Below are 56156 nucleotides of genomic sequence, written 5' to 3' on the forward strand. Positions count from 1 at the left end.
AGCACAGCACTCATAATGCTGGGGTCACAGGTTCGATTCCCGTCGTAGCCACCATATAATTGGGGTGTCGCCAAGCGGTAAGGCACTGGTTTCTGATACCAGCATTCCGGGGTTCGAATCCCTGCACCCCAGCCATACAAAAGACAATTTGAAAAACACCATTATTGGGGTGTCGCCAAGCGGTAAGGCACTGGTTTCTGATACCAGCATTCCGGGGTTCGAATCCCTGCACCCCAGCCAAATTGCACAACCTGGCCCGCTTTTGCGGGCTTTGTTGTTTTTGTCGTTCCCCTTCCTGATTTCCTGATTGCAGGCCCGCCGTATGGCGAGCCGACATGCGCAATCTGCTATAACCCCAGCGCGTAGCGCAATACCTGCCGCTTCAGTACCCCGGAATGTTCGGCGGCAATCAATCCGAGATTACGTGCAAACCGCAGCGGTGCCAGCTGATTGCTGAAGGCAAAATAGAACAGATCCATACCGCCCTGCATCAGCATATTGTCTTTACGACGTTGCCGATGATAGCGCTGCAATACGCGCTCGGATGCCCAATCTTCCGCCGCACCGCGTGCGCTGACCAGCACATTAATCAACGCATCAATATCGCGATAGCCCAGATTCACGCCCTGCCCGGCCAGCGGATTAATGGTATGCGCGGCATCACCGACCAGCGCCAGTCCTGGCAGGACATACCGTGAAGCGTGACGCCGTACCAGCGGGAAGCCGCCAGCCGCATGGGCTTTAAAACGTCCCAGCCGCGCCGGGAAGTGGCTGGCTATCTCTTTTTCCAGCTGGGCCATCGGCATCGCCTGTAGCTGGCGGACTCTTGCAGGCGCGTCATACCAGACCAGCGAGGCCCGGTTGCCATACAGCGGTAAAAAGGCGCGCGGTCCCTGAGGCGTAAAGTGCTGCCAGGTCGCATCGCCTGCCGGATGTTCGCAGGTCACGCTGATCAGTAAACAGGATTGCGCATAGCTCCAGCCATGAATACCGATCCCGGCCATCTGTCGCACCTGAGAGTTCGCGCCATCAGCCCCAACCACCAGGCGTGTATGCAGGGCAACGCCGTCGTTGAGGTCGATGCGCCAGCCGCCATTTTCTGGCTGCAGGTTCTCCAGTGTGGCCGGGCAATAGCAGGTCACGCCCAGCGACTGCATCTCCTCCCATAACGCCCGCTGAAGCACGCTGTTCTCGACCATAAAGCCCAGTTCAGGCAGTCCCAGCGAGGCCGCATCAAAACTCACCTGCGCCGTCTGCCACTCCCAGGTTTCCAGCCTGCGATAGGGCGCGCTGCGCATCGCCTCTACCCGTGGCCAGACGTTGAGCTGCTTCAGCAACCCCACCGAGGATGACCCAATCGCCGAAATTCGCAGATCGGGATCGCTGTCGGCATCAAAAGGCGCGGGTTCGGCACGCTCAATCACCGCAACGCGAAAATGTTGCTGCGTCAGTCCACAGGCCAGCGCCGCACCGACCATGCCACCGCCAACAATCACTACATCAAACTGATTATCCTGCATTGCTTATGTCCCTCTCTTATTCCCGCCAGCCTGCGCAACACGGGTCTGAATAAAGCAAAGTGTACCGGAAAACCGGATTGCTGGCAGAAAAGCCCTGAGGCTGGTCACAACAGCATCAAAGCATTACAATACGCGCCCCGCACTTCACTGCACTGAATCAATGGTTAGCGCGATGACAAAAAAACTGCATATCAAAACCTGGGGATGTCAGATGAATGAGTATGATTCATCCAAGATGTCTGATCTGCTGAACAGTACGCACGGCTATACGCTGACCGAGGTTCCTGAAGAGGCGGATATTCTGCTGCTTAACACCTGTTCTATTCGCGAGAAAGCGCAGGAGAAAGTATTCCACCTGCTGGGACGCTGGAGAAAACTCAAAGAGCGCAACCCGGATGTGATTATCGGCGTGGGCGGCTGCGTGGCGTCGCAGGAAGGGGATCATATCCGCCAGCGTGCGCCCTGCGTGGATATCGTTTTTGGTCCGCAGACACTGCACCGCCTGCCAGAGATGATCAACACCGTGCGCGGCACCAAAAGCCCGGTGGTCGACATCAGCTTCCCGGAAATCGAGAAATTTGATCGCCTGCCGGAACCGCGCGCAGACGGCCCGACTGCCTTTGTCTCCATCATGGAAGGCTGCAACAAATATTGTACTTTCTGTGTGGTGCCTTACACCCGTGGCGAGGAAGTGAGCCGTCCCAGCGATGACATTCTGCTGGAGATCGCTCAGCTGGCGGCGCAGGGCGTGCGTGAAGTTAACCTGCTTGGCCAGAACGTTAACGCCTATCGTGGTGCCACCTTTGATGGTGAAATCTGTACCTTCGCTGAGCTGCTGCGCCTGGTCGCCGCCATCGACGGTATCGACCGCATTCGCTTCACCACCAGCCACCCGATTGAGTTCACCGATGACATCATCGAGGTCTACCGCGATACGCCGGAACTGGTGAGCTTCCTGCACCTGCCGGTTCAGAGTGGATCAGACCGTATTCTGACGCTGATGAAGCGTGCTCATACCGCGCTGGAGTATAAGGCGATTATCCGCAAGCTGCGCGCGGCGCGCCCGGATATTGAGATCAGCTCTGACTTCATCATTGGTTTTCCCGGCGAAACTCAGCAGGATTTCGAGCAGACCATGAAGCTTATTGCCGAGATCAATTTCGACGTCAGCTTCAGCTTTATCTACTCTGCCCGTCCCGGCACGCCCGCCGCTGACCTGCCGGATGATGTCAGCGAAGAGGAGAAAAAGCAGCGTCTGTGGATCCTGCAGGACCGCATTAACCAGCAGGCGCAGGCGATCAGTCGCCGCATGGTAGGCACAGTGCAGCGTATTCTGGTGGAAGGCATCTCCCGCAAGAACGTGATGGAAGTCTCTGGCCGCACCGAAAATAACCGCGTGGTGAATTTCGAAGGCTCGCCTGAAATGATCGGCCGCTTTGTGGATGTTGAAATTGTCGATGTCTACACCAACTCGCTGCGCGGCAAACTGGTGCGTACTGAAGAAGAGATGGGGCTGCGCATGTCGGAAAGCCCGGCGTCCGTGATCGCCCGTACCCGTAAAGAAAATGAAATCGGCGTGAGTCTGTTCCAGCCGTGATGCCCGCTTTACTGTGCGGCAGCGCGCATCGCGTTGCCGCCAATTTCACTTTGCACCACTTGCTTTCTGAAAGTGTCGCCCAAATATCTCTCCATAAGCTTGCGCCCAGGCGTTACGGCATAAATAATTTCGTTATGGTGCATCCGGTTAAGTTTAACGGTGCGTCAGACACATCCCATAACTGGCCCTGAGTGACCCAAAGGATTCGTTTGAATATCGAAACTCGTGAAATCGCCCTTGAACCGGCTGATAACCGTCGTCTGATGAGCCTGTGTGGGCCTTTCGACGATAATGTAAAACAGCTTGAGCGTCGTCTGGGCATTGAGATCAATCGTCGCGACAACGTTTTTAAGCTGTCAGGACGTCCACTTTGCGTCAATGCCGCAGCAGATATTCTGAAAACCCTCTATGTCGATACCGCGCCTGTGCGTGGCGATATTCCGGATATTGAGCCTGATCAGATTCACCTGGCGATCAAAGAGAGCCGGGTACTGGAGCAAACCGCTGAGAGCGTGCCGGAGTACGGTAAAGCGGTCAATATCAAGACCAAGCGCGGTGTGATCAAGCCGCGCACCCCAAACCAGGCCCAGTACATCGCTAATGTGCTCGACCACGATATCACCTTTGGTGTCGGCCCGGCGGGTACCGGTAAAACCTATCTGGCGGTAGCCGCGGCAGTGGATGCGCTGGAGCGTCAGGAGATTCGCCGCATCATGCTGACCCGCCCTGCCGTCGAAGCGGGTGAAAAGCTCGGCTTTCTGCCAGGCGATCTGAGCCAGAAAGTCGACCCTTATCTGCGTCCGCTCTACGATGCGCTGTTCGAAATGCTCGGCTTCGAGCGGGTGGAAAAGCTGATGGAGCGCAACGTCATTGAGGTCGCCCCGCTGGCCTACATGCGTGGTCGTACCCTGAACGATGCGTTTATCATTCTTGATGAGAGCCAGAACACCACCATCGAGCAGATGAAAATGTTCCTGACGCGTATCGGCTTTAACTCTAAAGCGGTGATTACCGGCGACGTTACCCAGATTGACCTGCCGCGTCACGTCAAGTCAGGCCTGCGTCATGCCATTGAGGTGCTGGCGGACGTTGAAGAGATCAGCTTCAACTTCTTCCACAGCGAAGATGTGGTGCGCCATCCGGTAGTTGCCCGCATTGTTACCGCCTATGAAGCCTGGGAAGCGGCCGATCAGACCCGTCGTGACCAGCAGGCCGAAGAGCGTAAACGTGAAGCACTGGCTGCACAGAGCGCCACGCAGGAGAGCAAATGAGCGAGGTGATTCTCGACCTGCAGGTCGCCTGTGACAACACCGCTGACCTGCCTGATGAAAGCCAGTTTCATCGCTGGCTGTCAGCGGCTGTCACCCCTTTTCAGCCGGAAAGCGAAGTTACGGTGCGTCTGGTTGATGAAGCGGAGAGTCATGAGCTTAATCTGACTTATCGCGGCAAAGACAAGCCGACCAACGTCCTCTCTTTCCCGTTTGAACCACCGCCGGGCATTGAGCTGCCGCTGCTGGGCGATCTGATCATCTGCCGCCAGGTCGTTGAGCAGGAAGCCGCTGAACAGGGTAAAAGCGTTGAAGCCCACTGGGCACATATGGTGGTACACGGCTCGCTGCATCTGCTGGGTTACGACCATATTGAAGACGACGAAGCGGACGAGATGGAAGGGCTGGAGACCGAGATAATGCTTGCTCTTGGGTATCCTGATCCGTACATTTCGGAGAAAGAAGACGCCTGAATCCTGAATTCAGTCAATCCTGCTGTCAGTACAGGCTACTGACAGCACCTATTCCTCACCAGAGAGATCTATAAAAACCGCCATGAGCGACGACCATTCTCAAAACAGCGATGCACCCAGTAGTAAAAAGGGATTTTTCTCCCTGTTGATCAACCAACTCTTTCACGGTGAACCAAAAAGCCGTGATGAGCTACTGGAGCTGATCCGCGACTCGAATAACAAAGAGCTGATTGACCAGGACACCCGCGACATGCTCGAAGGGGTACTGGATATTGCGGAGCAGCGCGTGCGTGACATCATGATCCCGCGCTCGCAAATGATCACCCTGAAACGTAATCAGAGCCTCGAAGAGTGTCTGGATGTCATCATCGAATCCGCCCATTCTCGTTTCCCGGTGATCAGCGAAGATAAAGATCATGTGGAAGGGATTCTGATGGCGAAAGATCTGCTGCCGTTTATGAGCAGCGAATCTGAGCCTTTCAGCATTGAGAAAGTGCTGCGTCCTGCGGTGGTTGTGCCTGAAAGTAAGCGTGTCGACCGGATGCTGAAAGAGTTCCGCTCCCAGCGTTACCATATGGCGATCGTCATTGATGAGTTTGGCGGTGTCTCCGGTCTGGTGACCATTGAAGACATCCTGGAGCTGATCGTCGGTGAAATTGAAGATGAGTATGACGACGAAGAAGATCGTGATATCCGTCAGCTCAACCGTCACACCTTTACCGTGCGTGCACTGACCGCCATTGAAGATTTCAACGAGGTGTTTGGCACCCAGTTCAGTGACGATGAAGTCGACACCATCGGTGGTCTGGTAATGCAGGGCTTCGGTCATCTGCCCGCTCGCGGTGAAAGCATCGAGATTGAGGGTTACCAGTTCAAGGTGGCGATGGCTGACAGCCGCCGCATCATCCAGGTTCACGTGACTATTCCGGAAAATTCGCCACAACCTCAACTGGAAGACGAATAAGTCTATGGCTTTAGCCTCACTCTACCCGCGTCAGCGGGTTCGCCTGCTGCTGGCTTTAATAACGGGTGCACTTGGCACCCTCGCCTTTTCTCCCTACGATTTCTGGCCCGCCGCACTGCTCTCGCTGTGCGGCTTACAGCTGCTGACTCTTAACCGCTCCAGCCCGCAGGCCAGCGCCATTGGGTTTGTCTGGGGTTTAGGTCTGTTCGGCAGTGGCATCAACTGGGTTTATGTCAGTGTCGCCACCTTTGGCGGCATGCCTGGCCCGGTCAATGTCTTTATCGTGGCGCTGCTGGCGGCTTATCTGGCAATCTACCCGGCGCTGTTTGCCGGCGTACTGAATCGCATCTGGCCGCGAACGACGCTGTGGCGCCTGGCGCTGGCGGCACCGGCATTGTGGCAGATCACCGAGTTCCTGCGCGGCTGGGTGCTGACCGGCTTTCCGTGGCTGCAGTTTGGTTACAGCCAGATCGATGGTCCGTTAAAAGGCCTGGCCCCACTGGCGGGCGTAGAGACGCTGACCTTCCTGCTGATGGTGGTGGCTGGCCTGCTGGCTTATGCCCTGCAACAGCGCAACGTCAGAAGTCTGGTAGCAGCGCTGCTGCTGCTGGCATTGCCATGGCCGTTGCGCTACATCCAGTGGGTTCAGCCGATGCCCGAGCGGGCCGTCGAGGTGGCGCTGGTGCAGGGAAACATCCCGCAATCGATGAAGTGGGATCCGCAGCAGCTGCTCACTACCCTGCGCATTTACAACGGTCTGAGTCAGCCGCTGATGGGCAAAGCGCCGATTATTATCTGGCCTGAATCGGCAATTACCGATCTGGAGAGTAATCAGCAGCCGTTCCTGCGTTCGCTGGATGACGAACTGCGTGAGCGTGGCAGTTCGCTGATCACCGGCATTGTGGACTCCCGGCTGGAGCAGAACCGATATCACGATTACAACACCGTAATCGTGCTGGGCGGTAAAGCGCCGTACAACTACTTCAGCGGCAATCGTTACCAGAAGAATCACCTGGTGCCGTTTGGCGAATTTGTGCCGCTGGCCGATCTGCTGCGTCCGCTGGCCCCGTTCTTCGATCTGCCGATGTCGGCATTCAGTCGTGGCAACTACCTCCAGCCGCAACTCAGCGTGGCGGGCTATAACCTGACCAGCGCCATCTGTTATGAGATCGTGCTGGGTGAACAGGTGCGGGCCAACTTCCATCCCGACACCAACTTCCTGTTGACCGTTTCGAACGATGCCTGGTTTGGTCACTCTATCGGCCCATGGCAGCACTTCCAGATGGCGAGGATGCGTGCGCTGGAACTGGGACGTCCGCTGTTGCGCAGCACCAATAATGGTGTGACGGCGGTGGTCAATGCCAGTGGTGATGTGGAAGCCATGCTGCCGCAGTTTACCCGCGATGTGCTGACCAGCAAGGTTACGCCAACGCAGGGAGAAACCCCGTATGCGCGGGCTGGCATCTGGCCAGTGTGGTCACTGACGCTGCTGGCGGCGGTGATAGCCCTGCTGCGTCGGCGTCGATAACCTCCCCTCCTGTGCTCACAGAAGGCGAAGCACGTGCTTCGCCTTTTTCATGGTGACTCTCCGGTTTTTTTCACTCCCCACGCCGCACACTCTGCTGTCTTTCTAACCCATTACCTCTTTCTGGCACGATGATTGCAAAATGTTTCACTGCTTTTCGCAAACTGGCTGATTGCAGGCGCTGATGCCGGGCGGGTTGCACCAAAACAATTGACGCTGCTGCACCATTAACGCGCAGGGTGAAAAAATTGCCTTTTTTTGGTGCGTATCACCTCGCAAAAAAGAAACTTTTTTGTTTCATTGCGTTAACAATCCGCTATGTTAATGACTCTTCTGCGCCCGTTTAAACCGCAGAATGAGCAGAAACGCAGCAGAAAACAGACACAACATCATAATCAGCGCAGGTTATATCCTGTGCCTTTTTCATACGAAGGAGTTGGAACATGCAACTACGCAAAGTGGCATTATCTCTTCTGCTGATCAGCGCAGCGGCGGGAGCGGCCCAGGCGGAAGATCTCAGCGGCACCCTGAAGAAGATCAATGACAATGGCGTCATTGTGGTCGGGCATCGCGAATCATCAGTTCCCTTTTCTTATTATGACAACCAGCAAAAAGTCGTCGGCTACTCACAGGCTTACTCAAACGCCATCGTTGAAGCGATTAAAGCAAAGCTGAACAAGCCTGATCTGCAGGTCAAAATGATCCCGATCACCTCACAAAACCGTATTCCGCTGCTGCAAAACGGCACCTACGATTATGAGTGTGGCTCGACCACCAATAACCTTGAGCGCCAGAAACAGGCCGCCTTCTCAGACACTATTTTTGTTATCGGCACCCGTCTGCTGGTGAAGAAAGATGGCCCGATCAAAGATTTCGCTGACCTGAAAGGCAAAACCGTAGTGGTGACCTCAGGTACCACCTCTGAAGTGCTGCTGCACAAACTCAACGACGAACAGAAACTGGATCTGCGCATCATCAGCGCAAAAGATCACGGTGACTCCTTCCGTACGCTGGAAACCGGTCGTGCCGTAGCCTTTATGATGGATGATGCCCTGCTGGCAGGCGAACGCGCCAAAGCCAAAAAGCCGGACAACTGGGAAATTCTGGGCACGCCACAGTCAAAAGAAGCCTATGGCTGCATGCTGCGTAAAGATGATCCGCAGTTCAAAGCCCTGGTGGATGAAACCATTGCTAAAGCCCAGACCTCTGGCCAGGCAGAAAAATGGTTCGACACCTGGTTCAAACAGCCGATTCCACCAAAGAACCTGAACATGAACTTTGAGCTCTCTGATGACATGAAAGCGCTGTTCAAAACACCAAATGATAAAGCACTGAATTAACAACAAAATACCCAATGGATTTCAGATTGCATTGAGGCAGCAGAAAAATGACTCCCGATGAGCCTGCTCCGGTAAGTGATTCGGGTGAGTGAATGTAGCCAACAAAAATGCAGCCTGAAAGACGACGGGTATAACAAGGGCGGCCTGGCTGCCCTCTCGATTGCTGAAACCGCGGCATGGACAGACAGACTGACACGGGTCGTTCCCCTGAGTCAGGAAATAAAACGCCGTTCATCAATCTTCAGGGTAGCTTAGCTACCCTTTTTTTCCGGAGCTCGTTATGGGTATCGATTGGAACTGGGGCATATTCCTCGAACAGGCCCCGTTCGGTAACACGACCTACCTCGGCTGGCTGTGGTCCGGTTTTCAGGTGACAATTGCCGTCTCCTGCTGCGCCTGGATTATCGCCTTCTGTGTGGGTTCATTTTTCGGCATTCTGCGCACCGTGCCTAATCGCCTGCTGTCGACCATTGGCACCTGCTATGTCGAACTGTTTCGTAACATCCCACTGATCGTCCAGTTCTTCTTCTGGTATCTGGTGGCGCCCGAGCTGGTGGGCGAAAAGCTTGGCATGTGGTTTAAGTCTGAGCTGGATCCCAACATTCAGTTCTTCCTCTCCTCGATGATCTGTCTTGGCCTGTTTACCGCCGCCCGCGTCTGCGAGCAGGTGCGCGCAGCGATTCAGTCACTGCCGAGTGGACAGAAGAATGCCGGTCTGGCGATGGGCTTAACCCTGCCGCAGACCTATCGCTATGTGCTGCTGCCGAATGCGTATCGCGTGATTGTGCCGCCGATGACCTCGGAAATGCTGAACCTGGTGAAGAACTCCGCTATCGCCTCCACCATTGGTCTGGTCGATATGGCGGCACAGGCGGGCAAACTGCTCGACTATTCTGCCCACGCCTATGAATCCTTTACCGCTATTACGCTGGCCTACGTTGCGATTAACCTGGTGATTATGTTGTTGATGAGTCTGGTCGAGCGCAAAGTCCGGCTGCCAGGCAATGCGGGAGGCAAGTAATGTACGAGTTTGACTGGAGTTCGATTACACCCAGCCTGCCCTATCTGCTTAATGGCTTAGTGATCACCTTTAAGATCACGATTACCGCCGTGGTCTTCGGCATCCTGTGGGGCACTCTGCTGGCGGTGATGCGCCTGTCGACGTTTAAGCCTATCAGCTGGTTCGCTAAAATTTACGTCAACCTGTTCCGCTCGGTGCCGCTGGTCATGGTGCTGCTGTGGTTCTATCTGGTCGTGCCGAGTTTTCTGCAGCAGGTGCTGGGCCTGTCGCCCAAAACGGATATCCGACTGATTTCAGCCATGGTCGCCTTTTCGCTGTTCGAAGCGGCGTACTACTCTGAAATTATTCGCGCCGGCATCATCAGTATCTCGCGTGGACAGGGCAGTGCGGCTCTGGCGCTGGGCATGACGCAGTGGCAGGCAATGCGACTGATCATCCTGCCACAGGCGTTCCGCGCCATGGTTCCGCTGTTACTGACGCAGGGTATCGTGCTGTTCCAGGATACCTCGCTGGTTTATGTCTTAAGCCTGGCGGACTTCTTCCGTACCGCGTCCACCATTGGTGAGCGTGATGGCACCCAGGTTGAAATGGTTCTGTTTGCAGGTCTGGTCTACTTCGTTATCAGCCTGAGCGCATCGCTGTTGGTCAGCTATCTAAAAAGAAAAAGGACGGTTTAAATGATTAGCCTGAAAAATGTTTCTAAGTGGTATGGTCACTTTCAGGTGCTGACCGACTGCTCAACCGACGTCAAAACCGGTGAAGTGGTGGTGGTGTGCGGCCCGTCCGGCTCCGGTAAATCAACGCTGATCAAAACGGTGAACGGCCTTGAGCCGATTCAGCAGGGCGTGATTGCGGTGAACGGCACCGAGGTGAATAACAAAAAGACTAATCTTGCGCAGCTTCGCAGCCAGGTCGGGATGGTGTTCCAGCACTTCGAGCTGTTTCCGCATCTGAGCATTATCAACAACCTGGTTCTGGCGCAGGTAAAAGTGCTGAAGCGCGACAAAGCGGCAGCCCGCGATAAAGGGCTGAAGCTGCTGAAGCGTGTGGGTCTTTCCGCCCATGCTGAGAAGTTTCCCGGCCAGCTCTCAGGCGGTCAGCAGCAGCGTGTGGCGATTGCGCGAGCGCTCTGCATGGACCCTATCGCGATGCTGTTTGATGAACCCACCTCCGCGCTGGATCCGGAAATGATCAACGAAGTGCTGGATGTAATGGTTGAACTGGCACAGGAAGGGATGACGATGATGGTGGTGACCCATGAGATGGGCTTCGCCCGTAAGGTTGCCAATCGCGTGATCTTTATGGATGAAGGGAAAATTATCGAAGACACCAACAAAGATGACTTCTTTAATAACCCACAGTCTGAGCGCGCTAAAGATTTCCTCGCTAAAATTCTGCACTAAACCTGACGAACAGGCGGGTCACCCAGGGTGGCCCGCTTCATTTAGCTACACCACACTATCAGGGTTCAAACGGCTGACGCTGGAACTGATCGTTGCCGCATTCCGGACAACGTGACAGCGTTTCAGGCGTGTAGATTGCCCGGGTGAACTGGCATTTCTCACAGACCAGATTGCCCAGCCCCACCACTTCCCCACTCTGATAAACCCCGTGATGATGCAGATCCTGGAAGACCTCTCGCCACTCCAGCTGACTTTTATCGGTGATATCCGCCAGCTCTTTCCAGACGCTCTCGCGGATGATGCGCATAAACAGTGAGTCCGCTAGCGGTTCTTCCACATCGGTGTAGCTGCGTGCAAACTCGCCCAGATCACGGCGCACTGAGCTGAGCGCCTGGTCAATCTCCTGTTCCGTCATATCATCGCGCACCAGCAACTGGCTTCGTCGCCCGGCAATCAGCTCATCAAGGTTACGATCGCCCTGACGAAGACGTTCGGTCAATACGGCTAACGACTCGCGATATTCCTGAGCCACTTTATTCATTTTGTTCTCCTTTATGCAGACCCTCGCTGAACTAAGTTTAGTCGTAATGTTGCTTTTGCCGTGTCGTCTGTACAGTGAATTACAAAAGGGTGAAGGCTCTGACGCTTTCGGCAGAAATCGTGCCGGCAAAAGTGGGAAGTGTTGTTGATACGCGGCCTTATGGGTATGCTATGCGGATCTTAGAGCCAGAAAAATGTTTTTCATAAAGGACCACAGGCAGCCATGCAAGAGCAATACCGCCCGGAAGAAATTGAATCCCGTGTGCAGCAGCACTGGGATGAAAACGAAACGTTTAAAGTGACTGAGCAGGAAGGTAAAGAGAAATACTATTGCCTCTCCATGTTGCCCTATCCTTCTGGCCGCCTGCACATGGGCCACGTTCGTAACTACACCATCGGCGACGTAATCGCGCGTTATCAGCGTATGCTCGGCAAAAACGTACTACAGCCGATTGGCTGGGATGCTTTCGGCCTGCCTGCGGAAGGCGCTGCGGTGAAAAACAACACCGCTCCGGCCCCGTGGACTTACGACAATATCGCCTACATGAAAAACCAGCTCAAACTGCTGGGCTTTGGCTATGACTGGAGTCGTGAACTGGCAACCTGCCAGCCAGAGTACTATCGCTGGGAACAGTGGTTCTTTACCAAACTGTATGAAAAAGGCCTGGTCTATAAAAAGACCTCTGCCGTGAACTGGTGCCCGAACGATCAGACGGTGCTGGCGAACGAGCAGGTGATCGACGGCTGCTGCTGGCGCTGCGACACCAAAGTTGAGCGTAAAGAGATCCCGCAGTGGTTTATCAAAATCACCGATTATGCGGAAGAGCTGCTGAACGACCTGGATACGCTGGAAGAGTGGCCTGAGCAGGTCAAAACCATGCAGCGTAACTGGATTGGCCGCTCTGAAGGTGTCGAAATCACCTTCGATGTGGCTGACAGCGAAGAGAAGGTCACCGTCTACACCACCCGCCCGGATACCTTTATCGGCGCAACCTATGTTGCCGTTGCCGCAGGCCATCCGCTGGCGACCCAGGCGTCGGTCAATAATCCGGCGCTGGCTGACTTTATCGCTGAATGCCGCAATACCAAAGTGGCCGAAGCCGATATGGCGACCATGGAGAAGAAAGGCATGGTGACCGGCCTGTCTGTTGTTCATCCGCTGACCGGCGAGCTTATCCCGGTCTGGGTTGCCAACTTCGTACTGATGGAATATGGCACCGGCGCTGTGATGGCGGTTCCGGCGCACGATCAGCGCGACTGGGAGTTTGCCACTAAATATGATCTGCCGATTAAGCCGGTCATCCTGAATCTGGATGGTTCCATTCCTGATGTCAGCATCGCGGCGATGACTGACAAAGGTGCGCTGTTCAACTCAGGTGAGTTTAACGGCATGGATCACGCCACCGGTTTTAACGCCATTGCGGATTCGCTGGCGGCAAAAGGCGTGGGCGTGCGTAAAGTGAACTACCGCCTGCGCGACTGGGGTGTCTCCCGTCAGCGCTACTGGGGTGCCCCTATCCCGATGGTGACGCTGGAAGATGGCACCGTCATGCCTGCACCAGAAGACCAGTTGCCGGTGATCCTGCCGGAAGATGTGGTGATGGATGGCATTACCAGCCCAATCAAAGCGGATCCGGAGTGGGCTAAAACCACGGTAAACGGCCAGCCTGCTCTGCGTGAAACCGACACCTTTGACACCTTCATGGAGTCTTCCTGGTACTACGCGCGTTATACCTGCGCCAGCTACAAGGAAGGCATGCTGGATCCGGCAGCGGCAAACTACTGGCTGCCGGTCGATCAGTATGTGGGCGGTATTGAACACGCCATCATGCACCTGATGTATTTCCGCTTCTTCCACAAGCTGCTGCGTGACGCGGGCCTGGTGAACTCCAATGAGCCAGCCAAACGTCTGCTGTGCCAGGGCATGGTGCTGGCTGACGCCTTCTACTACCTTGGTGCCAACGGCGAGCGTAACTGGGTTTCACCGGTTGACGTTGAGGTTGAGCGGGATGAGAAAGGCCGCATTGTTAAAGCCACAGACACGCAGGGCCGCGAAGTGATCTACGCGGGCATGAGCAAAATGTCGAAGTCGAAAAACAACGGCATCGACCCACAGCTGATGGTTGAGCGTTACGGCGCGGATACCGTGCGTCTGTTTATGATGTTTGCTTCACCGGCGGATATGACGCTGGAGTGGCAGGAGTCGGGCGTTGAAGGGGCGAACCGCTTCCTGAAACGTGTCTGGAAGCTGGTCTTCGAGCATACACAGAAAGGTGCGACCGTGGCACTGGATGTGGAGAGCCTGAATGACGAGCAGAAATCGCTGCGTCGCGATCTGCACAAAACCATCGCCAAAGTGGCGGATGATATTGGCCGTCGTCAGACTTTCAACACCGCCATTGCGGCGATCATGGAGCTGATGAACAAACTGGCACGCGCCCCGCAGGAAAGCGAGCAGGATCGCGCCCTGATGCAGGAAGCGCTGCTGGCCATCGTCCGTCTTCTCTATCCGTTTACCCCGCACGCCTGCTATGTTCTGTGGCAGACGCTGGGTGGCGAAGGCACTATCGATGAAGCGAGCTGGCCGGTTGCGGATGAAGCCGCTATGGTTGAAGATTCGCTGCTGGTAGTGGTTCAGGTTAACGGTAAAGTGCGCGGTAAAATCACCGTGCCAGCCGATGCAACACAGGAACAGGTTCAGGCACGCGCTGCGCAGGAGCATCTGGTAGCGAAGTATCTGGACGGCGTGACTATCCGTAAAGTCATTTATGTACCGGGCAAACTGCTTAACCTGGTCGTAGGTTAAGTTCAGGAGGAACTGTGCGACATCCGATTATCAGGCTGTTTGTCATGCTGGCGGTGGTGATCACCGCTGGCTGTGGTTTTCATCCGCGCGGCACCACTCAGGTGCCCAGCGAACTGAAAACCCTGATTGTTTCAACCGGCGATCCTTATGGGCCGCTGGCGCGTACTGTGCGTCAGCAGCTGCGTATCAACGATGTCAAAATTGTTGAAGACAGCAAACAGAATCGCACCGATATTCCAACGCTGCGCCTGGGGCCTGAATCCTCGGGCCGTAACACGGCTTCGGTCTTTATCAGCGGCACCACTGCCGAGTATCAGCTGGTGATGACCCTCACCGCACAGGTGCTGCTGCCGGGCAAAGGTATCTATCCTATCAGCACCACGGTTTATCGGTCATTCTTCGATAACCCGAACGCTGCGCTGGCAAAAGATGCCGAGCAGGATCTGATTACGCAGGAGATGCGTCAGCGTGCTGCTGAACAGCTGGTACGTAAACTGCTGACGGTACACGCCGCGCAGATCAACAGCAAAGAGACCTTACCGGCGTCAGTGATTCCGGTGCCGGGTCAGGGTTCACAGGAAGCGCCCACTTCCTCTGCTACCAGCCTGCAATGATCAGGATTTATCCTGAGCAACTCAGCGCGCAGCTCCGTGAGGGGCTGCGCGCCTGTTATTTGTTAGCCGGTAACGAACCGCTGCTGCTGCAGGAAAGTTCAGATGCGATTCGCGTCGCCGCAACCGCGCAGGGATTCGAAGAACATTTTAGTTTTACGCTGGATGCACAGACTGACTGGGAGAGCCTGTTCGTCAGTTGCCAGTCACTGAGTCTGTTTGCTCAGCGTCAGACCATGACGCTGCAATTCCCCGATAATGGCCCCAACGCCGCGATGGCAGAACAGCTGGTTAAGCTGTCGCAGTTGCTGCACGCCGATATTCTGCTGATCTGCCGGATGGCGAAGCTGACCAAAGCGCAGGAAAACAGCGCCTGGTTTAAAGCGTTGTCCGCCTCTGCGGTACTGGTGCCCTGTCAGACGCCTGAACAGGCGCAACTGCCACGCTGGGTCGTTAATCGCGCTAAGGCGCTGAAATTATCGGTGGATGACGCAGCCGTGCAGCTGTTGTGTTACTGCTATGAAGGCAATCTGCTGGCGCTGGCGCAGGCGCTTGAGCGGCTCTCGCTGCAGTGGCCCGACGGCAAGCTGACACTGCCCCGGGTTGAAGAGGCGGTCAGTGATGCCGCGCACTTTACTCCTTTCCACTGGGTGGATGCCCTGCTGGCGGGAAAAAGCCGCCGCGCCCTGCATATTCTGCATCAGCTGGAGAAAGAAGAGAGCGAAGTGGTGATACTGCTGCGTACGCTGCAGCGTGATCTGCTGACGCTGCTGCATCTGCAACGCCACCAGACAGCGCAGCCGCTGCGTACGCTGATGGATCAGCAGCGCATCTGGCAGAATCGCCGTGCGCTGTTTACCGACGCGCTGCAACGAGTGGATGCCACGCGTCTGCAACGCGCCATTCATCTGCTGAGTCAGATTGAAATCACCCTGAAGCAGGATTATGGACAGCCGGTGTGGCCGCAGTTACAGACCCTGACGCTGCTGCTCAGCAGTCGTGCTTTTCCGACGAGCTTTGCCCATGTCTGAGTTACACGCACTGTTTGGCGGCACCTTTGATCCGATTCATTTTGGCCATCTGCGCCCGGTCGAAGCGCTGGCGCAACAGACCGGCCTGCAGCGTGTGACGCTGCTGCCCAACAATGTGCCGCCGCATCGTCCGCAACCGGAAGCCAGCGCTGCCCAGCGGGTTGCTATGCTGCGCTGCGCTATCCGCGACCTGCCGCTGTTTGAGATCGATACCCGCGAGCTGGAACGCGACACGCCGTCCTGGACCGTGACCACCCTGGAAGCCTGGCGCACCGAACGCGGTGCAGAGCAGCCGCTGGGATTTATTATTGGTCAGGATTCATTGCTGAGCTTATCAAAATGGCATCGCTGGCAGGATCTGCTGTCACTCTGCCATCTGCTGGTGTGCCAGCGCCCCGGCTATCCGACCCGGTTCGACTCGCCTGACATGCAGCGCTGGCTTGAGCAACACCTCGCTCAGGATATCCGGCAGCTGCATCAGCAGCCCGCAGGCCATATCTGGCTGGCGGACACCCCTCTCTATGACATTTCGGCCACTGAAATTCGCCGCCGTCGCCACCAGAATCAGCCCTGCGACGATCTGTTGCCCGCTGCGGTTATCGATTATATCGACCGCGAAGGCTTATATCGCGACTGATCCGGGCATGCTATACTGCGCCGCTTAATTTTTTGGCTGCACTCTCCGGGCTTACAGCCGGCTCGTTACCACCAGATTCCAAGGGGAACCTTTTGCAAGGTAAAGCACTCCAAGAGTTCGTTATTGATAAGATTGATGATCTCAAAGGCCAGGACATTGTTACCATCGACGTTCAGGGCAAATCCAGCATCACTGATTTCATGATCATCTGCACCGGCACCTCCACGCGTCATGTGACTTCGATCGCAGAACACGTAGAGCAGGAGTCGCGTTTAGCAGGCCTGATGCCATTAGGCATTGAAGGTAAAAGCGCGGCAGACTGGGTCGTGGTCGATCTGGGTGATGTCATCGTGCATGTGATGCAGGAAGAGAGTCGCCAGCTGTATGAGCTGGAAAAACTCTGGGGCTAATCGGTGAAACTGCAACTTGTTGCCGTCGGCACGAAAATGCCTGACTGGGTGCAGACCGGTTTTATGGAATATCTGCGCCGCTTCCCGAAAGATATGCCGCTTGAGCTGACCGAAGTGACCGCAGGTAAACGCGGTAAAAATGCTGATATCAAACGCATCCTTGAAAAAGAGGGTGAAGCGATGTTAGCGGCGGTCGGCAAAGGCAATCGCATCGTTACGCTGGATATTCCTGGTCATCCGTGGGAAACCCCGCAGCTGGCACAGCAGATTGAACGCTGGAAGCTGGATGGTCGCGATGTCAGCCTGCTGATTGGCGGGCCTGAAGGCCTGGCCCCCGCCTGTAAAGCGGCGGCAGAGCAGAGCTGGTCACTGTCAGCATTGACGTTGCCCCATCCGCTGGTGCGCGTGCTGGTAGCCGAAAGTCTGTATCGGGCCTGGAGCATAACGACAAATCATCCTTATCATCGTGAATGACCGATCAGCCCACATCAGACATGACAAGTAGCGGATGAAATTACAAAGCAACGCCTTTCGCGATTACAGCGCCGAACAGAAACTCTTTGTCCGTCGGGCCTTTATCGCCTTCGTCGGTATCTTACTGCTCTCTTCAGTACTGGTGGTTAACCTTTACCACCTGCAGATCCTTCGCTTTGATGATTACAGCACCCGCTCCAACCAGAACCGTATCAAACTGGTGCCTGTGGCCCCCAGCCGCGGCATAATTTACGATCGTACCGGCACGCCGCTGGCGCTGAACCGCACCATCTATCAGGCAGAACTGGTTCCGGAAAAAGTTGATAATCTGCAACAGACCCTGGAAAACTTACGCCCGATTCTTGAGCTGACTGACGACGACCTCGAAAACTTCCAGAAAGAGCGTAAACGCTCACGTCGTTTCACCTCTATCCCGGTTAAAACCGGTCTGAATGACGTGCAGGTCGCGCGTTTTGCGGTCAATCAGTACCGCTTCCCCGGCGTGGAAGTTAAAGGTTACCAGCGCCGCTACTACCCTTACGGTGCCACGCTGACGCATGTGGTCGGCTACGTCTCAAAAATCAACGATCGTGACGTTGCACGCCTCGACAAAGAGGGCATATGGCCTAACTACGCCGCGACGCACGACATCGGTAAGCTGGGCATTGAAGCCTATTACGAAAATTTGCTGCACGGCAAAACCGGCTTTGAAGAGGTTGAGGTCAACAACCGTGGCCGGGTCATTCGCCAGCTGCATGAGGAGTCCCCTCAGGCAGGCCGTGATATCTATCTGACTATCGATCTCAAACTGCAGCAATATGTCGAGACCCTGCTGGCGGGCAGTCGCGCGGCCGTCGTGGTCAGCGATCCGCGCACCGGCGAAATCCTCGCCATGGTCTCAACGCCCAGCTATGACGCCAACATGTTTGTCGACGGTATTTCCAGTAAGGATTACCGCGGCCTGCTGGAAGATGAAAACCGTCCGCTCTATAACCGTGCGATTCAGGCTGCCTATCCACCGGCTTCGACGGTTAAACCTTATGTGGCGGTCTCTGCCCTGAGTGCTGGCGTGATTAACCGTAATACCAGCCTGTTTGATCCCGGCTGGTGGCAACTTCCTGGTTCAGAAAAACGCTTCCGCGACTGGAAAAAATGGGGCCACGGGCGTCTGAACGTCACCAAAGCGCTGGAAGAGTCTGCCGATACCTTCTTCTATCAGGTTGCCTATGACATGGGCATCGACCGTCTGTCGGAGTGGATGAATAAATTTGGTTACGGCAGCCGTACCGGCATCGATTTACCGCAGGAGAGCGCCGGTAACATGCCGACCCGTGACTGGAAACAGAGACGCTTTAAAAAGCCGTGGTATCAGGGCGATACCATTCCGGTGGGGATCGGACAGGGTTACTGGACCGCTACGCCGTTGCAGATGAACAAAGCGATGATGATTCTGATCAACGACGGCGTCGTCAAGGTGCCGCATATGCTGCGCGCCACCCGCGAAGGCCGCACCCTGGTGCCCTATCGCCAGCCGCCTGAAGCCCCGATTGGTGATATCCATTCCGGCTACTGGGAAATTGCCAAAGATGGCATGTATGGCGTGGCGAACCGGCCCAACGGCACCGCGCACAAGAGCTTCGCCGATGCGCCCTATAAAATCGCCGCCAAGTCCGGTACGGCTCAGGTCTTTGGCCTGAAAGAGAACGAAACCTATAACGCCCATAAAATTGCTGAACGATTACGCGACCATAAATTAATGACCGCGTTTGCCCCTTATGACAAACCTCGGGTCGCCGTGACCATTATCCTGGAAAACGGTGGCGCCGGTCCGGCTGTCGGCACCGTCATGCGCCAGATTCTGGATCACATTATGTTGGGTGATAACAATACAGTCCTGCCGGACGCCGCTCCTGTGCCGCCCGGTTATGAAGGTGAATAAACATGTCGATGCAAGATAGTCCGCAGAAACGTTCGATCTGGATGCGCATCCACATCGATCCGCTGTTTATGCTGATCATTCTCGGCCTGCTGACCTACAGCGCTGTGGTGATCTGGAGCGCCAGTGGTCAGGACCCCGGCATGATGGAGCGTAAACTCGGTCAGATCGCGATGGGGCTGGTCATCATGATTGTGCTGGCGCAGGTACCGCCGCGCGTCTATGAAGGCTGGGCGCCCTATCTTTATATTGTCTGCGTCATTCTGCTGGTGGCGGTGGATGCCTTTGGGCAGATCAGTAAAGGCGCTCAACGCTGGCTCGATCTCGGCTTTGTGCGTTTTCAGCCCTCTGAGATTGCCAAGATAGCGGTGCCTTTAATGGTGGCGCGCTTTATCAACCGCGATGTCTGTCCGCCGACGCTGAAAAATACCGGCATTGCGCTGATTCTGATCTTCCTGCCCACCCTGCTGGTGGCGGCACAGCCCGATCTCGGCACCTCAATTCTGATTGCCGCCTCCGGCTTGTTTGTGCTGTTCCTCTCGGGTATGAGCTGGAAACTGATTGGCGTAGCCGTGTTGCTGGTCGCCGCCTTTATCCCGATTTTGTGGTTTTTCCTGATGCACGATTATCAGCGTGACCGCGTGATGATGCTGCTCGACCCGGAAACGGACCCGCTGGGTGCCGGTTATCACATTATCCAGTCGAAAATTGCTATTGGCTCAGGAGGCCTGCGCGGTAAAGGCTGGCTGCAGGGCACCCAGTCTCAGCTGGAGTTTTTGCCGGAACGTCATACCGACTTTATCTTTGCGGTTCTGGCTGAAGAGTTAGGCCTGGTTGGCGTGCTGCTGCTGCTGGCCCTTTATCTGCTGCTGATCATGCGGGGATTGGTTGTGGCAGCCCGGGCGCAGACCACCTTTGGCCGGGTAATGGCGGGCGGTTTAATGCTGATTTTATTCGTTTATGTTTTCGTTAACATTGGCATGGTTAGTGGTATCTTACCGGTAGTTGGCGTGCCGCTGCCGCTGGTCAGTTATGGCGGCTCCGCGCTTATCGTGCTTATGGCGGGATTTGGCATTGTGATGTCGATCCACACTCACCGAAAAATGTTATCTAAAAGTGTCTAAGAGGCTGCAGATGCGTAAGGAATGGCTTGGCGTTGCACTGGCATCACTGGTTCTGGCGGCCTGTACCACGCCGGAACCCCAAAATACGGCGCCGCCGCAACCGGCTTACAATGGACCGGTGGTGGAGATTCCAGGCGTTGAGCCACGTTATGAGCCGATCAATCCAGGCACCAGCCAGGATTACAGCGTGAACGGCAAAAATTATCGCGTCATCAAAGATCCGTCGAACTACAGTGAAGTCGGCCTGGCCACCTGGTACGGCGAAGAGGCGCAGGGCAACCGCACCGCTACCGGCGAAGCCTACGATCCTGATGCACTGACCGCGGCCCACCCTACTCTGCCGCTGCCGAGCTATGTGCGCGTGACCAATATCGCGAATGGCCGTCAGATTGTGGTGCGCGTTAACGATCGCGGCCCTTACACGCCAGGACGCATTATCGACCTGTCGCGGGCTGCCGGTGACCGCCTGAATATCTCCAACAATTCGCGCGTGCGGGTTGATTACATCAAGGTCGCCCCAGACGGTTCGCTCTCTGGCCCCGGCACCATCGGGACCGTCGTGGCAAAACAGAGCTACTCTCTGCCTGCCCGTCCGGACCTGAGTGGTGGCGCGGTGATGAACGGCGGCAGCGCAGCCCCCTCAGAGCCGCCTGCGCAAAATGTTGAGGCCATCAGCAACAGTACGCTGCAAAGCGGTGACAACATGGGCGCGCCGGTGCAGAGCAGCGGCTTTCTTGGTGCACCCCAGCCATTAGCGACCGGCGTACTGGAAGGTAACGAACCGCCAGCCGCCGCACCCGCCAGTTCCGCACCGGCAGTCAGCAATGCTGCTCCCGCAGCAGCCAGCGCCGCGCCTGCAGCCAGCAGTGGTGGTGCCGACGGATATGTAGTGCAGGTCGGTGCGCTGAATGACCCGGCGCGTGCCCAGCAGATGATGAAAAGCCTGAGCCAGCGTTATGGCGTGCCCGGTAAGGTAGAAGACGCGGGCAACAATGTGTATCGCGTTCAGCTCGGCGGTTACGCCTCCCGCGCCGAAGCGGCAGCGCTGCAACAGCGTCTGAGCAGTGAAGGCCAGGCCGCCTCATTTATTACTAACACGCGTCGCTGAACCGTTTATCAGACAGCTGCACGTTACGTCTGCTAACAACCCAATCATCACGTCCGGTGCCAGTTAATCTGGCATTGGGTATGATGAGTGACATTTTCAACCTCAAACTCACGGATGTTGTAGTCCTACACATGAACACGCTGAAATCATCTCGTTTGCTGAAACGCCTGACAGTGGGATCACTGATCGCTTTCTCTCTCAGCCATGCTGCTATTGCTGATGACGTCAATCTCAAGACCATGATTCCGGGCGTGCCGGACATTGATGCCGAAGCGTACGTCCTTATCGACTACAACTCAGGCAAAGTGCTGGCAGAGAAAAATGCCGATGCACGCCGCGATCCTGCCAGTCTGACCAAGATGATGACCAGCTATGTCATTGGTCAGGCCGTTAAAGCGGGTAAAATTCATCAGGACGATATGGTCACCGTCGGCCCGGATGCCTGGGCGACCGGCAACCCGGTGTTCAAAGGCTCCTCGCTGATGTTCCTGAAGCCAGGCGACCGCGTGCCGGTTTCTCAGCTGACCCGTGGGATTGTGCTGCAGTCCGGTAACGACGCCTGTGTTGCGATGGCTGACTATGTCGCTGGCAGCCAGGATGCGTTCGTTAATCTGATGAACAATTACGTCAAAGCGATTGGCCTGCAGAATACCCACTTCCAGACCGTCCATGGTCTGGACGCTGAAGGTCAGTACAGCTCCGCGCGCGATATGGCGTTGATCGGTCAGGCGCTGATCCGTGACGTGCCGGAAGAGTATGCTGTCTATAAAGAGAAAGAGTTCACCTTCAATAATATCCGTCAGATGAACCGTAACGGTCTGCTGTGGGATACCAACCTGAATGTGGACGGCATCAAAACCGGTCATACCAACTCAGCCGGTTACAACCTGGTGGCGTCTGCGACTGAAGGCCAGATGCGCCTGATTTCTGCTGTGATGGGCGGTCATACCTACAAAGGCCGTGAGACCGAGAGTAAGAAACTGCTGACCTGGGGCTTCCGTTTCTTTGAAACCGTGGCGCCACTGAAAGCGGGCAAAGAGTTCGCCTCTGAGCCAGTCTGGTTCGGCGATAACGACCGTGTGCAGCTGGGCGTGGAAAAAGATGCTTACCTGACCATCCCACGTGGCCGCATGAAAGATCTGAAAGCCAGCTATGTGCTGACCAACACGGAACTGCATGCACCACTGAAGAAAAATCAGGTGGTCGGCAGCATCAACTTCCAGCTGGATGGCAAGACTATCGAACAGCGTCCGCTGGTGGTACTGAACGAGATCTCTGAAGGAGGTTTCTTTGGCCGTATCGTTGATTACATCAAGCTGATGTTCCATCACTGGTTCGGTTAAGCGTGGCGGGTGATTGAAAAATCACCCCTTCGCCCCCATTACACGATATTATGTTGCTCCCGCTCAGGCGGGAGCCTGTTTTTTATGCACCGGAGTTAATATGAAAACCAAACTGAATGAGCTGCTCGAATTTCCTACCCCATTTACCTACAAAGTAATGGGTCTGGCACAACCGGAGCTGGTTGATCAAGTGGTTGAAGTGGTGCAACGCCATGCGCCAGGCGACTACAGCCCTGAAGTTAAGCCGAGCAGCAAAGGCAACTATCACTCCGTCAACATCACTATCACCGCCACCCACATCGAGCAGGTAGAACGCCTGTACGAAGAGCTGGGCAACATCGAAATTGTGCGGATGGTACTGTAATTTACGGGTCGGCAAGGCGCCTCTGCCTGACGGTTTGCCGACGTTATCCTCAGCGTTATTTCCTTTAGCGGGCTATCGTTTTGTCAGTTGAAACTCTTCTTGTCCGCCAGTCAGGTCTGCGCGACTGGCAATCTGTCTCCGACGCCATGCATCACTATACCGACCAGCGCAACGACCAGAGTCGTGATGAAATCTGGCTGGTTGAACATCCTCCGGTCTTTACTCAGGGTCAGGCGGGCAAAGCAGAGCATCTGCTGATGCCAGGCGAGATCCCGGTGGTGCAGAGTGACCGTGGGGGTCAGGTCACCTATCACGGGCCAGGACAGCAGGTGATGTACGTCCTGATCGATGTAAAACGCCGTAAGCTCGGCGTACGCCAGCTGGTGACCATTCTGGAAGAGACGGTTATCGCCACCCTTGCAGAGTTTGGCGTCAGCGCCCGCGCCCGTGCTGATGCACCTGGCGTCTACGTCGGGGAAGAGAAGATCTGTTCACTGGGATTACGCATCCGTAAAGGCTGCTCGTTTCACGGTCTGGCGCTGAATGTTGCTATGGATTTGTCGCCCTTCCTGCGCATCAATCCCTGTGGTTACGCCGGCATGAGCATGACCCAGTTGAAAAATTTCCAGCCAGAGGTGACGACGGAGCAGGTACACTCTCCGCTGGTCAGCGCGTTTGCGCGGCTGTCAGGTTATGAAAATGTTGAATGGATTTCAGGGGATCTCCCTGTTAAACCTTAACGCAGAATGCGAATTTACAAATATGTAACTTATCCGCGCTGACTGTGGCTGCTTCGCAGGCGATGTGATGATATAATTTTTGCACTTTTTTCAAATAAAGTTGAAAGCAGCCTTCCCGGTTTGAGTGGGAACGCTTTCAAATCGCAATCCGACCGGAACCTGCTGATTTATGAGTAAACCAATTCAGATGGAACGCGGCGTCAAATATCGTGACGCAGACAAAATGGCGCTGATCCCGGTGAAAACCGTGGCTGTTGAACGGCAGGAGATGTTGCGTAAGCCGGAATGGATGAAAATCAAGCTGCCAGCTGACTCCAGTCGTATTCAGGGCATTAAGGCCGCGATGCGTAAAAACGGGCTGCACTCAGTCTGTGAAGAGGCATCCTGTCCTAACCTCGCCGAATGCTTCAACCACGGCACCGCCACCTTTATGATCCTTGGCGCAATCTGTACCCGTCGTTGTCCGTTCTGCGATGTGGCACATGGCCGCCCCAATGCCCCTGACGCTAACGAACCCGCTAAACTGGCGCAGACGATTGCCGATATGGGCCTGCGCTACGTGGTGATCACCTCGGTTGACCGCGATGATTTGCGTGATGGTGGCGCACAGCACTTTGCCGACTGCATCAGCGCGATTCGCGAAAAAAATCCGACGATCAAAATTGAAACGCTGGTGCCGGACTTCCGTGGCCGTATGGATCGCGCGCTGGAGATTCTCACCGCGACGCCACCGGATGTGTTTAACCACAATCTGGAAAACGTACCGCGCGTCTACCGCCAGGTGCGTCCGGGCGCGAACTACGAGTGGTCACTGAAGCTGCTTGAACGTTTCAAAGAGGCGCATCCTCACATCCCGACAAAATCGGGTCTGATGGTGGGCCTGGGCGAAACCAATGCCGAAATCGTTGAGGTGATGCGCGATTTGCGTCGCCACGGTGTCACCATGCTGACGCTGGGCCAGTATCTGCAGCCGAGCCGCCACCACCTGCCGGTTCAGCGCTACGTCAGCCCGGCTGAGTTCGATGAGATGAAAGAAGAAGCGATGGCGATGGGCTTTACCCATGCCGCGTGCGGTCCGTTTGTCCGCTCTTCCTATCACGCGGATATGCAGGCCAAAGGCGAAGAAGTGAAATAAGCACGCTTTTACTTTAGAAAGCCCGAAAAACAAAAAACCAGACTGGAAACAGTCTGGTTTTTTTTATCTGTGCCTGAAATAAAAAGTAACAGTTATTTGCAGCAAATAACCGATTAATCTTTATGAACGACGCGTTCTGCCGGCACGTCTTCAGCCGCAGTTCGGGTTGCGCTGGTATCTTCATCTTTCATGGCTTTTTTAAAGCCCTTGATTGCGGAGCCCAGATCGCCACCCAGTGAGCGCAACTTGTTGGTACCAAAAAGCAGTACGATAAGCGCACCGATAATCAGCAGCTTGGCAATACTGATACCTTCCATATTTAACCTTTCAACTTTATCGAATCACGGTGACTGATATTTACGCGCAGTTTGCCTGCGGCGACAACTGGAATCTGTAACAGAGTAAGATCTCAGATGAAGCGACTCAGGAACGCCTGGGTGCGCGGATGCTGTGGATTCGCGATCACCTCTTCAGGCGTGCCCTGCTCCACCACCACCCCCCCATCCATAAAGACCACGCGATCGGCGGCTTCCCGCGCAAAGCTAATCTCATGAGTCACCACGATCATCGTTAATCCCTGGTCGGCAAGGGTACGCATGGTCGCCAGCACTTCGCCCACCAGTTCCGGATCGAGCGCGGAGGTCGGCTCATCAAACAGCATCAGCTGCGGCTTGATCGCCAGCGCCCGCGCAATCGCCACACGCTGTTGCTGTCCGCCCGAGAGGTGACGTGGCCAGGCGTCCGCTTTATCGCTTAACCCCACCGTCGCCAGCAGCGATCGGGCATGGGCCATAGCCTCCTGACGCGGGAATTTATGCACGCCGATGGGCGCTTCAGTGATGTTCTGCAGCACGGTCATATGGGGGTAGAGATTGAACTGCTGAAACACCATGCCAATTTTCTGGCGCTGACGGGCGATCTGGCGTGGCGACAACCGGTGCAGCACATGCCCTTTAAGTACATACCCGATCTGCTCATCGCCGACCCGAATCGATCCGGCGTTCATCTCTTCAAGATGATTGATGCAGCGCAGAAACGTGGATTTACCGGAACCAGATGGCCCGAGGATCACCACTACTTCACCGGGCCAGACATCCAGATCGATCCCTTTCAGAACCTGATTGTCGCCGTAATTCTTCTGCACGTTGCGGGCGCAGACCAGGGGTTCACGCTGACTCATTGCTCCTCCTGCTGGGGTTGCACGTTAGCCGCGATGGTGGCGCGTCTGGGGGCGCTGGCCACCCGACGAGTGCCACGCGCGTAGTAACGCTCGATGGCGGACTGGCCCAGATTGAGGATCGAGGTGATCAGCAGATACCAGATCACCGCCACCATCAGCATCGGGATGATCTCGAAGGTACGGTTGTAGATCGCCTGCACCGAATAGAGCAGATCGCCCATTGCGATCACGCTGACCAGCGACGTCGCCTTGATCATGCTGATCAACTGGTTGCCGGTAGGCGGAATAATCGATCGCATCGCCTGCGGAATGATGATGCGCCGCAGCGCCCGTGAACGACTCATGCCAAAGGCCTGGGTAGTCTCTACCTGACCGTTATCCACCGACAGCAGACCGGCGCGAATAATTTCCGCCATATAGGCCGCTTCATTCAGCGCCAGCCCGGCAATAGCGGCTGTCAGTGGGGTGATCAGATCGTTGGTATTCCAGCTGGCCAGCGTGATATCGGTCCACGGCAGCGTCAGCGACAGCGCCGGAAACAGCGTAGAAAGGTTGTACCAGAAGATCAGCTGTACCAGTAGCGGCGTGCCACGAAAGAACCAGATATAGAGTCCGGCAACGCCGCGCAGCAACCGGTTCTCGGAGAGCCGCCAGACGCCCAGCAGCAGACCGAGCAGCGTGCCGAGTACCATCGACACCACTGTCAGCCCCAGAGTGACCTGCAACCCTTTAAGCACGGATCCTTCAGTAAACCACTTGAGCACCACCTGCCATTCAAAGTTAGGATTGGTCGCCACCAGCCACAATAGATTGGTGCCGATCACCAGCACTAAAATCCAGCTGATCCAGCGTCCGTAAGTGGGGGCGTTGCGAGCGAACGCCACGTCGCGCAGCTGTGCCTCGCCTCTGTCACCGCTGTGCAGATGGCGCGGCGGGCTCATTTGCTGGCCTCTTTCGCCAGATTCAGTCCGGGTGCTGTGGTCATGTTGCCCTCAAGCTGCCACTTTTTCATGATGGCCGCATACGTCCCGTTCTGATACAGCTCTTTGTAGGCATCCAGCACCACCTGACCCAGCGGCGAGCCTTTCGGCACCACCGTGCCCTGGAAAATGTCGCCAAAGCCGTTTTTCTGCCCTTTGCCCGCCAGCTCAAGTTGCCCCTTCGCCTGATTAACAAAGTAAGTCAGCGGCGCCTGTGATGAGAAGAACGCATCGGAGCGTTTAGAACGTACCGCCAGAATTGATGAAGGCTGATCGGTAAAGGCCTGCACTGTCACGGCCGGCTTCCCGTCGGCCACACACCGGGCTGACTGCTTACGGATAACCTGTTCCGCAGAGCCAGCGGCCATGACGGCAATGCGCTTGCCGCAGGTGTCGTCCAGCTGATTGATTCTGGCCGGATTGCCCTTCTGCACGCCGAACACCACGAACTCCTGCACAAAATCGATGAAATCCACTTTCTGCTGACGGTCCGGATAATCACCAATCGGCCCAATCGCCAGCTGATAACGACCCGCATTGATGCCGGTGAGTACGCCTGATAAACCACTCACCGTTGCATGCTCGATCTTCACACCCAGCAGTTGTGCCAGTGCAGTCGTTAATTCGGCCGACGCGCCCTCCATTGAGTGCGGGCCATTCACAATTTCATAGGGCGGAAATGAACCGTTATTCACTGAAATCATTTTGCCCGATTTTTTGATCTCATCCGGCAACCTGTCATGCAGCGCCTGGTCAACTTTTTGCACCGGAATAGCGTCGGCAGCCTGCGCCAGGGATGCAGTCAGCCCCAGCGCCACGATTAAGGCGGTTGCTCTCTTCGTCATAATGGATTCCTGGTTCAGCGGATCAGTTGAGTTCGGGACGGGCAAAGCGCCGGTTTTCCAGTACCGGTAGCACCCGGCGGGCATAGGCGACGCGCTCAGGATCGAGATCGGCAAACAGCAGCGCCGGTGATTCCGCCGCATTTGCCACCGCCACGCCCAGCGGATCGACCACCAGACTGTTGCCGATATTGCGCGGGCCGCACTCCCCCACCGCCACCATATAGCAGGTGTTCTCCAGCGCGCGGGCGCGGGTCAGCAGTTCCCAGTGCATCTCTTTCAGCGGACCTTTAACCCAGGCGGCAGGCAGCACCAGCACCTCTGCACCATCCAGCACCAGCCGACGCGCCAGCTCCGGGAAGCGCACGTCATAGCAGGTCATTAATCCGACTTTCATACCCGCGACCTCAATCAGCGGCGGAATGACGTGGCCGGGATTGACCCGCTGCGACTCCTGCATCGCAAAGGCATCGTACAGATGCAGCTTTTCATAGGCGGCGATGATCTCACCGTTGCGGATCGCTACCAGCACGTTAAGCGCTTTTTGCTCGCCGGTGGGAACGTGAATGCTCATCATGGTGGTCAGCGCAGTGTGCTTGCTGGCGGCCAGCAGCTGGCTCAGAAAAGGGCCATCCAGCGGCTGCGCCGCCTTCAGCACTAAATCGGGGTCGGCTATATCACGTGCCAGCACCCCTTCCGGCAGTACCAGCAGATCGGCGCCACCTTCTGCCGCCCGCTGCATTAAGTCCAGACAGATACTGGCGTTCTCCTGCCATTCGCGGCTCACCGCAAATTGTCCCAGTGCTACTTTCATCATTTCTCTTCTCCCGCAGCGGCCGGAAACATTGCTTCCGGCGTCAGTACCTGGTGAGTCAGCCCTTGCTCATAGAGCTCGCGACCAAAGTCCGCAATCATCTTTCTGTTAACGCTAAAACCATTCTGATTCCAGTCAGCGGGCAATTCCTGCGCAGTGCGTCGCAAATCGTCCAGCAGCCACGGCGTGGTGTCGGCATATTTCTCTCTTTTCTGCATCCATAGCCGGTAAGAGCGATCGATGACCTCACTTAACGCCGCAGGCAGCCACGGATGCGCCGCCGCCAGTGCCGGTTTCAGCGCCAGAATGTGGATGCCCGGCACATAGCCGACACGATTAAAGTAGTCCCGCTCCGCCTGATAAAAATCGGTCTGCAGCTGCCGTAATCCTGAACCCGGCAGGAAAAAGTCCTCCGGCATAAATGGCGTGAAGATGGCATCCAGCTCACCCGCCTGCAGCATCTCTATCAGCGGTCGCTCGTCGGGCGCGGGTTCAATGCGGCCCGGGCGGCCAAATCCCGCCAGCCGATCGACAATTGGATGATCGGCAGTAAGACGACCGGCATACCAGAACACATCATCGATTTCGACGCCTGCTTCACGCAGCACCGTGCGTGTCCAGGTATTGCCCGAATCCTGCCAGCCGGTGACGCCGATTCTCTTACCTTTCAGCTGCGCAGGCGTGGTGATGGGGCTGCTGCTGGTGGTGATAATGCAGCGCTGGCGGAAGCCGCGCATCAGGAAGTGCGGCAGGCCAAGCAGTGTTTCGTCTCCTCTGGCCCGGCCCTGAGCATAGCGGCTGAAGGAGACTTCGCCCGCGTCATAGTCGGGGCTGGTCGCCAGATCATTCACCAGCGTGCCGACGCGGTCGATCTGCAGTTCAAAACCTTCTGGTCTGATATCACCCAGCGCCAGCGGGGTGAAGTAGTCCCAGTCGCGTACCGCCAGTCTGATGAGTAGCCTTGCCATGATCTCTCCGTTTACGCTGCACCGTCGGGACGGGGCATAAAATAGTGCTTGAATTTGATACTAGATCCGGAATACTTACCTGAACAATCATTAATTTGTTACTGAACAAAGTATTTTCTTATGACAGAGAGCGTCGACCTCAACTGGTTTTGCAGCCAGATAAAATCGCCTTCAGTGAAAGGCATTGCCCAGGCAGCCTCCGCGCTGATTCGTGACGGACAGATCGCGACAGGTATGCAGATGCCTGCGGTGCGGGAGATAGCGGAGCAGCTGGGTATCAGCCCGGCAACCGTTTCTGCTGCCTGGGCGCAACTCAGAAAGCAGAAAGTGCTGGCGGGCAAGGGGCGCAGTGGTGTCTGGGTCAGTAGTAATACGGTGATGCCGCGTCCGATTCGCTTTGAGAAGATCGGCAACTACGGTGATAACATCCGCGCCGATCTGACCCTCGCCGCGCCCGACCCCGCCCTGCTGCCTGACCTGCAGCGTGCGCTGCAGGCGGCCCTGCACTCACCGCAGCTCAACAGCTACACCCGTGAGGCGATTTCCGCGCCGCTGCTACAGGCGATCGCGCCGCGCTGGCCCTATGCTGCAGAGGCGTTTCTGGCGACAGATGGCGGTTTTGACGCGATGAATCTGCTGGTGCAAACCCTGGTCTCGCCGGGAGACCGCGTGATTATTGAAGATCCGACCGCGACCCGGCTGCTCGATATACTGGATAACGTCGGCGCAGAGATTCTGCCGCTGGCGTGTGATGATCAAGGCCCGCTGCCAGAGGTTCTTTCTCTTCTGCTGGAGCAGGCACCGGTAATGTTGATCTATCAGCCCCGCACCCACTCGGCCACCGGGAACAGCATCAGCCCGGCGCGACGTCAGGCAATGGCGCAGGTTCTGCAACAGAGCAACACACTAATCGTTGAGGATGATGGTATTGGCGATCTCTCCGCGGAGGCGAGCTGGAGCCTGGGTTCAATCTTTCCTGAACGCACGCTGCACGTCCGTTCGTTTTCCAAAGCCTATGGACCGGACCTGCGGCTGGCAGTGCTCTCTGCCACCTCGGAGATGGTCAGGCGCATTCAGTCATGGCGAAATTTTGGCGTCAGCTGGACCAGCCGCATTCTGCAGGATGCGGTGGCGTGGCTGCTGGAGGATGAGGAAACGCAACGGCAGATCGCCACCGCACGCGCGACCTACCGGCAACGGCGTGAAGCGTTGCTCACGGCGCTGGCACAGCGTGGACTTGATCTGCCGCTTCGCGACGGATTAAGCCTCTATATTCCGGTGACTTCAGAGCAGTTTGCCATGATCACGCTGGCTGCCCGCGGTATTGCGGTCGTGCCAGGCGAGCGCTGTCGGCTCGGCCCAACCCAATTTATTCGCGTCAGTATCGCCAGCCTCAGGGATGAACAGCGGGAGATGATTGCCGGGGCGCTGGTCATCGCCAGCGGACGGGAATTTAACTCGCTTGCAGATCTTTGATGAGATAACAGGGGGATTCAACATAGCCTTCACGGGCGTAGAACTGGTTCGCCTTGAGACGTGACTGATGGCAATGGACTTCCATGCGATCGCAGCCACGACGAGCCGCCAGCATTTCGGCATGCTGAATCAGCTGCTGGCCGACGCCTTTACTGCGCTCACCTTCTGCAATGCAGAAATAGCTGATGCGGGCGAAATCACCGGCCAGCGCCAGCTGAGGAATAAAATGTAAGGAGAGAAACCCCAGCACCTGACTGCCATGTTCAGCCACCAACAGCGCTTCACTGGGATCGCTGCATAACTGCGCCAGGCGCTGTTCAATAAAGCTTTCAGTGCCGCCGTAGCCTAACTCGCTCAGTAATGCACTCAAAGCAAAACTGTCTTTCAACTCTGCCTGACGTATGTTCATCCTGCCTCCTCACTCACCGGGTTCTGTCGCACAGTTATATAGCGTCGCAAGCCAAAAAGCTGCATATCGGGTTGTTATAAATATGTTACGGTTATTTAGTGTGAACCGCCGCGCAGTTTGTGCGGCAACGCGCCGAGAGTGAGAGTACGACAGGGGGGATGAAGCGCAGATTACAGCCATAAAAAAACCCGCCATAAGGCGGGTTTTTAGAATTCTGACTGTTAACTTACAGACTGATAACGTTAGCAGCAGATGGGCCTTTAGCGCCGTCGGTGATTTCAAACTCTACGCGCTGACCTTCAGCCAGAGTTTTGAAGCCGTTGCTCTGGATTGCAGAGAAATGTACGAATACATCTTTGCTGCCATCTTCAGGAGTAATGAAACCGAATCCTTTAGATTCATTAAACCACTTAACGTTACCTTTGATCTTAGACATCTATATTACCTTTACATGAAAAATGGACACTAAACTGTGTCGGGGTCTAGTACAGCAATTGCTGAGGGATTTGTCCAGCATGATTTGATGAAAAAGTGATAAATATCGACATTCTGTACATCCATCACACTTTCCTGCTTTTCGACTTGCGAAACATCGCTCAACGCGTATCAGGCGCAGAGCAGGTATCGGTCGCTAACCTGCTGGAAACGAAACCCTTTTTAATTTTAAGCGGTTACGTTACTGACGTTAAAAAGAAAAATCTGATTAAGATATATTCCTGTTCTTAATGACGTTTACGCCGGTAAAAGCTCAATTTTTTTCTATCATCCGGTCGGTAAGTCCCATGACCTTAAACCCGTTTTTCTGCTTTTTCAGGCCTGCGTCCTGCCAGTGGCTATTTATTGTACGATAAATCTTAAATTCACTGGCGCAGATCCCGCTCCCTCGCCAAAAAAAATGAGTCGGCTGTGCCATTATCATCAGTCATGGCAGGCTATTCGCGGATATTTTAGCCAACAACTAATAAACACTGATCTGGATCAATGAAATGCTTTTTAGTGGCCGAATGCGCATTTGGCAACAAACAATCAAAAGCATAAGAAACTACTTTTCTTATCGCAGTGCGAAATAATATTGCCGCGCAATAGATAAAGTCCGCTTAACCTGTCAGGCACAGGCATCCGTTAATGCTGAGTAAAAGGAGGGTGAGACACAGGATGGTGATGAAGATACGTTGCGGTCAATGTGGAAGCGCCCGATTCGTTTTTACTGATTACCGCGAGGGCCAGCGAAACTTTCATGGTGCCTGCTGCGCATACTGTAAGAAACCTCTGGGCTCACAGGATCTGCTGCCCAATACGCCGATGGATCCCATTACAGACGCTCTGTTGGCCAGCCAGAAAACATTGCGGGCACCTGATTAGGTGCCCGCTGTTGCTGAAGCGTTAACAGATATCAGAAAATCAGTTTGAACACCCCTGTCAGGGTCAGTAAGCCAACGATAAAAATGATCGCAATAATCCACAGAATAATTTTCATTTCCTTTCCCCTCACCAATTAAACACTTTTCCTGTAAGCATTATAGACAGGAAAATGCGCCCTGCCGCTTCACTTAAGGCTCAACTGGTCATAAGTTCATCAACCCTGAGCTTTATTTAAATTCTGAGATAACGATCGCAACACCACTTTTTAACGGCTCTCTTTCTTCGTTTTACAGAACACTCCTGGCTAAAATTTAGGCGGCAAGGCAGGCCTCAAGAGTGATGAGATTGAAAATGAGTCGCGAGGAGATCTTATGAGCACGATTAATACCAGCATGGGCCGCTACAGCCTCAAGGCAAAAAACAGCGGTAACCACATCAAAGGGACTTTCGCCATCAACGATGAAGGCGGCACGCAGCTCTCTCTGCAGGAGTTTGACGAGCACTACCTTGATGATGTGGTGAATAACGTTATCTACCCCGTTACCGGTGGCAACCGTGACATTGCACACGCGCTGCGGGAACAGATGGTGAAAGCCGGTTTTGAACCGCCTCATTAACGTGGCAGATTCAGACTGAATCTTCTCTGTCAGGCCGCACCTTGCGGCCTTTTTTATGCTGTCTGTCCCGCACATCCCGGTTTAACCGGCAACAGGGGCAGCAAGCGCGACGGGATGTTCAAAGCCCAAAGAGGCAGCGGGAGAGACGCGAAAGCAGAGAGCCGCTGGCAGGCTTGCCAGCGGCAAGAGGTTAAATCGCCCAGGAGAGCAGCAGGCAACCCACCAGACCACAGACCGAAATAATGGTTTCCAGCGCCGACCAGGAGCGGATGGTTTCGCCAATCGTCAGGTTGAAATACTCTTTGAACAGCCAGAAGCCCGGGTCATTAACGTGCGAGAAGATCACGCTGCCGGACCCTACGGCGATGACCATCAGTTCCGGGCTGGCGCCGCTGGTGACAATCAGCGGTGCCACAATTCCCCCGGCGGTAATGGCCGCTACCGTGGCAGACCCCAGAGCAATACGCAGCACCGCGGCAATCGACCAGGCCATAAAGATTGGCGACAGCTGAGTAGAATGCATCATGCTGGCAATATATTTATCCACGCCGCTGTCCACCAGCACCTGTTTGAAGGCACCACCGCCGCCGATGATCAACAACATCATGGCGATGATTTTGATCGAGTCGGTCAGGGTATCCATGACCTGTTCCATCGTACGACCGCGATTCAGTCCAAAGGTGAAGATTGCAATCAGCACCGCAATCAGTGTCGCCATCACCGGGTCGCCAAAGAACTCCGCATAGGGCAGCAGCACATGGCCTTTAGGCAGCAGCATCTCTGCCACCGCACGCAGCGCCATCAGCACCACAGGTACCAGTGCCGTCCAGACGCTGACGCCAAACCCCGGCATTTCCGCCTCGGTAAAGGTTTTCGGGTTATAGAGTCCCTCAGGAATCGGTTTGTCGATGCCTTTCAGGAAGCGGGCATAGACCGGCCCCGCCAGAATCACCGTAGGAATACCAAGCAGCGTACCAAATAGCAGCGTTTTACCCATGTCAGCGTTAAACAGCGTCGCGATTGCGGTCGGGCCAGGATGCGGCGGAAGAAAGCCGTGCGTCACTGACAGGGCAGCCGCCATCGGCACCCCGACATAGAGCAGCGGCACACGTGCCGACGCCGCAACGCTGAACACCAGTGGCAGCATCAGTACAAAGCCGACTTCATAGAACAGCGCAAATCCGACGATAAAACCGGTCAGCACCAGCGCCCACTGAATATGCTTAGTGCCGAATTTTTCAATCAGGGTGGTGGCAATACGCTGCGCACCGCCGCAGTCGGCCAGCAATTTACCGAGCATGGCACCAAAGCCCATGATCAGCGCCAGGCTGCCCAGCGTGCCACCCACGCCCGCTTTGATTGAGGTAATCACTTTATTAACCGGCATGCCCTGCATCACACCGACCGCCAGCGCCACCAGGATCAGCGCGATAAATCCATTAAGCTTAAAGCGAATCATCAGCAGCAGCAGTAACGCGACGCCAATCGCCACATAGAGTAATGGCATAGCTTTTCTCCACCTTGTGCACTGAACATCATTCAGTGTCGGTTTATTATCATGATCCCCTGAGGGCTACAAAACAGTGCGCTGTAAGATGTTTACACATCCCGACAAACGCTGTTACCGATAACATGTTAAGGGTAACATCAGCAGGAAAGCACCACCCCGCCGGGGGTGAATTTCTGTTTTGCGAAGGTGATCAACTTTTTGCCAATGCGTTATCAGAAAGTTTGCCAGTCCCGGCGCCTTGCTTTTCGTTACACTCAGATTTTAGCGAAATGTAAAAAGGATGCGCTGGTGAGTGAGAACCTGAGTGAGCTGTACAGTAATCAACGAACCCTCTTTGGCCGGGGCAGCCTGGATAAACTGGTACCGCTGCTGGCCGCCCGGTCACAGCCTACTCTGCTGTTTTGTGGACAATCTTTTCTGCAAGGCCCCGCATATGCCCGGCTAAAAGCCGGACTCAACGATCACATTATCGGCTATGAAATTGTCAGTCATGAAGCCTCACCCGCCGAGATCGATGGCTGGGTTGCGCGCTGGCGCGGTCATGTCGATCGGGTCGTCGCGATTGGCGGCGGGAGCGTACTGGATGCGGCGAAAGCATTTAGCGCGATGGTACAACACCCGTTGCCAACCGCCCGCTATCTGGAAAAAGTGGGCGACACCGCGGTTCAGCCCATCACGTTGCCGCTGATTGCTATCCCGACCACCGCCGGTACCGGCAGTGAAGTGACGCAAAATGCGGTAGTGACTGACCAGCGTGACATTCAGATAAAAGCGTCACTGCGCCACCCGGTCTTTGTGCCGGAGGTGGCAATTCTCGATGCCGATCTGCTGAAAGGTGCGCCGGACCGGCTGCTGGCGACCTGCGGTATTGATGCGTTTACCCACCTGTTTGAAGCGTATCTCTCCGGCAAAGGCAGCCTCTTTACCCGACAGCTGGCGCTGACCGGCCTGCGTCAGTTTGTTCAGGCCTGGCCTGCACTTAATCGTGAGGATGCTGCTGGCGACGAGGCACGGGAAGCGATGATGATGGCGTCGTGGCTGGGCGGTGTCAGTCTCAGCAGTGCGGGTCTGGGGGTGATCCACGGTATTGCGGGGGAACTGGGCGCGATAAAGCCGTTCCATCACGGTGAAGTGTGCGGACGTCTGCTGTTTCCGTTCCTGGATCTGTTGTCCGACAGCGAACAGTCACTGCAGCGTAAGCTGATGGCGGGACTGCACCCGCAGCTCTTCAGCGAAACTACGGACTCACCGGCGCAGTTTCTGAAACAGTGGCTGCAGCAGCAGGCGATCACCCCATTCTGGCAGGATGGCCCTTCACTGAGCCGCGCCGAGGTGGAGTGGATTCTGGCGCGAGCCAACAGCAAAAATTCGCTGGTGAATTACAGCCGCGAACAGATGCAGATGATGATCGCGCAGGCCTGGCAAATCACGGCGTGATCAGGAGCCGCGTTGCCCGCATTCGCTGACCAGGCACAACCGGGCCTGCCAGCCTCGCCCGGCTTTGCTGCTCCTCAGCGCTATCCTGTTGCACCCGCTCTCTGAGCCAGGCGGCTGGCTGAATCACGGCGCTAACCGCCCTGGCTTAATCGCAGCGCCAGACGGCTAAGCCTGCGTGGCGCTAAAAGGCCCCTCACCTGCCAGCATCTGCTCAATCACCTGCAGCACGCCTTGCTCGTTGTTAGAAGGCGCGGCATAGCGTGCCGCCTGTTTCACCCGCTGTGGCGCGTTGTCCATGGCAAAACTGAAGCCAGACTGTCTGAGCATCTCCAGATCGTTACCGCCATCACCAAAGGCCAGCACCTGGTCGTGCGCGATCCCCCAGCGTTGTGCCAGCAGATCCAGACCATGCGCTTTATGATTCCCCGGCACGATCAAATCCACCGAGCCGTGACCGCTTGAGGTCGCTGCCACCCGCCCCTGATGCAGACGTTCAATATCCGCCATCAGTGGCTCGATATAGTCATCAGAGAGATTCAGCGCGAACTTAAACAGCCGGTCATGCTGCACCTCATCCAGATGATGAATCGGCTTCAGCCGGTGACAGTAATGGCGCATCTTCTTCAGCCAGTTCTCTTCCATGCCGTCGAAGTACCAGGCGCTCTCCCGGCCACACAGCAGGTAACGCAGACCCGGATAGTCGCCGTTTTGCAGGGTATCGATCACCGCGTCAACATCGCGGCGTTCAAAGGCACCGCAAAACAGTTCCTCATCACGATCGATAATCCATGCGCCGTTTTCGGCTACAAAGGCGATATCGCTGGCGATCTCCGGGAAGAAGGATTTGAGCTGGTAATACTGATTGCCACTGGCCACCACAAATTTGATGTCACGGGCGGTGAGTTGCTGATAGCAGTCGAGAAAGCGGGATCGATTGTACTGCTTGTTATCGTCCAGAAAGGTGCCATCCATATCTACCGCAACCATCTTAACCGTCGTCATCATGACTCCTTACACAGGGAATTTTCAGCGTGGAGTGTCAGGATAGCCGCTGGCGCGGCAAAACGGAAAGAAAGTGGGATGGCCGCAGCCATCCCCTGGGGATCAGTTCAGGGCGCTGTTCAGCACCAGCGCGGTAATTACCCCGGTTGCGGCAGCAATCAGCACATAGTTGCCGTCGATGTTTGCCCAGTGATAACCGCGCGGCGGTTCACGCAGACCACGTTCATGCCAGTCGGCTACGCGGTAATGGTCGCCGCGGTACGCCTGCGGGACAGGATGCCCGCGACGGAAGTCGTGTCCCTGCCAGGCGAAATGGTCGCGGTCATTACGTGCCTCTCTGCCCCGACCCTTGTTGTCCTGATCCGGGCGATGATTGACGCTGTCATGACGGTTGTTGCCACGCTCCTGATTCTGGTCAGAACCGCGATTGTCAGCACGATGGTCACCGTTCTGATGCGGCACAGGCTTGCGGGGCGCGTCATCACGATCGTCTGCCCGTGAGGCCTGAGAAAAGAGTGTGCTGCATGTTAAAAGTGAAGCGATAAGCGTTAATGTTGTTTTTTTCATGATACTGCCTCCGAAAATAACGGCTGTTCAGGCACCGTTGATCGGCATCATGGCAATAATTGTGGCGGGAGACATCTGTAAAAGTCTTAAAATCCGGTAACTTACACACTATTACGCTTGCTTATCGCTTTCTTAACACAGGACATGCGATGACAACGTTGCTGACGCAATCCAGAGGTTAACCGGGCAACCTGCGCTGTCTGAAAATCACGCTCTGGTTGACGGGATGATGGCCAGTGAAAAGTCAGGATGCTGAAACGCACCCTGACATTTTTGCGGTTATGGCGTGCTGAGGATCACTGGCGCATCCGGTAACCCGGTAAAGTGCGTCACGATGTGGTGGTAATCAGCCGTCGGGTCCAGATCGCGGAACACTTCCGGATAGAGATCTTTTGCCAGAATTTCCATGCCGATAATGTTGTAAGGGTGATTATAAAAATGGTGATAAACGCCATACACCCGTTTCTGTTTCACCGGTTCGATCTGCTCCAGACCGGTGCGGCTCTGCAGGCGGTTAAAGGTGGCGGTCACGTCGGTCTGACTGGCACCGTAACCAAACGGCAGCACGTTACTGTTCGGGCGTTTAGAGCCGGTCATGATATAAGCGTCCGGCTTCATGGCGATAATCTTCTCCAGCGACACAAATCCTGAGCTGCCGGGCAGCAGTGCAGAACCGATATTCTTGCCACCGACCGCTTCCACCAGCGCGCCCCAGCCGTTATGACCGTGGGTAAAGCAGCAGTTGTCGCTGTTACCGGCAATCGGTTCAATAAACACGGTTGGCTTGTGGGGCACCTGCGCAATCTTCTGCTGAAGCATCTGCCAGCGCTGCTGGTAAAAATCGGCGTAAGCTTTCGCCTCGGCTTCACGATTCAGAACGGTGCCCAGCACTTTCACGCTCTTCAGGGTGTTCTCTTTCGGATGAAGTTCAACATCAAGGAACAGCACCGGGATATGGAGATTTTTCAGGGTAGCAAGCACGCCTGACTGCGTCAGGGCCGGTTTGGCGCGCAGCTGCGCAATCATCAGATCGGGCTGCTTCGCCAGCACGCTCTCCAGATTGACCTGCCCCTGATCGTTAAAGCCCATATCAACAATCGATGCCGCCTGCGGCCAGCGCTGCTTCAGCAGGTCCCAGGTCTGGGTATCCTGCTTTTTCGGCAGGTTGTTCCAGGCAACGACACGCTGAAACGGGTTCTGGCGATCCAGTAATGCCAGCGCCATCACGTCACGCCCATCCTGTAAAATCACATGCTGCGGCTCTTTTTGCAGCGTAATTTTCTGACCATCCATATCGGTCACCGTGACCGGATAGGTGGTAGCCGCACAGGCGGTTGACAGTAAAAGTGTGGTGGCAGCAACTATCCCGATTTTCATTTTTCTCCTGTCCTTTTAGGGAATAATAATTATTCGCGTTAACTCTACCATGCTGATAAGTACCAAATGTAACTATTGCTAACCAGATGCGTCTGAGAGGCGGCATTAACAACGCGGCAGCGGGCTTAAATCAGGGAGCGATATCGCTGAATACGTGGAGGTGCACGGAGAGAATGGCGAAGGGCGGGCAGAATGGCAGGCGCATCCCAGGGGGATTGAGATGCGCCTGTTGCGCTAAGTGTTACTTCACCAGCGAATAGAAGATTGCGGAGATGGCAATCAGTCCGATCAGCACGACAAACAGATTGCTGATGTGACCGCTGTACTTCCGCATCGCGGGGACCTTCTGGATAGCGTACATCGGCATCAGGAACAGAATCATCGCAATGACCGGCCCGCCAAGCGTCTCAATCATGCCGAGAATATTGGGATCCAGCGTTGCCACCAGCCAGGTCGTCAGCAGCATAAAGAGTCCGGTCAGGCGATTCAGTCTGGCGGGCGCGATGGTTTTGCCGCGACTGCGCAGCGCCTTATTAACCATACCGTTAAATCCTTCGCGCGCACCAAGATAGTGACCGAGAAACGATTTCGTGATCGCCACAATGGCAATCAGCGGTCCCAGCCAGGCGATCATCGGCACCTTAAAATGGTTCGCCAGATAGGAAAGAATGGTGATGTTCTGCGCCTTGGCGGCGTGTAAATCTTCAGGCGACAGGCTCAGCACGCAGCTGAAGACAAAGAACATCACCGTCACCACCATCATCAGGTGCGAGCAGGCCAGAATGCGCGAACACTTTTTCTCTGCGGCATCGCCATACTCTTCCCGCTTTGCCAGCGCGAATGAGGAGATAATCGGCGAGTGATTAAAGGAGAAGACCATCACCGGAATCGCCAGCCACAGCGTCATCCACAGGCTGCTGCCCGCGGGCTGAACGTTCAGGGTCGAAAGCACAGCGCCGTGCCAGTGCGGGATCAGATAGCAGGCCATCAGCATCAGCACCGCCACAAAGGGATAAACCAGCACGCTCATCGCTTTGACAATCATCTTCTCGCCGAAACGCACAATGGTCATCAGTCCGACAATCAGCAGCAGCGACAGCAGCACACGCGGTGGCGGCACCAGGCCGAGCTGATTCACCATCAGGCTCTCAACCGTGTTGGTGATCGCTACGCTGTACATCAGCAGAATCGGGTAGATAGCGAAGAAATAGAGCAGCGTAATCAGCTTGCCCGCACCAACACCAAAATGCTCCTCGACCACCTCGGTGATATCCCCGGTCGGATTTTTACCGGAGAGAACGAATCGGGTCAGGGCGCGGTGCGCAAAAAAGGTCAGCGGAAACGCCAGTATCGCCATGATGATCAGCGGGATCAGCCCGCCGACGCCAGCATTGATAGGCAGGAACAGCACACCCGCCCCAATCGCCGTGCCGTATAAACCCAGCATCCACATGGTGTCGGTTTTACGCCATCCCGTATCGACGTCACTCTCAAGCGCGCCCAGCGTGCCAGTTTGCGTGGTTTTCATCAGATCTTCCGTTTTAAAAGCCGCCAGTAACCTGAGCCGTCAGGCAGGCAAATGTCCGCCCCACTCTGCGCCTCAGCTGCAACCGGATCAGTCAACGTGATGCTGACCCGCCCGTGCATAGGTAATCGATTGCGTGCGCCACTTTTTACACTACCTGACGATAAAAGTTCAAGCCGTGCAGATAAACACGCATGGATTGCTGAAAAAACCGTCAGGTTGTGCAAAGTGACTGCGCGGCGATCATGCCATCTTTGTGGCGGTTTTACCGCCCCTAAAAAGGTGATCCCTGTAACGGTTCAGCGCAACGGGCTACGCTTAAACAGATTCTGTCGCGATCACGCCGACAGGTGCACTGGAGAAGAGAATGAAAATTGCCTGCCTCGGATGGGGATCGTTAATCTGGAAAGCTGGCGCACTGCCGGTGGCCAGTCAGTGGCATCATGATGGTCCTGAGCTACCGATTGAGTTTGTGCGCATCGCTGACGGCGGCGAGCTGTCGACCGCGATCTGCCTTAACGCCAGCCCGGTGCCGGTGTACTGGGCCTGGCTGAATACCGCCTCACTTGAGAGCGCCTGCCGCGCATTGCGCCTCCGTGAAGCCATTCCGGACAGCCGTATCGATGGCATCGGGATGATGACGGTGACAGCGACCTCAGCGGGACCACTGGCAGAGTGGGCTAAGACCAAAGGCATAGAAGGTCTGATCTGGACCGGTCTGCCTGCCCGCATGGCGGGTGTTGAAGGCCAGATCCCGACGCTGGACGACGCGCGGCACTATCTGCAGCAGCTCACCGGTGAAACGCGTGAGCATGCCTGGCACTACATCGAACAGGTTCCGGCACAAATCGACACGGTTTATCGTCGTGCGTTTGCCGACCTCGCTCTCTGGCAACCCGACACCCGAGCCGTAACGGTCGCCACAACGCAGGTTCAGCCGCCCTGTCAGCCCGGCTGAAACTGACCAGCCTGCTGCACCGCTCTGCTTACTCCTTAAAGGATTACTACACTTCAGGCAGGTTTCGATTTCAGGTTTCCTGAGTCTTTCCCGTGCGTGGCCACGCCTTCTGGCCTGGCCGCCGTCCCCTAATCATCAGGAGATGAACAGATGAAAGCATTAACTTATCACGGCCCCCATAAAGTCAGCGTCGATAACGTGCCCGATCCCGGTCTGGAAGCCGCAGATGACATTATTCTGCGTGTGACCGCCACCGCTATTTGCGGTTCAGACCTGCACCTTTACCGCGGCAAAATCCCCGGTACCGGGCACGGAGATATCTTTGGTCATGAGTTTATGGGCGAAGTGGTTGAAGCAGGCAGCGCAGTGACCGCCGTGGCCAAAGGCGATCGGGTGGTGATCCCGTTTGTTATCGCCTGTGGCGACTGTTTTTTCTGCCTGATGAGCCAGTATGCTGCCTGTGAAAATACCAACAGCGGACGGGGTGCCATCCTGAACCGGAAAAACATCACGCCGCCCGCAGCCCTGTTTGGTTTCAGCAAACTCTATGGCGGTGTGCCCGGTGGACAGGCGGAATATGTCCGGGTGCCAAAAGCCAATACCGGCCCGTTTAAAGTGCCGTCGGTACTGTCGGATGAGAAAGTGCTGTTCCTGTCAGACATTCTGCCCACCGCGTGGCAGGCGGTGAAAAACGCCGAGGTGAAACCTGGCTCCAGCCTGGCGATTTTCGGTGCCGGACCGGTTGGCCTGCTCAGTGCCGCCTGCGCCCGACAGCAGGGTGCCGAACAGATCTACATGATCGACCACAACAACTACCGCTTAAACTTTGCCCGCGAGCGCTACGGTGTTATCCCGATTAACTTTGATGAGATCGATGACCCGGCCGGCTGGATTATCGAACACAGCACCGGCAATCGCGGTGTGGATGCGGTGATTGATGCAGTAGGATTCGAGGCAAAAGGCAGCATGACCGAAACCGTGCTCACCAATCTCAAACTGGAAGGCAGCAGCGGTAAAGCGTTGCGTCAGTGTATTGCCGCAGTGCGACGTGGCGGTATCGTCAGCGTGCCGGGCGTCTATGCCGGATTCATTCACGGCTTCCTGTTTGGTGACGCCTTTGACAAAGGGCTGACCTTTAAGATGGGACAGACCCACGTACACGCTTATCTGCCCGACCTGCTGAAGCTGATCGAACAGGGTCATCTGACGCCGGAAGAGATTGTGACCCACCATCTGCCGCTGGAAGATGCTGCGCGTGGCTACGATATTTTCGCCAAACGCGAAGAGGAGTGCCGCAAGGTGATTCTGGTGCCTGGCATGGCAGCGACACAGGCCACAATATAATTTCACAACGGGTCTGAAACGCTTAACCCCTGGCTCCCCGGCTATTCTCCGCCGGGGAGCTCATCTCAGAACGGCTTGCGTTGCAGGCTGCTTCGCCACTCCCGCCTCTCCAGCAGATGTTCATCCGGCGAATCCGCCGTATCAACCTGACTGCCCTGCTCCAGCCATCGCGCACTGCGTGAATGGGGATGACTTTCGCTGATCACCTGTTGTGAAAACGCGCCAAACGATAACAGCAAAAACAGTAATGCACTGGGCAGCCTCACTTTCATACGCACACCTCTTTGGTAACGGTGCCGCTATGCTGCCCGAAAGGTTTTCATTTTCTGTCAGTAACAGGCAAAGTTATGTGGTAAGCGGGAACAAGCTGCGACGGGTTTAACTGCTGTTTAGCCCGATTTGCTGATCTCGTTAATGCAGCCGACGCACGGTCAGTGCCGCGGACCAGCGCTGTCGCTGACAGCGCGGGCAGACAGCCTGCTGCTCAGCCTCAATGATCTGCGTCTGGCCGCAATGGGTGCAGGCATAGAGCGCGCTGACCGGCACAGTGCTGTAATCCTGCCGGTGCTCTGGGGGCAGTACGCTTAACCCGGCGCGCATCTCATCGTCATCGTAGAAATAGAGGCTGAGCTGACCATCGACCTCCACCAGCGCCAGCCGGATTTGCCCCAGATGCTCCACACCACTCTGCCGTAACTCCATATAAAACTCATCTTCAGAAATATTCAGCCGATCCAGACTCTCCAGCACATACAATCCCTCTTTAATCAGGGTAATCACGTCGCCCTGAATAAGCCGTGAAAAGCGCGGGCTGTGCGCCGTCAGCCAGGTCGTGAAGCGGTAGAGCGCCAGCAGGACTACAAACACCATAATGACCGGCAGCACCGGCACATCATCGTAAAATGTCACATCACCGGACGCGGAACCCAGCGTCAGGATCACCACCAGCTCGAACAGCGACAGCTGGCGCACGCCGCGTCGTCCTGAGACTTTCAGAAAGGTGAACACCACCAGATAAGCGATCATGACCCGTACCACCACCTCAAACAAAAAGGTGGCCGGTTGATCGTTAAGTAAGAAACGGTGCCAGTCGAATGAGAACATAGTCTGTAAAACATCCTGTTTTAGGGGGCGCGCATCGTCGCATCACCCGTTGATAACCCGCAGATTCAGGCCAGTGATAAGTAAATCTTGTCGCCAGCCCGCCAAAAGGCAAGCGAAGCTGTAACGCGAAAGTGGGCGAGTCTGACCTCTCTGCATGTTGAGGAAAAGGTTAACAAAGCTGAAAATGGCGCTGACACTATTCACGCTACGCTTATCGGGCCGTTCGCAAAACCGCATGCTAAAACTTCCTGTTTCTGGCTGGATAATTTTTACCGCTGCGCTTTTTTCTTTTACTTCAATAAATTGCGAACCAAACCTTACTGCCTATACTTTCCAGTAAGGCTTCCGCAAATCCTTTCAACATCCAGAGAAGCCAGCCTTTTTCTGCCGATAGCGTCACTGGCCTATACCTGCTATCTCACTCGTCCACACCGCGACAGGCCCTGATGCCTGCAACTCAGTGTCTGTGGCTTATGGCATGGATCGCCCGTCCGTTCAGAGTGGTCAGATCGATCAGTCTGCAATGCATACCCTGACGCCCTGACCCGTTTCACGACGGCTCGTCAGCGGGAAGCGTGTTGCTTTTTTTCGGGAGATGCCATGACGCCCTTTTCCAGTTTCTGGCAGGCCGGCTACGAAGGTGCCGATCATATCAACCCTGCCGGCCTTGCGCTGTCGATGAACGATCTTAACCAGCATCAGGCGCGTGCAGCAGAGGATTATGCCGCGCTGGCCCCCTTTTCCATTCGCACAGTGCGCGAAAGCGTCGGCTGGCGGTTATGTGAGCACGATGGCCGCTATGACTTCTCGACGGTCGCGGCCCGGATGCAGGCCGCAGAGCAGCAGGGCATTCAGCTGAGCTGGACAATCTGCCACTACGGCTGGCCCGCTGGCGTCAGCCTGTTTGACCACGACTTTGTCAGCCGTTTCGCCGCCTTCTGTGGCGCACTGGCCCGCTTCCTGGCCCCCTGGTATCAGCAGGCGCCGGTCTACTCTCCGATGAATGAGATCTCCTTTGTCAGCTGGGGTATCTCGGTAGGGCTGTTCACCTGTGAGGCGATCCCTGAAGCGGATCGGGCGGATGCCGCCAAGCAGCAGCTGGTGCGCGCTACGCTGGCAGCCTGTGATGCCATCTGGCTGGCCGATCCGCGAGCCCGTCTGCTGCACTGTGATCCACTGATCCATATCGTGCCCGATCCCGCCGATCCGGCCAGCGACGTGCTGGCACGTGAGATGTGTGACACCCAGTATCAGGCATGGGACATGCTGAGCGGCAGGCGCAACCCGGAACTGGGCGGCGCCCCACGCTATCTCGATCTGATTGGCGTGAATTACTACCACGACAATCAGTGGGAGCAGGGATCAAACCGGCGGCTTTACTGGCATCTGGGCGACAGCCGACGCCTGCCGCTGCATCGGATGCTGCAGCAGGTCTGGCAGCGTTATCAGCGGCCACTGCTGCTGGCGGAAACCAGCCACGTCGGCAGCGGACGCGGAAGCTGGATCCTTGAGATCGCCGCGCAGGTTGCGCAGGCGCAACTGGCAGGCGTTGAGCTGCACGGCATCTGCCTCTATCCGATCCTCGATCGTCCCTTATGGGAGGAGACGACTTTCTGGACCCGCAGCGGTTTGTGGGATCTCGATCTGCTGGGGGCCGATCCCTATGCCCGCCAGCTACAGCAGCCTTATGCCGACGCATTACGTCAGGCGCAGCGCTTTTTGCAGCACATCCACTCCTCAAAACACCCCTGTCAGGAGCACCCTATGAAACCACCTGTTCTCATTGTTTTCAGCCATTTACGCTGGGGATTTGTTTTTCAGCGTCCGCAGCAGCTACTGACAAGACTGGCACAGCACTATCGCGTGCTGTTTATCGAAGAGCCGGTCTGGCAGGCGGGGCCACAGGGCCTGCATCAGAGCTCGCCTGCCGCTAACATCACGGTGATCCAGCCGCATACCGACAGCGACGCGCCTGGTTTCCACGACAGCCAGATCGCCCCGCTGCTGCTGTTGCTGACGCCGCTGCTGGAGGAAGATGAACAGCCGCTGATCTGGTTCTATACGCCGATGGCGCTGCCGTTGCTGACCCCTTTTAATCCGTCACTGGTGATTTACGACTGCATGGATGAGCTTTCCGCTTTTCAGAATGCACCGCGCCAGCTGCAGCAGCGCGAATCCGCGCTGATGACCCGCGCCGATCTGGTCTTTACCGGCGGCACCAGCCTCTATGAAGCGAAGCGTGACAAACATCCTCAGGTTTACTGCTTTCCCAGCAGCGTCGATGCTATTCATTTTGAGCAGGCGCGCGATCGCAGCAATCGACATCCGATGCAGGATGCGATTCCGGCACAGCGTCTTGGCTATTACGGCGTGCTGGATGAGCGCATAGACCTGCCGCTGATTGCGGCGCTGGCGGACAGCCACCCCGAGTGGCAGATCATTATGGTCGGCCCGGTGGTAAAAATTGATCCCGCCAGCCTGCCGCAGCGCGACAATATTCACTGGCTCGGACAGCAGCCCTATCAGGCGCTGCCGCAGTTTCTGGCAGGCTGGGATGTCTGTCTGATGCCGTTTGCCATCAATGCCTCGACGCGCTACATCTCACCGACTAAGGTGCTGGAGTATATGGCGGCGCAGCTGCCGATTGTCAGTACCGCGATTATTGACGTAGCGCGGCATTACGCAGAGGAAGTCGCGGTGGCAGAGAGCCACGCGGAATTTATTGCCGCCTGTGAACAGGCAATGGCGATTGGTGCCGCAGAACGGCTGGCGCTGGCGGGACGGATGCAGGCAAAGGTCGATGCCACCTCATGGGATCGCACCGCTGAACAGATTCATGGACTCATCCAGCAGGCGCTGACGCAGCGTCAGCCCGCACTAAGGTCGGCCAGCCAGGGCAGCGCGCAGGCGAATATCACGCCGTTAACCCCATTGATGCTGGAGAGTGAAGCCGTGCCCTGCCTGATTATCGGAGCCGGGCCAACCGGGCTGAGCGCCGGTTATCACTATGGCGAAGGCGCAGTATTGCTGGAGAAAAATGCCACGCCTGGCGGCTGGTGCCGCTCGATTGACGATCAGGGTTTTACCTTCGACTATGCCGGTCACATTATGTTCTCGCAGGATCCCTACGTCTTGCAGCTGTATGAGATGTTGCTGGGCGACAACCTGCACTGGCAGGCGCGTGAAGCCTGGGTCTACAGCGACGGCGTTTATACCCGCTATCCCTTCCAGTCCGCGCTGCACGGCTTGCCGGTCGAGGTGGTAAAAGAGTGCGTGCTGGGCGCTATCGAGGCGCGTTATGGCGAAACGGCCGCCGCCGCTGTGCCACTGGATCGGGCGCGGGCACGGCGGGACTGCTGCGCAGATGGCGCGATCCCCGATGAGGGCAGCAGCACAGGCGTGGTGGAAGGCGAAGAGGATTTCCAGCACTTCATTATGCGCACCTGGGGCAAAGGCATCGCGCGTCACTTTGCCCTGCCCTACAACCAGAAACTGTGGAAGGTGCCGCTGACCGACATGGAAACTTCATGGCTGGGCGGACGCGTACCGCTGCCCGATCTGGCGCAGATCATTGATGGCGCGCTGCAACCGCTGGCGAAACCGGTTGGCCCCAACGCCCGTTTCGGCTATCCGCTGCGCGGTGGCTTCCAGGCGCTGATGTCCGGCTTTTTGCCGCACCTGAAATGTACGCTGGAAACGGACGCTACCCTGACCCGCCTCTACCCGCAGGCGCACGTCGCGCTGCTGGCGGATGGCCGCCACTACCGTTATGAACAATTAATCAGCACCATGCCGCTGCCGGAGCTGATTAAACTGATGGGCGATGAAGTGCCGGAGAGTGTGCAACGGGCGGCGCAGCAGCTGCAGTTTGTCTCGGTGCGCTGCGTTAATCTGGGGATTGGCCGCGCCGACCTGACCGAAAAGCACTGGATTTACTATCCTGGCGATACGCTGTTTCACCGCATCTTTGTGCAGGGCAATGCGAGTCCGCACTGCAACCCGCCGGGCGGTTTCGGCTTAACCTGCGAAATAACCTATAACGCGGCCAATCCGCTGCCGCTGGCGGGGGATGCGCTGATTGAGCGCTGCCGTCAGGATTGCATCAGAGTTGGCATGATCACCGCGGACGATCCGCTGCTCTGTGCCTCAGAGGTCGATATGCCCTACGCCTACGTGGTCTATGACCATGCGCGCAGCGCTAACGTGGCGCTGATCCGCCAGTGGCTGCTGACCCAGGACATTCATCTGTCAGGCCGCTACAGCGAGTGGGAATATTACAACTCGGATCACGCCTTCCTTGCCGGTAAACGCGCCGCCGAAAATGTCCGGCTGCAGCATGTCAGCGAACGGACGCTCGGCTGACCCGGCGCAGTCGCTACGAAAGCCGCTGGCTGCACTTCGCGGCTTTCAGCGACTGCAACTGCGTCAGTCGCCGCTCCGCCTTCTGGCTGGCATTGTATTTCGCAATGCCATTGCCCAGCCCGAAATCCCCGACAAAGCCCAGCACGGTCAGTGCATCGAACTGGCCGGTCTGCTCAATATCACTCTGCACGCTGTGCGCTTTCACCAGCTCCTGATCCAGCGCGCTGCAATTCAGCATCGCCGTCTCTTCCGGGGTGACCGCGGACGCCTGCGGATACTGCTTGGTGGCGCAGCCGGTTAATACCAGCGTCAGCAGCACGATTAAGACGCTCTGTTTACTCATTTTTCATTGCCTGTTTTTTATCCAGTTAATACTGTTATCGGCAGCATCCCCCGGGATCATGAGTCTCTGACCTACCAATAATGGTCGAAACCGCTACGCTAATGTAGGATTCAGCGCGCTGCTGTCAGTTGCAGCGTGTTACCTATAGGAAGTCACGCAGCGAACGCACATTGCCCGTTCATCACTTCTGCCAGACCTTTCAAAGAGTTAGCCAGCATGATGCTGTCATCAGCAGCGTTTAAAAAGCAAAGCCTGACCGATAATCAGTGACGAGGCAGCCGCATAAGCAAAGCCAGACACAGAAAATTCGCGCGTCGGGTTTATCAGAGTTGTTCGAGATGAGGTTTTTCCATGCGTTTTAAAGGATTGAACATCGGGTTTTTCATTTTGATTCTGGCTATTGCCACCCTCGGTTTTTTCGAGGTGCTTTCGCCCTATTTCTCGCCGATTTTATGGGCGGCGATTCTGGCGGTGATTTTCCATCCGCTGAAAACGTATCTGCGGGTCCGAATGGGCGAACGCAATGGCCTGGCCGCGTTGATTACCCTGCTCTGTATCTGTCTGATTGTGTTCACGCCGCTGGCCATTATCGCCTCATCGCTGGTGGTCGAAACCAATGCGGTCTATCACAAACTTCAGACCAACTCGGCGCAGTTCCCGGCGGTCTTCGCCGATCTGTTGCAGCATCTGCCGCGCTGGGCAAAACATTATCTGGCTGAAAATAACCTGGATAACGCCGAACAGATTCAGCAGAAGCTCTCCTCGTTTGCCCTTAAGGGCGGTCAGTATGTGGCAGGCAGCGCCTTTATCATCGGTAAAGGGACGTTCAGCTTCACCGTCGGCTTTGGCGTGATGCTTTATCTGCTGTTCTTCCTGCTGAAAGATGGCTCCTATCTGGTGCATCTGATCCTGGAAGCGCTGCCGCTCTCAACCTACGTGAAGCATCACCTGATGGTGAAGTTTGCGGCCGTGGCGCGCGCGACGGTGAAAGGCACGGTGGTGGTCGGTATTGTTCAGGGTATTCTCGGTGGGCTGGCATTCTGGTTTACCGGTATAGACGGCAGCCTGCTGTGGGGCGCGCTGATGGCCTTCCTCTCCCTTATTCCGGCAGTCGGTTCCGCCATTATCTGGGTGCCTGCGGCGATCTTCTTCTTCGCCACCGGTGCACTGTGGAAAGGGCTGTTCCTGGTGGGCTTCTTCGTGGTGATTGTCGGACTGGTTGATAACATCCTGCGTCCGCTGCTGGTCGGCAAAGACACCAAAATGCCTGACTATCTGATTCTGATCGCCACGCTGGGCGGCATGGAAATCTACGGCATCAACGGTTTTGTTATCGGTCCGGTGATTGCCGCCTTGTTTATCGCCTGCTGGAACCTGCTCTCCGGACGCGATAACCGCGAAAACATCGAAGCCATCGACGAAGAGTTTATCGAAGAAGGTAAGAAACAGTCCGATACCGCGGCAGAGGCTGCGGCTGAAGCGGCGGCGGCCTCCGCCGATGCGGCGGCAGAGACGGAAAGGAAAGTCGCGGCGTTAGCCGCCTCGGAGAAAGAAACAGCGGAAAAGAAAGCGTAATCCGCGTCAGGCAAACCCAGGTTAGTATCGCAGTGAGAGCGAGGCCTGCTCAGGAAACACGGTCAGATCGGAAAGGCGCAAAACCCGCCATCCATGGCATGCTCGGCCCGCGCGATTACGCACCTCATCCCTGAGGTGCGCCCGTAAACGGGCTAACGCTTTGCGTTGTTCAAAAACGCTCCCGGCGTTTTTGTCCCAGGCGCGGGACGCTTTCCTCTTCTGACCGTGTTCCCTGCGCGTTGAGCTTATGCGTTGCTGCCAGGGGCATTACGCGTCGGCTTTATCACCCATAAAAAAACCCACCTTTCGGTGGGTTCTTTTTTTAACCTGAGAACAGCCGCGAATTAGTTAGTCGCTTTGTTTTTCAGATCTTCAGCACCCTGCTTGGTTTTATCCCAGCCTTTCTCAGTGCCTTCTTTGGTTTTGTGCCAGCCTTTCTGCGTACCTTCGGTGATTTTACTGCCGGTGGTATCGCTTTTGCCTTCAGCGGCGTGCTCAGACTTCAGCTTCAGCTCTTTGCCTTCGTTCTGGGTCTGATGCAGTTTTTCCTTCGCGGTATCGGCGCCTTTATGCGCTTCCGCAACGGTGTTGTCTGTGGTGGTAGCAGCAAATACCGGCGAGGCCAGCAAAATAGCAGACAGTGCAATAATTGATTTCTTCATAATTCCCTCTGTATGAATCGTTGCCGTGTAGGTTTTAATCCTGGCATAGTGTTCCCAGGAAAGATTTAAGAATAAACCAGGAATGAAAAAGGGCCAGTTTTCACCAGAAAAAGCCGCCGGTTGTAGCTTTTTCGTCCATTACCAAAGTGCGAGTTGCGGATCATCATCCGGTTTCGGCTGGCTTCGGCTGACGCGAGCAGGCGGTGCAGGCTGCTGCATCTGATGAGTGATCCACTGCAGCAACACCGTCACTATATAGGCCTGCTGCTCAGCGCTCAGCGGCTGGTGCTGTCCGATATTGTGCCACTTACTCAGACAGCCACGACAGCAGGTTGCGGTGGCGTGCTGAGCGATAAACACCGGGTGGCCGCGCATCGGCGTCTGCTTGCCATCATTTTCAGGCTGCGCAGGCGCCAGCCGCTGTGCCACAAACTCAGCGGCGTGCTGGCGCAATACCGGCTCGCCTTTGCTGCTCGCATAATCATATTCCGCGCGTCCCAGACGAAAGCGCTGGCGGAACGGCGAGCGTGACAGCCGGGTAAAAAGATCGTCAGAAACCTTCATGCTGATTGCCAGTCACTCATATTTACGTCCCGCCAGATAGCGTACGCCCTGCGACCCGAACGCCTCACGATGGAGTTCATTTGGCTGCAGATGAAATGTCTCACCGGGATGATAGGTGGTATCGCCTTGTTCGGTACTGATGGTGATGTCACCACTCAGAATCAGTGCCAGTGCTTCAAAGGGATGTACATGATTATCAAGCTGGGCGGCGGCTGCACGCTCAATCAACAGAGGCTCGTCAAAACCCTGTTCGGCTAACAATTTTCTGAATTCGTGTTCTGTCATCGCAACTCCTCAGTGTGGATCTGACCCTTAGCAGTGTAGACGATCTTTATCGCCGCTTATGGCACTCAACAGGTTACGTAAAGTAGCGCAAGCAGGGTTGTTCACCGGTCAGGCCAGTGCTGTACTTGCCGTCTCGTTACAGCCATTTTGACATCGGGATAACGCAAAAGTATGTCTCAACAGGAGAAAACTGCCCTGCTGCTGATTAATCAGCGCTCGCGCAAAGGACGCGCCGAGGCCAGCCGCGCACAGTCGCTGCTGGCTCAGGCCGGGTTCACCCTGCTGCAACCGGCCGGAGATGATACCCGCAGCTACAGCGAATTAATCGCGGCGTATGCCCATCGCGTTGATGCGGTGATCGTCGGCGGTGGCGACGGCACGCTTAATGCGGCCGCGCCAGGACTGATGCAGACCGGCCTGCCGCTGGGCATTTTACCGCTGGGCACCGCCAACGATTTTGCCCGCACGCTGGGCATTCCTGCCAGCCTGGAGTCCGCGATAAAGATTATCGCTGACGGGCAGCTGCGCGCAGTGGACCTGGGTGAGGTGAATCAGCACCTGTTTCTGAACGTCTCCAGCATCGGCTTTTCGGTGGAACTGGCGCGCAACCTCACGGCGGAATCGAAAAAACGCTGGGGAGTGGGCGGTTATGCCCTGGCGGCTTTGCGGGTGCTGCGGCAGAGCCGTCCCTTCAGCGCTACGCTGGTGCATCAGGGCCATCGGACGCCGATCAAAACGGTTCAGGTGTCGGTGGGCAATGGACGGTTTTATGGGGGCGGCATGACAGTGGAACAGCGTGCCGCACCGGACGATGGGTTACTGGATGTCTACAGTCTGGAGCTGCAGCATAGCTGGCAGCTCATTGCGCTGCTGCCCTTTCTGCGGCGCGGCACTCACGGTCGCTGGCGTAACGTGCGGGCATTCAGCGCCACGGAGCTGACGATTGAGACGCGCCGTCCCCATTACATCAATGCAGATGGTGAGATTATCGGTCAGACACCCGCGCATTTTCGCCTGATCGCCAGTGCACTGCGGGTTTATGCACCGGGCGACAGCGCAGCAAAATAGCCCGACGGTGGGCGTGGTAACCGATCGCGGTGAGAAACTAGTGCTGGGTGCTCTTTTTTTCAGCGTAGTCGATGTGTTCGGAAAGATTGGCGACCAGCTTTTTCGCCATTTCGAGGGTCAGACCCAGAAACAGGGTCTCCTGCGGGCCCTTTTCACGCGGGGCATTGGGATCGATATAACCGAATTTCACTACCAGTGCCTGATGGGTATTCAGGGGACCAATATGCCAGCCGGTAACCGGGTAGAAGGTAAATCGCGTAAATTCATTCATTTAATCCTGACTGTAAAAGCATAACGCTGATTGATAGTCAGGCCAGCTCTGATGATAAAGCATGAGTGGAATACTCAGTCTGAACGAAATCGACAGGATTACAAGGGAAGCGGCATAACAAGCGCAGCGTGACGCAATGAGGATCTGTAATGCATCCAGGGCCTGCTGCAGCAAGGGGATGAGGATATCTCAGGCGTGTGTAACCTGCGCGGCTCCGGCACGGGCGCTCTCCTGTCAGGGCGAACGCCCCTCAGGACTCTTTATCGGCTCGGGGAATAATCGAGATATGCCCGTTAACCTCCAGCACCGCATATTTAATCTGATCAAATCGCTCCAGACCCTGCCCGGAGCGCGCCGCTTCCAGCACATCATCAGGACTGATGCCGGTCATCTTCATGCGGTCAGTCAGCAGATTACCATTCTCGACCAGGATCACCGGGCCACCATCGATCACCTGCTCTACCACCGGAAAGCGGCTTTTCAGTTTGCCCAGCACGATATCAATCGTGACCAGCGTGATAATAGTCAGCGCCGCGCCGGTCACCGAAAAATCGTCGCCCAGCAGCGCCTGCTGAGTTGCTTCACTGATGATCAACAGCAGAATCAGATCGAAAGAGGTCATCTGCAACAGAGTGCGTCTGCCGGCAATTTTAAACACGACCATCAGCACCAGGTAGATCGCTGCGGCACGTAATACCGTTTCCATAAAGCGCCTCTGTCAGGGATAAATCCATTGGGTAAAACGGGCCGGAGCATGGCCGTCACCGTGAATAGTGACGTGAATGCGGCCCGCATTGCGCGGCTGCAGGCCAAGCCAGATCGCGTGATCCGGTCCGGTGTTGCGGGCCGAAAAGGTCAGCCGCAGATCGCTGCCAATCGTCACCGCCTCCAGCGGTTGAGGCTGCAGCGTCTGGATTTGCAGGTTATCCAGGGCGCCACCGCCAATCGTAACGGTAAAGCGATCGGTTACCGGTGCGTTGTAGCGAATGCGCATATCCATATTGCTCTCAACCCGGCCAAACCGTTCATACTCCACCTGGATGGTCCCGTCCGGCGAGCGGGCGCTGCCGTTACTCAGCACGCCTTTGGAAAAGAGTCCGCACGCACCCAGAATCACCAGCGCAATCAGGACGTATTCACCGATACGCTGAATCAGCCATTCACGGCGTACCCAGCGGAGGTTTTCCTGAATCGGTACTGCCTGACCGCTGCTATCCTCTTTTTTCACCGTGACCTCACACACTGTTGGCTCAGGAACAAAAACTGCACGCTGCGTTAAGCATAGCCAGACAGTATCGGTTCACTATCTGGCGGGTCGTGACCTTTTCAGCGGGACAATCTGGCACCGCATCCTGCCGTTTACAGCCAGCCGGAGCGACGTAGTTTGGCCCACAGCCCGCCGCAGGCCAGCAGGGTCAGCCCAACCGCCAGCGGATAGCCATACAGCGACTTCAGCTCCGGCATATGCTCGAAGTTCATGCCATACATACTGAAGACTACGGTCGGGATCACCAGGATCGCACCCCAGCCTGCCAGCTTTTTCACCACTTCATTCTGCTGCACCGTCACCAGCGCCAGATTGACCTGCATGGCGCTGGTCAGCATTTCGCGCATATCTTCCGCGTCGGTGACGACATGGCGGGCGTGATCCTGCACGTCGCGGATGTAGGCGCGCAGCGGACGCGGGATCAGATCTTCATGCAGATGGATCAGCTGATTGCAGATCTCCTCCACGGGCAGCGCCGCATTGCGCAGTTTCAGCAGATGACGCCGCACGGTGTAGACCGACTGCACCGACTTGCGATCAAATTCACTGGTGAAGAGATCGTTCTCCATCTGTCCGACCCGTTCATTCAGCGAGGTAGAGAGCTCAGCATAGCGATCAACAATAAAATCGAGCAGGCAGTAGAGCGGATAAGCGGGGCCAAACTTCAGCAGCGCCGGGTTTTCAGCCGCCCGCTGCCGCACCGGGGTGTAGCTTTCAGAGGCGCCGTGACGGATGCTGATCAGGAAGTTTTTTCCGACAAAAAGATGCGTTTCGCCCAGTTCGCAGCTGTCATCCTTAGCGCACACCGTTTTCACTACGATAAACAGCGATTCGCCATAGTGTTCGATTTTAGGTCGCTGATGGGCATTGAGTGCATCCTCAACCGCCAGTTCATGAAGGCCGAACTCCTCTTTAAT

Annotated in this window: 56 protein-coding genes and 2 tRNA genes (1 of these 58 cut by a window edge); 32 read left to right on the forward strand and 26 right to left on the reverse strand. The window is 55.9% G+C overall.

Features of this window, described 5'->3' with window-relative positions; translation table 11 throughout:
* Positions 1-60: 60 nt before the first annotated feature.
* Both ACK13D_RS10955 and ACK13D_RS10960 read left to right on the forward strand, forming a co-directional pair.
* Positions 61-135 (forward strand) — tRNA-Gln (locus ACK13D_RS10955).
* A 30-nt stretch (positions 136-165) separates the two neighbouring features.
* Positions 166-240 (forward strand) — tRNA-Gln (locus ACK13D_RS10960).
* Between the two features lie 107 nt (positions 241-347).
* On the opposite strand, the gene ubiF is transcribed toward ACK13D_RS10960, so the two are convergent.
* Positions 348-1520 (reverse strand): 3-demethoxyubiquinol 3-hydroxylase, encoded by a 1173-nt coding sequence (gene ubiF / locus ACK13D_RS10965; protein WP_061704234.1) that lies wholly within the window; start codon positions 1518-1520, stop codon positions 348-350.
* A 172-nt stretch (positions 1521-1692) separates the two neighbouring features.
* Here ubiF and miaB point away from each other — a divergent pair, with 172 nt between their 5' ends.
* The 9 genes from miaB (at position 1693) to ACK13D_RS11010 (ending at position 11111) form a co-directional block, all read left to right on the forward strand.
* Positions 1693-3117, forward strand: a complete 1425-nt coding sequence (gene miaB, locus ACK13D_RS10970) for a tRNA (N6-isopentenyl adenosine(37)-C2)-methylthiotransferase MiaB (protein WP_158131922.1) — start codon at positions 1693-1695, stop codon at positions 3115-3117.
* 209 nt (positions 3118-3326) lie between these two features.
* Entirely contained in the window at positions 3327-4388 is a 1062-nt protein-coding gene (locus tag ACK13D_RS10975; RefSeq protein ID WP_010258952.1) for a PhoH family protein, read from the forward strand.
* Positions 4385-4858: an rRNA maturation RNase YbeY gene (gene ybeY, locus ACK13D_RS10980; RefSeq protein WP_418796338.1), complete on the forward strand. Its 474-nt coding sequence runs from the start codon at positions 4385-4387 to the stop codon at positions 4856-4858. Before ACK13D_RS10975 ends, ybeY begins: the two co-directional genes overlap by 4 nt.
* A gap of 82 nt (positions 4859-4940) precedes the next feature.
* Positions 4941-5822, forward strand: a complete 882-nt coding sequence (gene corC, locus ACK13D_RS10985) for a CNNM family magnesium/cobalt transport protein CorC (protein WP_008925004.1) — start codon at positions 4941-4943, stop codon at positions 5820-5822.
* 4 nt (positions 5823-5826) lie between these two features.
* Positions 5827-7350 carry an apolipoprotein N-acyltransferase gene (gene lnt / locus ACK13D_RS10990; RefSeq protein ID WP_010258955.1) on the forward strand — a complete coding sequence of 508 codons (1524 nt, stop codon included), beginning with the start codon at positions 5827-5829 and terminating at the stop codon, positions 7348-7350.
* 440 nt (positions 7351-7790) lie between these two features.
* Positions 7791-8687, forward strand: coding sequence for an amino acid ABC transporter substrate-binding protein (locus ACK13D_RS10995; RefSeq protein ID WP_010258958.1), 897 nt, complete (start codon positions 7791-7793; stop codon positions 8685-8687).
* 280 nt (positions 8688-8967) lie between these two features.
* On the forward strand, positions 8968-9708 hold the full coding sequence (locus ACK13D_RS11000) for an amino acid ABC transporter permease (protein WP_010258960.1): 741 nt from the start codon (positions 8968-8970) through the stop codon (positions 9706-9708).
* Positions 9708-10385, forward strand: a complete 678-nt coding sequence (gene gltK / locus ACK13D_RS11005; RefSeq protein ID WP_010258961.1) for a glutamate/aspartate ABC transporter permease GltK — start codon at positions 9708-9710, stop codon at positions 10383-10385. Before ACK13D_RS11000 ends, gltK begins: the two co-directional genes overlap by 1 nt.
* Complete coding sequence (locus tag ACK13D_RS11010) at positions 10386-11111, forward strand: amino acid ABC transporter ATP-binding protein (RefSeq protein ID WP_010258962.1); 726 nt, start codon at positions 10386-10388, stop codon at positions 11109-11111.
* Positions 11112-11169: 58 nt separating this feature from the next.
* Here the strand turns inward: ACK13D_RS11010 and ACK13D_RS11015 are convergent, their stop codons facing one another.
* Entirely contained in the window at positions 11170-11652 is a 483-nt protein-coding gene (locus ACK13D_RS11015; protein ID WP_010258963.1) for a zinc ribbon-containing protein, read from the reverse strand.
* Between the two features lie 222 nt (positions 11653-11874).
* Between ACK13D_RS11015 and leuS the strand changes: the two genes are divergently transcribed.
* The 13 genes from leuS (at position 11875) to lipA (ending at position 25370) form a co-directional block, all read left to right on the forward strand.
* A complete protein-coding gene (gene leuS, locus ACK13D_RS11020; RefSeq protein ID WP_418796342.1) occupies positions 11875-14457 on the forward strand; it encodes a leucine--tRNA ligase in 2583 nt (860 codons plus the stop codon).
* A 14-nt stretch (positions 14458-14471) separates the two neighbouring features.
* Entirely contained in the window at positions 14472-15071 is a 600-nt protein-coding gene (gene lptE, locus ACK13D_RS11025; protein WP_010258965.1) for an LPS assembly lipoprotein LptE, read from the forward strand.
* A complete protein-coding gene (gene holA / locus ACK13D_RS11030; protein WP_010671276.1) occupies positions 15068-16099 on the forward strand; it encodes a DNA polymerase III subunit delta in 1032 nt (343 codons plus the stop codon). The genes lptE and holA overlap by 4 nt, the downstream gene beginning before the upstream one ends.
* Positions 16092-16736, forward strand: a complete 645-nt coding sequence (gene nadD, locus ACK13D_RS11035) for a nicotinate-nucleotide adenylyltransferase (RefSeq protein WP_022626055.1) — start codon at positions 16092-16094, stop codon at positions 16734-16736. Before holA ends, nadD begins: the two co-directional genes overlap by 8 nt.
* Positions 16737-16828: 92 nt before the next feature.
* Positions 16829-17146 carry a ribosome silencing factor gene (rsfS, locus tag ACK13D_RS11040; RefSeq protein WP_010258968.1) on the forward strand — a complete coding sequence of 106 codons (318 nt, stop codon included), beginning with the start codon at positions 16829-16831 and terminating at the stop codon, positions 17144-17146.
* A 3-nt stretch (positions 17147-17149) separates the two neighbouring features.
* Positions 17150-17620, forward strand: coding sequence for a 23S rRNA (pseudouridine(1915)-N(3))-methyltransferase RlmH (rlmH, locus tag ACK13D_RS11045; protein ID WP_010258969.1), 471 nt, complete (start codon positions 17150-17152; stop codon positions 17618-17620).
* 34 nt (positions 17621-17654) lie between these two features.
* Positions 17655-19559, forward strand: a complete 1905-nt coding sequence (mrdA, locus tag ACK13D_RS11050) for a peptidoglycan DD-transpeptidase MrdA (protein ID WP_010258971.1) — start codon at positions 17655-17657, stop codon at positions 19557-19559.
* 8 nt (positions 19560-19567) lie between these two features.
* Complete coding sequence (gene mrdB / locus ACK13D_RS11055) at positions 19568-20680, forward strand: peptidoglycan glycosyltransferase MrdB (RefSeq protein WP_010258973.1); 1113 nt, start codon at positions 19568-19570, stop codon at positions 20678-20680.
* Between the two features lie 10 nt (positions 20681-20690).
* The gene (gene rlpA / locus ACK13D_RS11060; protein ID WP_010671273.1) at positions 20691-21788 is read left to right on the forward strand and encodes an endolytic peptidoglycan transglycosylase RlpA; all 1098 of its coding nucleotides are present in this window, start codon (positions 20691-20693) and stop codon (positions 21786-21788) included.
* Positions 21789-21919: 131 nt separating this feature from the next.
* Positions 21920-23131: a D-alanyl-D-alanine carboxypeptidase DacA gene (gene dacA, locus ACK13D_RS11065; protein ID WP_010258977.1), complete on the forward strand. Its 1212-nt coding sequence runs from the start codon at positions 21920-21922 to the stop codon at positions 23129-23131.
* A 100-nt stretch (positions 23132-23231) separates the two neighbouring features.
* Positions 23232-23495, forward strand: a complete 264-nt coding sequence (ybeD, locus tag ACK13D_RS11070) for a DUF493 family protein YbeD (RefSeq protein WP_003854030.1) — start codon at positions 23232-23234, stop codon at positions 23493-23495.
* Between the two features lie 80 nt (positions 23496-23575).
* Positions 23576-24235 (forward strand): lipoyl(octanoyl) transferase LipB, encoded by a 660-nt coding sequence (lipB, locus tag ACK13D_RS11075; RefSeq protein WP_029519432.1) that lies wholly within the window; start codon positions 23576-23578, stop codon positions 24233-24235.
* A 169-nt stretch (positions 24236-24404) separates the two neighbouring features.
* Complete coding sequence (lipA, locus tag ACK13D_RS11080) at positions 24405-25370, forward strand: lipoyl synthase (protein WP_010258979.1); 966 nt, start codon at positions 24405-24407, stop codon at positions 25368-25370.
* Positions 25371-25483: 113 nt separating this feature from the next.
* Here lipA and tatE read toward each other — a convergent pair whose 3' ends face one another.
* From tatE to ACK13D_RS11110, 6 genes are all read right to left on the reverse strand, one after another.
* A complete protein-coding gene (gene tatE, locus ACK13D_RS11085; RefSeq protein ID WP_010671272.1) occupies positions 25484-25687 on the reverse strand; it encodes a twin-arginine translocase subunit TatE in 204 nt (67 codons plus the stop codon).
* 92 nt (positions 25688-25779) lie between these two features.
* On the reverse strand, positions 25780-26550 hold the full coding sequence (locus ACK13D_RS11090; RefSeq protein ID WP_010258981.1) for an amino acid ABC transporter ATP-binding protein: 771 nt from the start codon (positions 26548-26550) through the stop codon (positions 25780-25782).
* Positions 26547-27491, reverse strand: a complete 945-nt coding sequence (locus ACK13D_RS11095; protein WP_187507852.1) for an amino acid ABC transporter permease — start codon at positions 27489-27491, stop codon at positions 26547-26549. Before ACK13D_RS11095 ends, ACK13D_RS11090 begins: the two co-directional genes overlap by 4 nt.
* On the reverse strand, positions 27488-28375 hold the full coding sequence (locus ACK13D_RS11100; RefSeq protein WP_010671270.1) for an ABC transporter substrate-binding protein: 888 nt from the start codon (positions 28373-28375) through the stop codon (positions 27488-27490). Before ACK13D_RS11100 ends, ACK13D_RS11095 begins: the two co-directional genes overlap by 4 nt.
* A gap of 22 nt (positions 28376-28397) precedes the next feature.
* Positions 28398-29186, reverse strand: coding sequence for a deaminated glutathione amidase (locus ACK13D_RS11105; protein ID WP_187496069.1), 789 nt, complete (start codon positions 29184-29186; stop codon positions 28398-28400).
* Positions 29186-30154 carry an ABC transporter substrate-binding protein gene (locus tag ACK13D_RS11110; protein ID WP_187496064.1) on the reverse strand — a complete coding sequence of 323 codons (969 nt, stop codon included), beginning with the start codon at positions 30152-30154 and terminating at the stop codon, positions 29186-29188. The genes ACK13D_RS11105 and ACK13D_RS11110 overlap by 1 nt, the downstream gene beginning before the upstream one ends.
* Positions 30155-30274: 120 nt before the next feature.
* Between ACK13D_RS11110 and ACK13D_RS11115 the strand changes: the two genes are divergently transcribed.
* Positions 30275-31630: an aminotransferase-like domain-containing protein gene (locus ACK13D_RS11115; protein WP_346554765.1), complete on the forward strand. Its 1356-nt coding sequence runs from the start codon at positions 30275-30277 to the stop codon at positions 31628-31630.
* Here the strand turns inward: ACK13D_RS11115 and ACK13D_RS11120 are convergent.
* From ACK13D_RS11120 to ACK13D_RS22065, 3 genes are all read right to left on the reverse strand, one after another.
* The gene (locus ACK13D_RS11120; protein WP_010258992.1) at positions 31608-32039 is read right to left on the reverse strand and encodes a GNAT family N-acetyltransferase; all 432 of its coding nucleotides are present in this window, start codon (positions 32037-32039) and stop codon (positions 31608-31610) included. The two genes, ACK13D_RS11115 and ACK13D_RS11120, sit on opposite strands and share 23 nt — an antisense overlap.
* A gap of 226 nt (positions 32040-32265) precedes the next feature.
* Entirely contained in the window at positions 32266-32475 is a 210-nt protein-coding gene (cspE, locus tag ACK13D_RS11125) for a transcription antiterminator/RNA stability regulator CspE (RefSeq protein WP_006118399.1), read from the reverse strand.
* Positions 32476-33432: 957 nt separating this feature from the next.
* Entirely contained in the window at positions 33433-33516 is an 84-nt protein-coding gene (locus tag ACK13D_RS22065; RefSeq protein WP_019105993.1) for a membrane protein, read from the reverse strand.
* A 256-nt stretch (positions 33517-33772) separates the two neighbouring features.
* Between ACK13D_RS22065 and ACK13D_RS11130 the strand changes: the two genes are divergently transcribed.
* Positions 33773-34018, forward strand: coding sequence for a hypothetical protein (locus ACK13D_RS11130; protein ID WP_010258994.1), 246 nt, complete (start codon positions 33773-33775; stop codon positions 34016-34018).
* Positions 34019-34208: 190 nt separating this feature from the next.
* Here ACK13D_RS11130 and gntT read toward each other — a convergent pair whose 3' ends face one another.
* The gene (gene gntT / locus ACK13D_RS11135; RefSeq protein ID WP_010258995.1) at positions 34209-35525 is read right to left on the reverse strand and encodes a gluconate transporter; all 1317 of its coding nucleotides are present in this window, start codon (positions 35523-35525) and stop codon (positions 34209-34211) included.
* Between the two features lie 291 nt (positions 35526-35816).
* Between gntT and ACK13D_RS11140 the strand changes: the two genes are divergently transcribed.
* Positions 35817-36965, forward strand: coding sequence for an iron-containing alcohol dehydrogenase (locus ACK13D_RS11140; RefSeq protein ID WP_418796350.1), 1149 nt, complete (start codon positions 35817-35819; stop codon positions 36963-36965).
* A 165-nt stretch (positions 36966-37130) separates the two neighbouring features.
* Here the strand turns inward: ACK13D_RS11140 and ACK13D_RS11145 are convergent, their stop codons facing one another.
* The 4 genes from ACK13D_RS11145 to ACK13D_RS11160 all read right to left on the reverse strand — a co-directional run bounded on the left by ACK13D_RS11145 (position 37131) and on the right by ACK13D_RS11160 (position 41439).
* On the reverse strand, positions 37131-37967 hold the full coding sequence (locus ACK13D_RS11145; protein ID WP_033756869.1) for a Cof-type HAD-IIB family hydrolase: 837 nt from the start codon (positions 37965-37967) through the stop codon (positions 37131-37133).
* Positions 37968-38069: 102 nt separating this feature from the next.
* Positions 38070-38534, reverse strand: a complete 465-nt coding sequence (locus tag ACK13D_RS11150) for an RcnB family protein (protein WP_191924558.1) — start codon at positions 38532-38534, stop codon at positions 38070-38072.
* A 279-nt stretch (positions 38535-38813) separates the two neighbouring features.
* The gene (locus tag ACK13D_RS11155; RefSeq protein ID WP_418796353.1) at positions 38814-39911 is read right to left on the reverse strand and encodes an ABC transporter substrate-binding protein; all 1098 of its coding nucleotides are present in this window, start codon (positions 39909-39911) and stop codon (positions 38814-38816) included.
* Positions 39912-40152: 241 nt separating this feature from the next.
* Positions 40153-41439: an HAAAP family serine/threonine permease gene (locus ACK13D_RS11160; RefSeq protein WP_010259001.1), complete on the reverse strand. Its 1287-nt coding sequence runs from the start codon at positions 41437-41439 to the stop codon at positions 40153-40155.
* A 364-nt stretch (positions 41440-41803) separates the two neighbouring features.
* Here ACK13D_RS11160 and ACK13D_RS11165 point away from each other — a divergent pair, with 364 nt between their 5' ends.
* Positions 41804-42394, forward strand: coding sequence for a hypothetical protein (locus ACK13D_RS11165; protein WP_033771112.1), 591 nt, complete (start codon positions 41804-41806; stop codon positions 42392-42394).
* A gap of 150 nt (positions 42395-42544) precedes the next feature.
* A complete protein-coding gene (locus ACK13D_RS11170) occupies positions 42545-43738 on the forward strand; it encodes a zinc-dependent alcohol dehydrogenase (protein ID WP_010259005.1) in 1194 nt (397 codons plus the stop codon).
* Positions 43739-43803: 65 nt separating this feature from the next.
* On the opposite strand, the gene ACK13D_RS11175 is transcribed toward ACK13D_RS11170, so the two are convergent.
* Positions 43804-44010 carry a hypothetical protein gene (locus tag ACK13D_RS11175; protein WP_061901678.1) on the reverse strand — a complete coding sequence of 69 codons (207 nt, stop codon included), beginning with the start codon at positions 44008-44010 and terminating at the stop codon, positions 43804-43806.
* Positions 44011-44149: 139 nt separating this feature from the next.
* Positions 44150-44842: a DUF421 domain-containing protein gene (locus tag ACK13D_RS11180; protein ID WP_010259010.1), complete on the reverse strand. Its 693-nt coding sequence runs from the start codon at positions 44840-44842 to the stop codon at positions 44150-44152.
* 600 nt (positions 44843-45442) lie between these two features.
* Here ACK13D_RS11180 and ACK13D_RS11185 point away from each other — a divergent pair.
* The gene (locus ACK13D_RS11185; RefSeq protein WP_418796356.1) at positions 45443-49204 is read left to right on the forward strand and encodes an NAD(P)-binding protein; all 3762 of its coding nucleotides are present in this window, start codon (positions 45443-45445) and stop codon (positions 49202-49204) included.
* Positions 49205-49217: 13 nt separating this feature from the next.
* On the opposite strand, the gene ACK13D_RS11190 is transcribed toward ACK13D_RS11185, so the two are convergent.
* Entirely contained in the window at positions 49218-49547 is a 330-nt protein-coding gene (locus tag ACK13D_RS11190; protein ID WP_045140688.1) for a hypothetical protein, read from the reverse strand.
* Positions 49548-49898: 351 nt separating this feature from the next.
* On the opposite strand from ACK13D_RS11190, the gene ACK13D_RS11195 reads away from it, so the two are divergent.
* The gene (locus ACK13D_RS11195; RefSeq protein ID WP_010671259.1) at positions 49899-51122 is read left to right on the forward strand and encodes an AI-2E family transporter; all 1224 of its coding nucleotides are present in this window, start codon (positions 49899-49901) and stop codon (positions 51120-51122) included.
* Positions 51123-51466: 344 nt separating this feature from the next.
* Here the strand turns inward: ACK13D_RS11195 and ACK13D_RS11200 are convergent, their stop codons facing one another.
* The 3 genes from ACK13D_RS11200 to ACK13D_RS11210 form a co-directional block, all read right to left on the reverse strand.
* Positions 51467-51784 (reverse strand): hypothetical protein, encoded by a 318-nt coding sequence (locus ACK13D_RS11200; RefSeq protein WP_010259015.1) that lies wholly within the window; start codon positions 51782-51784, stop codon positions 51467-51469.
* 138 nt (positions 51785-51922) lie between these two features.
* Positions 51923-52348 carry a DUF4186 domain-containing protein gene (locus ACK13D_RS11205; protein ID WP_033756851.1) on the reverse strand — a complete coding sequence of 142 codons (426 nt, stop codon included), beginning with the start codon at positions 52346-52348 and terminating at the stop codon, positions 51923-51925.
* Between the two features lie 12 nt (positions 52349-52360).
* Complete coding sequence (locus ACK13D_RS11210; protein WP_010259018.1) at positions 52361-52633, reverse strand: cupin domain-containing protein; 273 nt, start codon at positions 52631-52633, stop codon at positions 52361-52363.
* Positions 52634-52804: 171 nt separating this feature from the next.
* Between ACK13D_RS11210 and ACK13D_RS11215 the strand changes: the two genes are divergently transcribed.
* Positions 52805-53701, forward strand: a complete 897-nt coding sequence (locus ACK13D_RS11215) for a lipid kinase (protein WP_010259020.1) — start codon at positions 52805-52807, stop codon at positions 53699-53701.
* Between the two features lie 37 nt (positions 53702-53738).
* Here ACK13D_RS11215 and ACK13D_RS11220 read toward each other — a convergent pair whose 3' ends face one another.
* The 4 genes from ACK13D_RS11220 to ACK13D_RS11235 all read right to left on the reverse strand — a co-directional run.
* Positions 53739-53972, reverse strand: a complete 234-nt coding sequence (locus tag ACK13D_RS11220; RefSeq protein WP_010259022.1) for a hypothetical protein — start codon at positions 53970-53972, stop codon at positions 53739-53741.
* 250 nt (positions 53973-54222) lie between these two features.
* Positions 54223-54678: a DUF421 domain-containing protein gene (locus ACK13D_RS11225; RefSeq protein ID WP_010259023.1), complete on the reverse strand. Its 456-nt coding sequence runs from the start codon at positions 54676-54678 to the stop codon at positions 54223-54225.
* A 12-nt stretch (positions 54679-54690) separates the two neighbouring features.
* Complete coding sequence (locus tag ACK13D_RS11230; RefSeq protein ID WP_223565618.1) at positions 54691-55200, reverse strand: hypothetical protein; 510 nt, start codon at positions 55198-55200, stop codon at positions 54691-54693.
* Between the two features lie 131 nt (positions 55201-55331).
* Positions 55332-56156, reverse strand: the 3' portion of a protein-coding gene (locus ACK13D_RS11235) for a magnesium and cobalt transport protein CorA (RefSeq protein ID WP_010259025.1). The gene runs 141 nt beyond the window's last position; only the last 825 of its 966 coding nucleotides appear in the window; its start codon lies off the right edge, out of view; it ends in the stop codon at positions 55332-55334.

This window comes from Pantoea sp. K16, assembly GCF_048452805.1.
In the GTDB taxonomy this organism is placed as follows: domain Bacteria; phylum Pseudomonadota; class Gammaproteobacteria; order Enterobacterales; family Enterobacteriaceae; genus Pantoea; species Pantoea agglomerans.

What these genes read in the sequence shown, in the direction of transcription:
- ubiF (WP_061704234.1), bottom strand. Translation starts at nt 1,520, where the DNA reads ATGCAGGATAATCAGTTTGATGTAGTGATTGTTGGCGGTGGCATGGTC.
- miaB (WP_158131922.1), top strand. Translation starts at nt 1,693, where the DNA reads ATGACAAAAAAACTGCATATCAAAACCTGGGGATGTCAGATGAATGAG.
- ybeY (WP_418796338.1), top strand. Translation starts at nt 4,385, where the DNA reads ATGAGCGAGGTGATTCTCGACCTGCAGGTCGCCTGTGACAACACCGCT.
- corC (WP_008925004.1), top strand. Translation starts at nt 4,941, where the DNA reads ATGAGCGACGACCATTCTCAAAACAGCGATGCACCCAGTAGTAAAAAG.
- lnt (WP_010258955.1), top strand. Translation starts at nt 5,827, where the DNA reads ATGGCTTTAGCCTCACTCTACCCGCGTCAGCGGGTTCGCCTGCTGCTG.
- ACK13D_RS10995 (WP_010258958.1), top strand. Translation starts at nt 7,791, where the DNA reads ATGCAACTACGCAAAGTGGCATTATCTCTTCTGCTGATCAGCGCAGCG.
- ACK13D_RS11000 (WP_010258960.1), top strand. Translation starts at nt 8,968, where the DNA reads ATGGGTATCGATTGGAACTGGGGCATATTCCTCGAACAGGCCCCGTTC.
- gltK (WP_010258961.1), top strand. Translation starts at nt 9,708, where the DNA reads ATGTACGAGTTTGACTGGAGTTCGATTACACCCAGCCTGCCCTATCTG.
- ACK13D_RS11010 (WP_010258962.1), top strand. Translation starts at nt 10,386, where the DNA reads ATGATTAGCCTGAAAAATGTTTCTAAGTGGTATGGTCACTTTCAGGTG.
- ACK13D_RS11015 (WP_010258963.1), bottom strand. Translation starts at nt 11,652, where the DNA reads ATGAATAAAGTGGCTCAGGAATATCGCGAGTCGTTAGCCGTATTGACC.
- leuS (WP_418796342.1), top strand. Translation starts at nt 11,875, where the DNA reads ATGCAAGAGCAATACCGCCCGGAAGAAATTGAATCCCGTGTGCAGCAG.
- holA (WP_010671276.1), top strand. Translation starts at nt 15,068, where the DNA reads ATGATCAGGATTTATCCTGAGCAACTCAGCGCGCAGCTCCGTGAGGGG.
- nadD (WP_022626055.1), top strand. Translation starts at nt 16,092, where the DNA reads ATGTCTGAGTTACACGCACTGTTTGGCGGCACCTTTGATCCGATTCAT.
- mrdA (WP_010258971.1), top strand. Translation starts at nt 17,655, where the DNA reads ATGAAATTACAAAGCAACGCCTTTCGCGATTACAGCGCCGAACAGAAA.
- mrdB (WP_010258973.1), top strand. Translation starts at nt 19,568, where the DNA reads ATGCAAGATAGTCCGCAGAAACGTTCGATCTGGATGCGCATCCACATC.
- rlpA (WP_010671273.1), top strand. Translation starts at nt 20,691, where the DNA reads ATGCGTAAGGAATGGCTTGGCGTTGCACTGGCATCACTGGTTCTGGCG.
- dacA (WP_010258977.1), top strand. Translation starts at nt 21,920, where the DNA reads ATGAACACGCTGAAATCATCTCGTTTGCTGAAACGCCTGACAGTGGGA.
- ybeD (WP_003854030.1), top strand. Translation starts at nt 23,232, where the DNA reads ATGAAAACCAAACTGAATGAGCTGCTCGAATTTCCTACCCCATTTACC.
- lipA (WP_010258979.1), top strand. Translation starts at nt 24,405, where the DNA reads ATGAGTAAACCAATTCAGATGGAACGCGGCGTCAAATATCGTGACGCA.
- tatE (WP_010671272.1), bottom strand. Translation starts at nt 25,687, where the DNA reads ATGGAAGGTATCAGTATTGCCAAGCTGCTGATTATCGGTGCGCTTATC.
- ACK13D_RS11090 (WP_010258981.1), bottom strand. Translation starts at nt 26,550, where the DNA reads ATGAGTCAGCGTGAACCCCTGGTCTGCGCCCGCAACGTGCAGAAGAAT.
- ACK13D_RS11095 (WP_187507852.1), bottom strand. Translation starts at nt 27,491, where the DNA reads ATGAGCCCGCCGCGCCATCTGCACAGCGGTGACAGAGGCGAGGCACAG.
- ACK13D_RS11100 (WP_010671270.1), bottom strand. Translation starts at nt 28,375, where the DNA reads ATGACGAAGAGAGCAACCGCCTTAATCGTGGCGCTGGGGCTGACTGCA.
- ACK13D_RS11105 (WP_187496069.1), bottom strand. Translation starts at nt 29,186, where the DNA reads ATGAAAGTAGCACTGGGACAATTTGCGGTGAGCCGCGAATGGCAGGAG.
- ACK13D_RS11110 (WP_187496064.1), bottom strand. Translation starts at nt 30,154, where the DNA reads ATGGCAAGGCTACTCATCAGACTGGCGGTACGCGACTGGGACTACTTC.
- ACK13D_RS11115 (WP_346554765.1), top strand. Translation starts at nt 30,275, where the DNA reads ATGACAGAGAGCGTCGACCTCAACTGGTTTTGCAGCCAGATAAAATCG.
- ACK13D_RS11120 (WP_010258992.1), bottom strand. Translation starts at nt 32,039, where the DNA reads ATGAACATACGTCAGGCAGAGTTGAAAGACAGTTTTGCTTTGAGTGCA.
- cspE (WP_006118399.1), bottom strand. Translation starts at nt 32,475, where the DNA reads ATGTCTAAGATCAAAGGTAACGTTAAGTGGTTTAATGAATCTAAAGGA.
- ACK13D_RS22065 (WP_019105993.1), bottom strand. Translation starts at nt 33,516, where the DNA reads ATGAAAATTATTCTGTGGATTATTGCGATCATTTTTATCGTTGGCTTA.
- ACK13D_RS11130 (WP_010258994.1), top strand. Translation starts at nt 33,773, where the DNA reads ATGAGCACGATTAATACCAGCATGGGCCGCTACAGCCTCAAGGCAAAA.
- gntT (WP_010258995.1), bottom strand. Translation starts at nt 35,525, where the DNA reads ATGCCATTACTCTATGTGGCGATTGGCGTCGCGTTACTGCTGCTGCTG.
- ACK13D_RS11145 (WP_033756869.1), bottom strand. Translation starts at nt 37,967, where the DNA reads ATGACGACGGTTAAGATGGTTGCGGTAGATATGGATGGCACCTTTCTG.
- ACK13D_RS11150 (WP_191924558.1), bottom strand. Translation starts at nt 38,534, where the DNA reads ATGAAAAAAACAACATTAACGCTTATCGCTTCACTTTTAACATGCAGC.
- ACK13D_RS11155 (WP_418796353.1), bottom strand. Translation starts at nt 39,911, where the DNA reads ATGAAAATCGGGATAGTTGCTGCCACCACACTTTTACTGTCAACCGCC.
- ACK13D_RS11160 (WP_010259001.1), bottom strand. Translation starts at nt 41,439, where the DNA reads ATGAAAACCACGCAAACTGGCACGCTGGGCGCGCTTGAGAGTGACGTC.
- ACK13D_RS11165 (WP_033771112.1), top strand. Translation starts at nt 41,804, where the DNA reads ATGAAAATTGCCTGCCTCGGATGGGGATCGTTAATCTGGAAAGCTGGC.
- ACK13D_RS11170 (WP_010259005.1), top strand. Translation starts at nt 42,545, where the DNA reads ATGAAAGCATTAACTTATCACGGCCCCCATAAAGTCAGCGTCGATAAC.
- ACK13D_RS11175 (WP_061901678.1), bottom strand. Translation starts at nt 44,010, where the DNA reads ATGAAAGTGAGGCTGCCCAGTGCATTACTGTTTTTGCTGTTATCGTTT.
- ACK13D_RS11180 (WP_010259010.1), bottom strand. Translation starts at nt 44,842, where the DNA reads ATGTTCTCATTCGACTGGCACCGTTTCTTACTTAACGATCAACCGGCC.
- ACK13D_RS11185 (WP_418796356.1), top strand. Translation starts at nt 45,443, where the DNA reads ATGACGCCCTTTTCCAGTTTCTGGCAGGCCGGCTACGAAGGTGCCGAT.
- ACK13D_RS11190 (WP_045140688.1), bottom strand. Translation starts at nt 49,547, where the DNA reads ATGAGTAAACAGAGCGTCTTAATCGTGCTGCTGACGCTGGTATTAACC.
- ACK13D_RS11195 (WP_010671259.1), top strand. Translation starts at nt 49,899, where the DNA reads ATGCGTTTTAAAGGATTGAACATCGGGTTTTTCATTTTGATTCTGGCT.
- ACK13D_RS11200 (WP_010259015.1), bottom strand. Translation starts at nt 51,784, where the DNA reads ATGAAGAAATCAATTATTGCACTGTCTGCTATTTTGCTGGCCTCGCCG.
- ACK13D_RS11205 (WP_033756851.1), bottom strand. Translation starts at nt 52,348, where the DNA reads ATGAAGGTTTCTGACGATCTTTTTACCCGGCTGTCACGCTCGCCGTTC.
- ACK13D_RS11210 (WP_010259018.1), bottom strand. Translation starts at nt 52,633, where the DNA reads ATGACAGAACACGAATTCAGAAAATTGTTAGCCGAACAGGGTTTTGAC.
- ACK13D_RS11215 (WP_010259020.1), top strand. Translation starts at nt 52,805, where the DNA reads ATGTCTCAACAGGAGAAAACTGCCCTGCTGCTGATTAATCAGCGCTCG.
- ACK13D_RS11220 (WP_010259022.1), bottom strand. Translation starts at nt 53,972, where the DNA reads ATGAATGAATTTACGCGATTTACCTTCTACCCGGTTACCGGCTGGCAT.
- ACK13D_RS11225 (WP_010259023.1), bottom strand. Translation starts at nt 54,678, where the DNA reads ATGGAAACGGTATTACGTGCCGCAGCGATCTACCTGGTGCTGATGGTC.